The organism is Hwanghaeella grinnelliae (assembly GCF_004005845.1).
Classification (GTDB): Bacteria; Pseudomonadota; Alphaproteobacteria; order UBA8366; family Aestuariispiraceae; genus Hwanghaeella; species Hwanghaeella grinnelliae.
The window spans coordinates 229,488-286,132 of record NZ_SADE01000002.1 but is presented as its reverse complement, the minus strand read 5'-3'; the positions used below and the strand labels follow the sequence as shown (position 1 = coordinate 286,132).

General features: G+C 60.2%; 52 protein-coding genes and 2 tRNA genes (2 of these 54 cut by a window edge). 34 read left to right on the top strand and 20 right to left on the bottom strand.

The genetic code is table 11. From position 1 onward, the window contains the following. The 4 genes from EOI86_RS12020 to EOI86_RS12010 form a co-directional block, all read left to right on the top strand. A protein-coding gene (locus EOI86_RS12020) for an isocitrate/isopropylmalate dehydrogenase family protein (protein ID WP_127765448.1) crosses the window boundary here: on the top strand, positions 1 to 761 show its 3' portion. 331 nt of this gene lie to the left of the window's left edge; 761 of the gene's 1,092 nt are visible here — the last part of the coding sequence; its start codon lies beyond the left edge, outside the window; its stop codon occupies positions 759 to 761. 19 nt (positions 762 to 780) lie between these two features. After that, a complete protein-coding gene (locus EOI86_RS12015) occupies positions 781 to 1,797 on the top strand; it encodes a Gfo/Idh/MocA family protein (protein ID WP_127765447.1) in 1,017 nt (338 codons plus the stop codon). A 114-nt stretch (positions 1,798 to 1,911) separates the two neighbouring features. Then, entirely contained in the window at positions 1,912 to 2,064 is a 153-nt protein-coding gene (locus EOI86_RS24480; protein WP_153811693.1) for a hypothetical protein, read from the top strand. Positions 2,065 to 2,207: 143 nt separating this feature from the next. Continuing rightward, the gene (locus tag EOI86_RS12010; protein WP_127765446.1) at positions 2,208 to 2,627 is read left to right on the top strand and encodes an Hsp20 family protein; all 420 of its coding nucleotides are present in this window, start codon (positions 2,208 to 2,210) and stop codon (positions 2,625 to 2,627) included. Positions 2,628 to 2,687: 60 nt separating this feature from the next. Here EOI86_RS12010 and ptsN read toward each other — a convergent pair whose 3' ends face one another. From ptsN to EOI86_RS11970, 8 genes are all read right to left on the bottom strand, one after another. Beyond that, positions 2,688 to 3,155, bottom strand: a complete 468-nt coding sequence (gene ptsN / locus EOI86_RS12005; RefSeq protein ID WP_127765445.1) for a PTS IIA-like nitrogen regulatory protein PtsN — start codon at positions 3,153 to 3,155, stop codon at positions 2,688 to 2,690. 84 nt (positions 3,156 to 3,239) lie between these two features. Continuing rightward, entirely contained in the window at positions 3,240 to 3,830 is a 591-nt protein-coding gene (gene hpf / locus EOI86_RS12000; protein WP_127765444.1) for a ribosome hibernation-promoting factor, HPF/YfiA family, read from the bottom strand. Between the two features lie 259 nt (positions 3,831 to 4,089). After that, positions 4,090 to 5,613, bottom strand: a complete 1,524-nt coding sequence (gene rpoN / locus EOI86_RS11995; RefSeq protein ID WP_127765443.1) for an RNA polymerase factor sigma-54 — start codon at positions 5,611 to 5,613, stop codon at positions 4,090 to 4,092. 15 nt (positions 5,614 to 5,628) lie between these two features. Beyond that, the gene (gene lptB / locus EOI86_RS11990) at positions 5,629 to 6,474 is read right to left on the bottom strand and encodes an LPS export ABC transporter ATP-binding protein (protein WP_127766368.1); all 846 of its coding nucleotides are present in this window, start codon (positions 6,472 to 6,474) and stop codon (positions 5,629 to 5,631) included. Positions 6,475 to 6,779: 305 nt separating this feature from the next. Continuing rightward, on the bottom strand, positions 6,780 to 7,619 hold the full coding sequence (locus EOI86_RS11985; protein ID WP_161973807.1) for an LptA/OstA family protein: 840 nt from the start codon (positions 7,617 to 7,619) through the stop codon (positions 6,780 to 6,782). A 50-nt stretch (positions 7,620 to 7,669) separates the two neighbouring features. Beyond that, positions 7,670 to 8,338: an LPS export ABC transporter periplasmic protein LptC gene (lptC, locus tag EOI86_RS11980; RefSeq protein WP_127765441.1), complete on the bottom strand. Its 669-nt coding sequence runs from the start codon at positions 8,336 to 8,338 to the stop codon at positions 7,670 to 7,672. A 26-nt stretch (positions 8,339 to 8,364) separates the two neighbouring features. Continuing rightward, entirely contained in the window at positions 8,365 to 9,384 is a 1,020-nt protein-coding gene (locus EOI86_RS11975; protein ID WP_127765440.1) for a KpsF/GutQ family sugar-phosphate isomerase, read from the bottom strand. Between the two features lie 112 nt (positions 9,385 to 9,496). Further along, positions 9,497 to 10,111 carry a ribonuclease D gene (locus EOI86_RS11970; RefSeq protein ID WP_127765439.1) on the bottom strand — a complete coding sequence of 205 codons (615 nt, stop codon included), beginning with the start codon at positions 10,109 to 10,111 and terminating at the stop codon, positions 9,497 to 9,499. Between the two features lie 393 nt (positions 10,112 to 10,504). On the opposite strand from EOI86_RS11970, the gene EOI86_RS11965 reads away from it, so the two are divergent. Then, entirely contained in the window at positions 10,505 to 11,050 is a 546-nt protein-coding gene (locus tag EOI86_RS11965; protein ID WP_161973806.1) for a PAS domain-containing protein, read from the top strand. A gap of 21 nt (positions 11,051 to 11,071) precedes the next feature. On the opposite strand, the gene EOI86_RS11960 is transcribed toward EOI86_RS11965, so the two are convergent. Continuing rightward, on the bottom strand, positions 11,072 to 11,740 hold the full coding sequence (locus EOI86_RS11960) for an NUDIX hydrolase (protein WP_127765437.1): 669 nt from the start codon (positions 11,738 to 11,740) through the stop codon (positions 11,072 to 11,074). A gap of 134 nt (positions 11,741 to 11,874) precedes the next feature. Between EOI86_RS11960 and EOI86_RS11955 the strand changes: the two genes are divergently transcribed. After that, positions 11,875 to 12,918 (top strand): SPFH domain-containing protein, encoded by a 1,044-nt coding sequence (locus tag EOI86_RS11955; protein ID WP_127765436.1) that lies wholly within the window; start codon positions 11,875 to 11,877, stop codon positions 12,916 to 12,918. Beyond that, positions 12,915 to 13,814: an NAD(+)/NADH kinase gene (locus EOI86_RS11950; protein WP_127765435.1), complete on the top strand. Its 900-nt coding sequence runs from the start codon at positions 12,915 to 12,917 to the stop codon at positions 13,812 to 13,814. The genes EOI86_RS11955 and EOI86_RS11950 overlap by 4 nt, the downstream gene beginning before the upstream one ends. 101 nt (positions 13,815 to 13,915) lie before the next feature. Here the strand turns inward: EOI86_RS11950 and EOI86_RS11945 are convergent. Continuing rightward, positions 13,916 to 14,002: transfer RNA gene (locus tag EOI86_RS11945), tRNA-Leu, on the bottom strand. 224 nt (positions 14,003 to 14,226) lie between these two features. Here EOI86_RS11945 and EOI86_RS11940 point away from each other — a divergent pair. After that, positions 14,227 to 15,165, top strand: a complete 939-nt coding sequence (locus EOI86_RS11940; protein ID WP_127765434.1) for a complex I NDUFA9 subunit family protein — start codon at positions 14,227 to 14,229, stop codon at positions 15,163 to 15,165. 75 nt (positions 15,166 to 15,240) lie between these two features. On the opposite strand, the gene EOI86_RS11935 is transcribed toward EOI86_RS11940, so the two are convergent. Next, the gene (locus EOI86_RS11935) at positions 15,241 to 16,074 is read right to left on the bottom strand and encodes an undecaprenyl-diphosphate phosphatase (protein WP_127765433.1); all 834 of its coding nucleotides are present in this window, start codon (positions 16,072 to 16,074) and stop codon (positions 15,241 to 15,243) included. A 371-nt stretch (positions 16,075 to 16,445) separates the two neighbouring features. On the opposite strand from EOI86_RS11935, the gene EOI86_RS11930 reads away from it, so the two are divergent. The 3 genes from EOI86_RS11930 (at position 16,446) to fzlA (ending at position 23,310) form a co-directional block, all read left to right on the top strand. Then, positions 16,446 to 17,891 (top strand): NAD(P)-dependent oxidoreductase, encoded by a 1,446-nt coding sequence (locus EOI86_RS11930; protein WP_127765432.1) that lies wholly within the window; start codon positions 16,446 to 16,448, stop codon positions 17,889 to 17,891. Between the two features lie 34 nt (positions 17,892 to 17,925). After that, complete coding sequence (gltB, locus tag EOI86_RS11925; protein WP_127765431.1) at positions 17,926 to 22,473, top strand: glutamate synthase large subunit; 4,548 nt, start codon at positions 17,926 to 17,928, stop codon at positions 22,471 to 22,473. Positions 22,474 to 22,641: 168 nt separating this feature from the next. Then, the gene (fzlA, locus tag EOI86_RS11920; protein ID WP_127765430.1) at positions 22,642 to 23,310 is read left to right on the top strand and encodes an FtsZ-binding protein FzlA; all 669 of its coding nucleotides are present in this window, start codon (positions 22,642 to 22,644) and stop codon (positions 23,308 to 23,310) included. A gap of 22 nt (positions 23,311 to 23,332) precedes the next feature. Here the strand turns inward: fzlA and EOI86_RS11915 are convergent, their stop codons facing one another. Together EOI86_RS11915 and EOI86_RS11910 are read right to left on the bottom strand one after the other, a co-directional pair. Then, entirely contained in the window at positions 23,333 to 24,136 is an 804-nt protein-coding gene (locus EOI86_RS11915) for a tetratricopeptide repeat protein (protein ID WP_127765429.1), read from the bottom strand. Between the two features lie 62 nt (positions 24,137 to 24,198). Then, a complete protein-coding gene (locus EOI86_RS11910; protein ID WP_127765428.1) occupies positions 24,199 to 25,002 on the bottom strand; it encodes a dimethylarginine dimethylaminohydrolase family protein in 804 nt (267 codons plus the stop codon). Between the two features lie 197 nt (positions 25,003 to 25,199). Here EOI86_RS11910 and EOI86_RS11905 point away from each other — a divergent pair, with 197 nt between their 5' ends. Beyond that, entirely contained in the window at positions 25,200 to 26,057 is an 858-nt protein-coding gene (locus EOI86_RS11905; protein WP_127765427.1) for an SDR family oxidoreductase, read from the top strand. Positions 26,058 to 26,083: 26 nt separating this feature from the next. Here the strand turns inward: EOI86_RS11905 and EOI86_RS11900 are convergent, their stop codons facing one another. After that, positions 26,084 to 26,866, bottom strand: coding sequence for an alpha/beta hydrolase (locus tag EOI86_RS11900; RefSeq protein ID WP_161973805.1), 783 nt, complete (start codon positions 26,864 to 26,866; stop codon positions 26,084 to 26,086). Between the two features lie 114 nt (positions 26,867 to 26,980). Here EOI86_RS11900 and EOI86_RS11895 point away from each other — a divergent pair, with 114 nt between their 5' ends. The 6 genes from EOI86_RS11895 (at position 26,981) to zapE (ending at position 34,378) form a co-directional block, all read left to right on the top strand. Then, positions 26,981 to 28,207, top strand: a complete 1,227-nt coding sequence (locus EOI86_RS11895) for a glycosyltransferase family 4 protein (protein WP_127765425.1) — start codon at positions 26,981 to 26,983, stop codon at positions 28,205 to 28,207. Positions 28,208 to 28,224: 17 nt separating this feature from the next. Beyond that, a complete protein-coding gene (locus EOI86_RS11890; RefSeq protein ID WP_240035646.1) occupies positions 28,225 to 29,187 on the top strand; it encodes a glycosyltransferase family 9 protein in 963 nt (320 codons plus the stop codon). 317 nt (positions 29,188 to 29,504) lie between these two features. After that, on the top strand, positions 29,505 to 31,484 hold the full coding sequence (thrS, locus tag EOI86_RS11885; RefSeq protein WP_127765424.1) for a threonine--tRNA ligase: 1,980 nt from the start codon (positions 29,505 to 29,507) through the stop codon (positions 31,482 to 31,484). 186 nt (positions 31,485 to 31,670) lie between these two features. Next, complete coding sequence (gene infC / locus EOI86_RS11880; RefSeq protein ID WP_127765423.1) at positions 31,671 to 32,207, top strand: translation initiation factor IF-3; 537 nt, start codon at positions 31,671 to 31,673, stop codon at positions 32,205 to 32,207. A 297-nt stretch (positions 32,208 to 32,504) separates the two neighbouring features. After that, positions 32,505 to 33,176 carry an outer membrane protein gene (locus tag EOI86_RS11875; RefSeq protein WP_127765422.1) on the top strand — a complete coding sequence of 224 codons (672 nt, stop codon included), beginning with the start codon at positions 32,505 to 32,507 and terminating at the stop codon, positions 33,174 to 33,176. Between the two features lie 32 nt (positions 33,177 to 33,208). Next, positions 33,209 to 34,378 (top strand): cell division protein ZapE, encoded by a 1,170-nt coding sequence (gene zapE, locus EOI86_RS11870; RefSeq protein ID WP_127765421.1) that lies wholly within the window; start codon positions 33,209 to 33,211, stop codon positions 34,376 to 34,378. Here the strand turns inward: zapE and EOI86_RS11865 are convergent. After that, positions 34,287 to 34,838 carry an Lrp/AsnC family transcriptional regulator gene (locus EOI86_RS11865; RefSeq protein WP_127765420.1) on the bottom strand — a complete coding sequence of 184 codons (552 nt, stop codon included), beginning with the start codon at positions 34,836 to 34,838 and terminating at the stop codon, positions 34,287 to 34,289. The genes zapE and EOI86_RS11865 overlap by 92 nt on opposite strands. A 135-nt stretch (positions 34,839 to 34,973) precedes the next feature. Between EOI86_RS11865 and EOI86_RS11860 the strand changes: the two genes are divergently transcribed. The 6 genes from EOI86_RS11860 to EOI86_RS11835 all read left to right on the top strand — a co-directional run bounded on the left by EOI86_RS11860 (position 34,974) and on the right by EOI86_RS11835 (position 42,079). Continuing rightward, complete coding sequence (locus tag EOI86_RS11860) at positions 34,974 to 36,176, top strand: aminotransferase-like domain-containing protein (RefSeq protein ID WP_127765419.1); 1,203 nt, start codon at positions 34,974 to 34,976, stop codon at positions 36,174 to 36,176. Between the two features lie 236 nt (positions 36,177 to 36,412). Next, on the top strand, positions 36,413 to 37,102 hold the full coding sequence (locus EOI86_RS11855) for a VPLPA-CTERM sorting domain-containing protein (RefSeq protein ID WP_127765418.1): 690 nt from the start codon (positions 36,413 to 36,415) through the stop codon (positions 37,100 to 37,102). 177 nt (positions 37,103 to 37,279) lie between these two features. Continuing rightward, positions 37,280 to 37,366, top strand: a tRNA-Leu gene (locus EOI86_RS11850). Between the two features lie 539 nt (positions 37,367 to 37,905). After that, positions 37,906 to 39,933, top strand: coding sequence for an autotransporter outer membrane beta-barrel domain-containing protein (locus EOI86_RS11845; protein WP_127765417.1), 2,028 nt, complete (start codon positions 37,906 to 37,908; stop codon positions 39,931 to 39,933). Positions 39,934 to 40,272: 339 nt separating this feature from the next. Beyond that, a complete protein-coding gene (locus tag EOI86_RS11840) occupies positions 40,273 to 40,989 on the top strand; it encodes a VPLPA-CTERM sorting domain-containing protein (RefSeq protein WP_127765416.1) in 717 nt (238 codons plus the stop codon). A gap of 247 nt (positions 40,990 to 41,236) precedes the next feature. Continuing rightward, positions 41,237 to 42,079 (top strand): VPLPA-CTERM sorting domain-containing protein, encoded by an 843-nt coding sequence (locus EOI86_RS11835; RefSeq protein ID WP_127765415.1) that lies wholly within the window; start codon positions 41,237 to 41,239, stop codon positions 42,077 to 42,079. A gap of 130 nt (positions 42,080 to 42,209) precedes the next feature. On the opposite strand, the gene EOI86_RS11830 is transcribed toward EOI86_RS11835, so the two are convergent. Then, a complete protein-coding gene (locus tag EOI86_RS11830) occupies positions 42,210 to 43,115 on the bottom strand; it encodes a hypothetical protein (protein WP_127765414.1) in 906 nt (301 codons plus the stop codon). Positions 43,116 to 43,603: 488 nt separating this feature from the next. Here EOI86_RS11830 and EOI86_RS11825 point away from each other — a divergent pair, with 488 nt between their 5' ends. Next, entirely contained in the window at positions 43,604 to 44,323 is a 720-nt protein-coding gene (locus EOI86_RS11825; RefSeq protein WP_127765413.1) for a Crp/Fnr family transcriptional regulator, read from the top strand. 68 nt (positions 44,324 to 44,391) lie between these two features. Further along, positions 44,392 to 45,354 carry an NAD-dependent epimerase/dehydratase family protein gene (locus tag EOI86_RS11820; protein ID WP_127765412.1) on the top strand — a complete coding sequence of 321 codons (963 nt, stop codon included), beginning with the start codon at positions 44,392 to 44,394 and terminating at the stop codon, positions 45,352 to 45,354. A gap of 19 nt (positions 45,355 to 45,373) precedes the next feature. On the opposite strand, the gene EOI86_RS11815 is transcribed toward EOI86_RS11820, so the two are convergent. Together EOI86_RS11815 and EOI86_RS11810 are read right to left on the bottom strand one after the other, a co-directional pair. Continuing rightward, the gene (locus tag EOI86_RS11815) at positions 45,374 to 46,291 is read right to left on the bottom strand and encodes an amidohydrolase family protein (protein ID WP_127765411.1); all 918 of its coding nucleotides are present in this window, start codon (positions 46,289 to 46,291) and stop codon (positions 45,374 to 45,376) included. Positions 46,292 to 46,350: 59 nt separating this feature from the next. Further along, positions 46,351 to 46,668 carry an NIPSNAP family protein gene (locus EOI86_RS11810; RefSeq protein WP_127765410.1) on the bottom strand — a complete coding sequence of 106 codons (318 nt, stop codon included), beginning with the start codon at positions 46,666 to 46,668 and terminating at the stop codon, positions 46,351 to 46,353. A 245-nt stretch (positions 46,669 to 46,913) separates the two neighbouring features. Between EOI86_RS11810 and dctP the strand changes: the two genes are divergently transcribed. The 6 genes from dctP to EOI86_RS11780 all read left to right on the top strand — a co-directional run bounded on the left by dctP (position 46,914) and on the right by EOI86_RS11780 (position 53,254). After that, positions 46,914 to 47,903, top strand: coding sequence for a TRAP transporter substrate-binding protein DctP (dctP, locus tag EOI86_RS11805; protein ID WP_127765409.1), 990 nt, complete (start codon positions 46,914 to 46,916; stop codon positions 47,901 to 47,903). An 85-nt stretch (positions 47,904 to 47,988) separates the two neighbouring features. Continuing rightward, complete coding sequence (locus EOI86_RS11800) at positions 47,989 to 48,540, top strand: TRAP transporter small permease (RefSeq protein ID WP_127765408.1); 552 nt, start codon at positions 47,989 to 47,991, stop codon at positions 48,538 to 48,540. Next, on the top strand, positions 48,540 to 49,859 hold the full coding sequence (locus EOI86_RS11795) for a TRAP transporter large permease (RefSeq protein WP_127765407.1): 1,320 nt from the start codon (positions 48,540 to 48,542) through the stop codon (positions 49,857 to 49,859). The genes EOI86_RS11800 and EOI86_RS11795 overlap by 1 nt, the downstream gene beginning before the upstream one ends. A 60-nt stretch (positions 49,860 to 49,919) precedes the next feature. Then, positions 49,920 to 50,966 (top strand): glycosyltransferase, encoded by a 1,047-nt coding sequence (locus EOI86_RS11790; protein ID WP_161973804.1) that lies wholly within the window; start codon positions 49,920 to 49,922, stop codon positions 50,964 to 50,966. Between the two features lie 126 nt (positions 50,967 to 51,092). After that, complete coding sequence (locus EOI86_RS11785; protein WP_127765405.1) at positions 51,093 to 51,557, top strand: bacteriohemerythrin; 465 nt, start codon at positions 51,093 to 51,095, stop codon at positions 51,555 to 51,557. A gap of 263 nt (positions 51,558 to 51,820) precedes the next feature. After that, complete coding sequence (locus EOI86_RS11780; protein WP_127765404.1) at positions 51,821 to 53,254, top strand: aldehyde dehydrogenase family protein; 1,434 nt, start codon at positions 51,821 to 51,823, stop codon at positions 53,252 to 53,254. A 52-nt stretch (positions 53,255 to 53,306) separates the two neighbouring features. Here the strand turns inward: EOI86_RS11780 and EOI86_RS11775 are convergent, their stop codons facing one another. After that, positions 53,307 to 53,903, bottom strand: a complete 597-nt coding sequence (locus EOI86_RS11775; protein WP_127765403.1) for a LysE family translocator — start codon at positions 53,901 to 53,903, stop codon at positions 53,307 to 53,309. A gap of 86 nt (positions 53,904 to 53,989) precedes the next feature. Here EOI86_RS11775 and EOI86_RS11770 point away from each other — a divergent pair, with 86 nt between their 5' ends. Then, positions 53,990 to 54,886, top strand: coding sequence for a LysR family transcriptional regulator (locus EOI86_RS11770; RefSeq protein WP_127765402.1), 897 nt, complete (start codon positions 53,990 to 53,992; stop codon positions 54,884 to 54,886). Here EOI86_RS11770 and EOI86_RS11765 read toward each other — a convergent pair. Further along, positions 54,867 to 55,763 carry a pirin family protein gene (locus EOI86_RS11765; protein WP_127765401.1) on the bottom strand — a complete coding sequence of 299 codons (897 nt, stop codon included), beginning with the start codon at positions 55,761 to 55,763 and terminating at the stop codon, positions 54,867 to 54,869. The two genes, EOI86_RS11770 and EOI86_RS11765, sit on opposite strands and share 20 nt — an antisense overlap. A 153-nt stretch (positions 55,764 to 55,916) precedes the next feature. On the opposite strand from EOI86_RS11765, the gene EOI86_RS11760 reads away from it, so the two are divergent. Then, positions 55,917 to 56,645: the 5' portion of a phosphotransferase family protein gene (locus tag EOI86_RS11760; protein WP_127765400.1), read on the top strand. Its footprint extends 333 nt past the window's final position; 729 of the gene's 1,062 nt are visible here — the first part of the coding sequence; the start codon lies at positions 55,917 to 55,919; the stop codon falls past the right edge of the window.

The window sequence follows — 56,645 nt, the reverse complement described above, 5'->3', positions numbered from 1 at the left end:
CTAAGGCGCTGAAGGGCGTTCCGCCTGTACTGGCCGATCCGCGCGCTGCGGATATCGATTTCGTACTGATCCGTGAATCGACCGAGGGGCTTTTCGTCGGTCGCAAGAAGGCGGAGCGGATCGGCAACGAGATCGCGCGCGACACGATGGAAATCACGCGCAACACCAGCGAGAAACTGTTCCATTTCAGCTACCAGCTTGCGCAGCAGCGCAAGGCAAAGGGCAAGCCCGGCCGGCTAACCTGTGTCGACAAGGCGAACGTGCTGGGATCGACGGCCTTCTTCCGGCAGATCTTCGATGAAGTCGGTGAGCAGTATCCCGATATCGAACGCGACTATGGCTATATCGACGCGGTCGCGATGAATTTCGTCAAGAAACCCTGGACCTATGACGTGCTGGTGACCGAGAACATGTTCGGCGACATCCTGTCAGATCTTGCCGCCGGGCTGATCGGGGGCCTGGGTTTCGCGCCCTCGGCCGATATCGGCGATCGGCAGGCGGTTTTCCAACCTTGCCACGGCACCGCGCCCGATATCATGGGCCAGGGCAAGGCCAACCCCACGGCGACGATCCTCAGTGCCGCCATGATGTTGGACTGGCTGGGCGAGACACATGACTTGCAGGCCTGTCGTGATGGCGCCGCCCTGATCGACAATGCGGTTGCGGATGCCTTCGCCACCGGCGGCTTGAAGAGTTTCGAACTAGGTGGTGAAGCCGGCACCCGCGCCATCGCCGATGCCATCCTGGAGCGGATTGCCTAGGAAAGGAAAAGCTGACGTCATGCTGCGCGTCGCCGTCATAGGGGCCGGCTTTTTCGCCCGTTTTCATTATGAGGCCTGGGCCCGGCTGGCCGATGTCGAGTTGGTCGGCGCCTGCGACCTGGACCTGTCGAAAGCGCAATCGGCGGCCGCTGAATTCGGCGGGCAGGCCTGGGACGACCCGGCGGCGATGATCGCCGCGTTGAAACCGGACCTGATCGATGTCGCGACCCCGCCCGCGACCCATCTGGCAATGGTAACGCTTGCATCAAGCGCCGGCACAGCCTGTATCTGTCAAAAGCCCCTGGCGCCCACCCTGGAGGAATCGCGGGAAATCGTCCGCGTGGCGAAGGAGGCGGGGATACCGCTTATCGTCCATGAAAATTTCCGGTTTCAACCCTGGTACCGCGAAATCAAACGCTGGATCGATGACGGCCGTCTCGGCGAGCCCTATCAAGCGACGTTCCGCTTGCGGCCGGGCGACGGCCAGGGACCGGAAGCCTATCTGTCCCGCCAGCCCTATTTCCAGGATATGGAGCGGTTTCTGATCCATGAAACCGGAATCCACCTGATCGATGTGTTCCGGTTCCTCTTCGGTGAAATCGAAGCGGTCTATGCGGATCTGCGGCGCCTCAACCCCGTCATCGCGGGCGAGGATGCGGGCCATGTTCTGTTTTCATGCCGGGGCGGCCTGCGCGCATTGTTCGATGGCAACCGGTTGAGCGGCCATGTCGCGGAAAACCCGCGCCTGACCATGGGTGAGTTGGCCGTCGAAGGGTCGGACGGCACGCTTTTCCTGAACGGCGACGGTGGCTTGTCCTTCCTGCCTTTGGGCGGGCAGATGCAGCCGGTCGACTATGCTTGGGAAAACCGCGGATTTGGCGGTGATTGCGTGGCCGCGCTTCAGGCCCATGTGACCGAGCATATGCTGCGCGGCGGGGTGTTGGAGAATACGGGCGCGGATTATCTTCGGAATATCGAAATCGAAGACGCCATTTACCAATCCGCCCGGGAAAGCCGCCGGATCGCCCTGGATTAGAGCGATTCCCGGCAAATGAACCGCCGCCACAACATTGCCATAATACCGCGCTAATTTCGCCCTATTGGCGGGCGATCCTTCCGGGGTTCGCAAACCCGACGATGGGAGGAACCCATGATCAAGTCCACTTCGGCGACCGTGGCCTTGTCGGCGTTAATCGTGGTCCTGTTCGTTCTGGTGTGCCGGTTTTTCGGCCATGCCCCATTCGGCATGCCCACGGAACTGGAGAATTCCGCCCCGCCGGCGATGATTTCCAGCCGGTTGTAGCGGCACGGGTGCCTCTAAATTCCGGGCACACGTTGAAATCCGCCGGCCGAAGCGTCACATTTCCCTATGTTGCAGGTGCCTGGCGCGGCAACGCTATATCCGCCTGTTGCGGATTATCCGCCTATTTAGGGGAGATCTAAGGCATGACCACGCGCATGTCGGTTTTTGGAAACCCGCTTCTGCTGGGTTTCGACGAGTTGGAGGCGACGCTGGACCGGGTCGCCAAGATGGCGAGCGATGGGTACCCACCCTACAATATCGAGCAGATTGGTGAGGACCGTTTGCGGATCGTGCTGGCGGTGGCAGGTTTCGCGCCCGAGCATTTGGCGATCGAGCGGGAGGGCGATCAATTAACCGTCGCCGGTCGTCATCCGCCCGAAGATACGGAACGTCAGTTCCTGCACCGGGGCATCGCGTCCCGACAGTTTCAACGCAGTTTCCTGCTTGCCGATGGTTTGCTGGTGGACGGTGCGTCGCTCGACAACGGCTTGTTGAGCATCGACCTGACCCGACCCCCGCGGGAAGAAGTGGTCCAGACCATCAAGATCGATACCGTCGGCTAAGCGCGGCGCCAAAAATCGGGGCGTATCACACCAGGGTCGGCTGAAGAGTGATCGGGCCGGTCAGGCCGCGACGTTGCTCGTGGAGTTTTCTGTCAGCAGGGAAAACAGGGCGTCGGCGTTGTCCGACCCGCGCAACTTCGCGCAGACGGTCTGGTCACGCAGCAGTCGCGACACCCGGGCCAGCGCCTTCAGGTGATCCGCGCCGGCGGATTCGGGCGCCAACAGCAGGAAAACCAGGTCGACCGGTTGTTCATCAACGGAATCGAAATCGATCGGCTTATCCAGACGGGCGAATACGCCGTACAGACCATCCAGTTCAGCAATCTTGCCATGAGGGATGGCGATGCCATTGCCGACACCTGTGGTGCCCAGGCGCTCGCGCTCCAACAAAGTGTCGAAAATACGCCGCTCTTCCAGGCCGGTGACGGCTTGGGCGCGTTTGGCGAGTTCCTGCAAGGCTTGTTTCTTGGACGTGACCGAAAGCTTCGGGACAACCGATTCGACCGTCAACAGATCACTGATTTCCATAGCGTAAAGACCCCGTAAAGGCTGCGCTTTTTCAAGCTTTGCGGCGTTCAGCCGCTTGGGCGCGTGGCGCCGAAATTGAAGTAATCAGGATTCGCCGGCAGCGGGGATTTGCGGATCCACCCAACCGATATTTCCGTCCTCGCGGACGTAAACCATGTTCAATCCGCCATGCTTCGAACTTCTGAACAGCATGGCCGTCGCCCCAGCCAGGTCGAGGCGCATGACAGCTTCACTAACAGACAAGGTTTCGATTTCCGCCGGCATTTCCGCGACGATGGCCGGCTGATCGCCGGTTTCGGCGGGCTCGACATCAGTATCGTCGGCTTCCGGGGAAATGACATATTGCTGCGCCTGCAGAACTTCCCGCTCCGCCGAAACGTGTTTGTGGTCTTTCAGGCGGCGTTTATAGCGGCGCAGGCGCTTGGAAACATGCTCGAGCGCCTCTTCGAAGGCGGCATAGGCGTCGGCGGCCTGGCCGACACCCTGAACGACAATGCGCTTGGAGATATGCACCTGGATATCGACCCGGAAGGTGTGCCCTTCACGGGATACGGTAACCGTGCCGTCACCCGGCTGGTCAAAATACTTCGCGACCGCTTCGCCCAAACCCTCTTCAATCCGGGCACGAAGCGCATCGCCAACGTCCAGTTTTTTACCGGTTACCGTGAGCTGCATTTGTCTCTCTTGTTGGTTTCAAGTTACGCCCGCTTGGGGGGCGTGTGAAGCCCCATTTTTTGCCGGGGCCAACTCGCGCGTCGGGTGCTTGTAAACCATCCCCTCCTGCTGCGGCGGCGGAACCTAGTGACGACGCAGTACAGTGTCAACCCGGTGTCTTCAACCCTTTGGAAATATGAGCGAATGCTGCGAAATGCGAGGATTTCTAAGGTGTTCGAAGGGGCTGCTTTACCGAAACAGCGACTCGATGGGGGCTTCGCTACAGGCTTCCGCGCTTCTGACGGCGCCGTTGTACCGAAGACGCGATCTTCATCGACTCGCGGTATTTGGCCACCGTGCGGCGGGCAATATCGATTCCTTCCTCGCGCAGGATTTCGACGATTCGATCGTCCGACAGGATCTTTGCCGGGTCTTCCGCGTCGATCAGGGCCTTGATGCGGTGGCGCACGGATTCCGCTGAATGCGCCTCGCCGCCGCCGGTTCCCGAGATGGAAGAGGTAAAAAAGTATTTCAGTTCGAACAGACCCCTGGGGGTCGAGATGTATTTGTTGCTGGTGACGCGGCTGACCGTGCTTTCATGCATCTCGATCGCTTCGGCGATGTCGCGCAGGACCAGCGGGCGCAGGAATCCGACACCATGGTCGAAGAAGCCCTGCTGCTGACGGACAATCTCGCTTGATACCTTGATGATGGTCGTTGCGCGCTGATGCAGGCTCTTCACCAGCCAGTTGGCGGATTGAAAGCGCTCGTTTACGTACTCGTTTTCCTGTTTGGTTTTGACGTCCTTGCTGACCGTCGCGAAATAGCTTTCGTTGACCAGCACGCGCGGCAGCGTCTCCGGGTTCAACTCCACTAGCCATTGATTGTCTTCCGACCGCCGCATCAGCACGTCGGGTGTGACGGGCTGGCTGACGAAATGTTCGAACAAGGTAGCCGGTTTCGGGTTCAACGCCCGGATTTCGGCTGCCATGTCGGCGATATCCTCTGCGTCGACGCCACAGGCCTTCATCAGCCCCTTGCCGTCGCGGGCCGCCAACAGATGCAGATTGTCCAGGAACCGCTGCATGGCGGGGTCCAGACGATCCTTTTCCCGCAGCTGTAGGGCAAGGCATTCCTTCAGGTCACGGGCGAATATTCCGGCCGGATCGAATCGCTGAAGCTGCTCCAGGACCCTTTCGGCATCGGCGATTTCGCAGCCGAGCATTTCCGTGACCTGTTCCAAACCACCGGACAACCAGCCGGAATCGTCGAGCATGTCGATCATCGCGGCGCCTATGATCCGGTCCTGTGTGTCGTGAATGTCGAGGGCCAGTTGATCCATCAGATGGTCGCGCAGCGAAATGTCGCTCGACAGGGTGGCTTCCAAGTCGCCATCGCCGCCGTCGAAGCCGCGCCCGCCGCCGGACGTTCCCTGCCAATATTGGCTTTCGCCCGACGCGCCGGGCCCGGCGATATCGCCGTCATATTGGTTGCTGTAATCTGCATCGAGGGGGGATGTCGCGTCCTCCGTCATGCCGGTCGGCTGCAACTGGTCCAGACTGTCGCCGCCGCCTTCGGACGGGCGCTCGGGTTTGTCCACCGGGTCTTCACGGGGTTCTTCGCCACGCAGCGGGTCGTTCTGCCCCTCGTCGCGTTCCAGCATCGGGTTTTGTTCCAGTTCCGCCTCGACGAAACTGGCGACTTCCATATTGCTCAATTGCAGCAGCTTGATGGCCTGCTGCAATTGCGGCGTCATGACCAGATTTTGGCTTTGACGGAGGTCTAATCGCGGGGTCATCGCCATGGCGAATGTATCCGCTTACAGGCTGAACCGGTCGCCGAGATAAACGCGGCGAACTTCCTGATTGGCCACGATTTCGGACGGCGACCCCTCCATGAGGACATTGCCATCATGCAGGATATAGGCGCGATCGACGATATCGAGCGTCTCGCGCACATTGTGGTCGGTGATCAATACGCCGATGCCACGATCTTTAAGATGGCTGACCAATTCGCGGATATCGCGAACGGCGATGGGATCGATCCCGGCCAGCGGCTCGTCCAGCAGAATGAAATTCGGTTGGCTGGCGAGCGCCCGGGCGATTTCAAGGCGCCGGCGTTCGCCGCCGGAAAGGGCGATGGCCGGGGTGCGCCGCAGATGGCTGATGGAAAACTCCGCCATCAGCGCTTCCAGGGTCGCTTCCCTGTGATTGCGGTTCTTTTCGGCCAGTTCCAGCACGGCGCGGATGTTCTGCTCGACGGTCAGGCCACGGAAGATCGACGCTTCCTGCGGCAGGTAACCGACGCCAAGCTTCGCGCGGCGGTACATGGGCAATTCGGTGATGTCTTGGCCGTCCAGGAAAATCTCGCCGTAATCGGCGGATATCAGGCCGGTCACGATGTAGAAACAGGTTGTCTTGCCGGCGCCGTTCGGCCCCAGAAGTCCGACCGCTTCGCCCCGTTGAACACGAAGAGACACGTCGCGGAGGACCGGGCGTTTCTTGAATTGCTTGCCCAGCGAACGGACCTCGAGACCCGCATTGTTGTGCACAACGCGTGGGGAGGGCTGTGAGGCAGGAAGGGGTTTGATTTCCGCCGTACCGGTTCGTTTGCCTTCGGTAGCCGTGTTGCCGGGTTCCGCACCGACCCGTCGGTCGCCGCGCATCCGGCGTTCCGCGGCTTCATTGCCGTCTTCGGTTCGCGGCAAATCCGGTGCGCGAGCCGAGGGGATGTCCCCCAAACCCTGGTTCGCATTCCCTTTCAGGGAAGACGGCTCTTTTTTGTCGTCGTCCATGTACCCGCTATTTCCAGCCCGACGATTACGGTTCCGCAGGCATTTCTCAAACACGATAAGGGCGCGTGGTGCGCACCGTTAAGAAGTAATACGGTCCGCGTAACCAATCAAGGTATGGTTTTTGCATGGTATTTGGACGTGGGCCGAACGCTGCGCCGCGCCGGCGCGAACAGGGCTTATTGTGTCGGCAGTATCAGGCCTTTGACCTTGCCGCTACCGCCCGTCATCCTTGAACGGCCGGTCGTCAGATCGACAACCGCGCAATCCCCGTTCAGTTGGTTCTCACCGCGCGTGATCTTCACATTGCCGCAGACCGTGGCGATCTGTTTCGGCACCTCATAGACACCTTCGTCGCCGCGGACGATCTCCGATTTGGTGGAAATCAGCACCCCGCCGAGGGCGTCGATCCGTTCCACTTCCTGCTTGCCGTTGGCGGCTTTCTTGATATGCGCGGTCAGGATATCCGCGACCAGGCGGTTCTCATTCTCGACCACCGTGGCATCGCCGCGCGCCACGGCCAGTTGCTTCGCGTCCCAGTATTCAAGCGAGTCCTTTGCCGTGATCACGGCGCGCTCGTTGATCAGTTTCAAGTTGTTCCCGACCAGGACGGCCACCTTGTCGTCCAAGTGGTAGACCGCCTTGTCGCCGACGGCCTTTGTCCCTTCCGAAGTGACGACCACGGCCCCATCGGCATCCAGGCGATAGATTGCTTGTTTCTGGCCGCCTTCGCCGCCCCGGTAATGGGCGGTCAGGGTATCGGCGCGCACCGCGACGCCACCACGGGTCGCTGTCGCATTACCGCGGGCGATATACTGTTGCTGATCGCGCAGCCATTCGATGCCGTCCTCAGCCAGGATTTCGATCGGCGAACCTTCCTGGTTATCGGTGTTCAGCAGGCCTTGCGCCGCGACTTGTATTGGCGCAAGCGCCAGAAAGCCGGACAACAGGGCGGCCGCAACAGATCTGAAAATGACCGGCGCAGAGACCGCGATCGAAAACCTCGCCGTTGGTGCCATTTTTCTCATTTCTTGTCTTGCCCCAATCTGCGTGGACATATCGTCCGACCCTACTGATCCGCGTCCGGATAGATCAACACCCGTGACTTACCAGTCAACAAAACCCTGGCGCCGCGATCGAACACTTCAAACCCATCGGCATCAAACTGCCCGAACGGGCCCTGCCCTTCCACATGCTCATTCCCGGCCGCGTGACCGTCGGCGATGTCCAGTTGAGCGGATTCGGTCCTGATCTCATAGCCGAGGTCGTGGAAGAAGTTCACATTTCCCGTCAAATTCAGAACCTGTTCTTCGCGGTTGAACTCGCCGGTCAGCGCCGTAATGGCGGCCCAGCTTTGATCGGCCATCATGATATCGGCTTTCGGGCCGTCCAGGTTTACAAAGTTTGCATCCAAGTTTTCCTGCCGGACCTTGTCGGCCGTGACGGTATAGGGCTGGTCTTTATCGTCGACGCCCTGATAGCGCGCGTTGGACAGTTGCATCGAATCTCCGGAATTGCCGTCGATATCCAAAAGCTTCATGCCCGGAAGCGTCGTCTGGTCGGACAGGCGCGGCCAGGCGATCAACAGGGCGATCAGCATCAACGCGACGGTCGGCAGCACGACCTTGAGGAATTGGACCATGCGGCCATAGGTCCGGTCGATCCGCGTACTGCGCGTGCCGAGCGGGATATTCTGGCGCTGGCGGCCGGTTTGGGGCGTTTTGTCGGCGGCGGCCATGGTTCGGGTGTGCCTCTTGCCGCGGGTCAAACGATGCCGGCGCGCAGCACGTCGTGCAGGTGCAGGATGCCGACCGGCTTCAATTCTTCCAGCACAAAGACCGCGCCGATTTTCTTGGCGTTCATGTCACCCAGAACTTCCATCGCCAGGGCTTCCGGGCGGGTCGACACCGGGTTTCGGGTCATCAGCGCGGTGACCGGCTCACCCAGCACGGATTCCGACATGTGGCGGCTCAAATCGCCGTCGGTGACGACGCCGACCAGCGCGCCATGCGAATCCAAAACACCGACGCAACCGAACCGCTTACGTGTCATCTCCACGACAACGTCGGTCATGGTCGCGGTTTCCGGCACCAGGGGGACTTCTTCGCCCTGATGCATGATATCGCGTATCCGCAGCAACTGCCGGCCAAGCTTCCCGCCCGGATGAAGGATCTGAAAATCCGACGCGGTGAAACCCTTCCGGTTTAGCAGCGCGACCGCAAGCGCGTCGCCCAGGGCAAGGCTCATCGTGGTCGATGTCGTTGGCGCCAATCCCATCGTATCCGCTTCCGGAACGGGGGGAAGGATCATGCCGACGGTGGCGAAAGTATCCAAGGTGCTGTTTGCGCGCGACGTGATCGCAATCAGGGGGATGGAGAAGCGGCGGCAATGTTGCAGCAGGTCACTCAGCTCCGAGGTCTCGCCGCTGTTCGACAGGGCGACGACCGCGTCCGCCTCCGTGATCATGCCCAAATCGCCGTGGCTCGCTTCGCCCGGATGGACGTATTGGCTGGGCGTTCCTGTGGACGCGAAAGTCGCTGCGATCTTCCGGCCGATATGGCCGCTCTTTCCCATGCCTGTCACGACGACGCGGCCCGAAACGTCGGCCAGGATATCCAAGGCTTGTGAGAAGCGCCCATCCAGGGATTGGGCCAGGGCTTCAAGACCATCGGCTTCCAGGCCCAGGACTTTCCGCGCAACGGCGAGGTCGTCGGGAACCCGATCTGGATCCGTGGCGTCCGGCTGCTGGGCAGCCGGGGCGACTCCGTTGGCTGTGGACTGCATGTTCATGTCACCCAAACTATATAGGCCAAACTTCAGGGCAAGGTTCCGATGCTCATACTATGCCCGGGGCGCCACTGGGGAAACCAGTGTCCGGATATCGGGTCAGGCGGTGTCAGCTATGCGAAAAGATATCGTTTTCCTGCCAGCCGCCCAAGTCGAGATCCGCCCGTGTCGGCAGGAAATCGCAGCACGCCTTGGCCAGTTCAACCCGCCCTTCGCGTTCCAGCATGACATCCAATTTTTCTTTCAGCTGGTGAAGATACAGCACATCGGCCGCCGCGTAGGACAGTTGCTCAGGCGACAGTTCCGCCGCAGCCCAATCCGACGATTGCTGCTGCTTGGAAAGATCGATGCCCAAAAGTTCTTTGCAGAGCCCGGCCAGACCGTGCCTATCCGTATATGTCCGCACCAGCTTCGAAGCGATTTTCGTGCAATAAACCGGCGCCATGGTGATACCCATGTTGCGTTTGACGACACCGATGTCGAACCGCGCGTATTGCAGGATTTTCGTTACCGACGGATCGCTCAGGACACGGCGCAAATTTGGCGCGTCATAGTTCCTGTCGGGAAATTGGACCAGATGGCTTACCCCGTCGCCCGACGAAAGTTGGACCACGCATAGCCGGTCGCGTTGAAGGTTCAGACCCTGGGTTTCCGTGTCGACAGCGACAAGCGGCCCCAGGTCCAGGCCGTCAGGCAGATCGCCCTGATAAAGATGAATGCTCACGTATACTCAACCCTCGTGTGAACGCCTGCGGTAAGACCGTCTCGTGTGAACCGCTTTCGACCCTTTTGACCGGGTGTTTTACGGATGCGCTTGCACAAGTCCCTACAGCAATGTCTTCGAAACGACAATCTTAATGGCCGGGCTTTGCCTTCTCATCCGGTCCGTGTGTGTTTTCAAACCGTTGGCCGCTTGGGTGGGCGCCAGGGTGGACGCCAAGGTGGACGCCAAGGTGGACGCCAGGACGTGTGTCGGGGCGGCGCAGGTATCCCCGCACGCCAGGCCGCTGTATCATGGTATGCCTTAATTGTTGGGTAGGACTTCCCAGCGACCATTAAGTGTTTTTTAATGCGGGCGGAAATAGCGTTCAGGCAAAGAAACGGGAAGCCCTCAACGATGACGATCAATCTCAATGAAATTCCCGAGTCCATACGCTGCGAGGACGAGAGTTTCCTTGCGGAATGCGACGATCGGATCGCCGAACTCGTCGCTTTGTGGCGCTCGCGCCTCAATGGCGACGACTTGCCTGAACGGCGTGCCATAGAACCACACGATATCGTTCAATTGCTGCCCGACATCATGTTGGTCGACGTGGTCTATCCCGGTCCTGAATTCAGTTACCGTCTTGTCGGCACGCGGGAGGTTGAGTTCCGTGGCTACGACCCGACCGGGCGGTCGGTGCGGGATGCCTTTGCCGGGTTCGACGGCAATTTCTGTGATGGCAATTACCGGTCGGTCGTCGAACGGCGCGGTCCGGTCTATATCGTTGAGTACGCGCCGACCAAACTTGGCGCGGTTGCGCGCCGGGAAACAGTGTTCCTGCCCTTTGCAAGCGATGGCGCGACGGTCGATATCGTGATGGTCTATTCCGTCACCGACCTCAGCCTGGGCGACACTTTCGTGCCGCAAGCCGAATTGCTCAAAATGGCATCGGGCGACTGATCGGCACCGCTGCCCCTCGGCTTATTTAATCATCCGAATTTCAGCCGGTGTTTTAAGGGTATAGAGCATGGCCGGGCGATGCGCGCCGTCGGATTTCTTTCGCCCGGTCTCTTCAAGAATATCAAGCGATAGAATCCATTTCCGAAAATTCCGCTTGTCGCGTGCCTGCCCTGAAACCGTTTCGTAGAGCGATTGGACGTCGGACAGGGTAAATTCCGCCGGCATGAATTTCAGGCCCACCGTCGAATAATCCAACTTCGCCGTCAGCCGTTCCCTTGCCAGGCGGATGATCGCGCCGTGATCGAAGGCCAGTTCGGGCTGTGCGTCGATATCGTGCCATTGCGCGTCCATCGCGTCGGACCCGTGTTTCAGGGTCAATCCGGTCATCGGGGTCAGCGCGAAATAGGCGACGCTGATTACCCGCTCCCGCGGGTCGCGGTCAGGCGTGCCGAAGGTATAGAGCTGCTCAAGATAGATGCCGCTCAGTCCCGTCTCTTCTTCCAACTCCCGCAGCGCGCAGTCGTCGATGCTTTCGTCGATGCCGACGAAGCCGCCCGGCAGGGCCCATTGTCCCTGGAACGGGTCTTCCTTTCGCCGGATCAGAAGAATTTTCAGCCTGTCGTCTTCCACGGAAAAGACAACGATATCAGCGGTTACAGCCGGATGGGGATAGGTGTAGGTATAGGTCATGACTCTTAGTGTGTTGACGACACTTACTAGTTAGTGTTATTAAAACACTAACGGAAAGGGAAACGGCTCTCAAGCACAGCCCGCCTCCGTAAAAACGAATATCCAAGAAACCAGCCAATCGAGGAGTGAGATCCATGGCCGAGATCAAGAGATATCCCGTCGTGTCACAGTTGCGGGCAGACGCGTCATCCTACGTTCAACTCTATCGCAAGGGGAAACAAGTCCATGTGGGTCGAGGTTTGGCCTTTTGGTTCATGCCCGACGGGTCGTCCATCACGGAAATTCCGATGGATGACAGGCAGATGACCTTTGTGGTTAAGGGGCAGTCCTCCGATTTTCAGGAAATCACGGTTCAAGGGGCCGTGGTATGGCGGGTCGCGGATCCTACGATCCTTGGAAACCGGGTCGACTTCACCATTGACCTGAAAACCGGCGCGTTGGTTGCGCAGCCGATCAACCAAATCAACGCGGTCCTGACCGGCCTCGTCCGGCAATACACGCACGCCTATTTGCAGCAACAGGGTGTGCGCGACTTGCTGAAAGCGGGGGCGGCGCCGTTGCAGCATGTCGTGTCGGAGGCTTTCGCCGCCGAAGCTTCGGTCCGTGCAATGGGGCTCGAGGTCGTGACGGTCAACGTGGCAAACGTCGCACCCAGCAGCGAATTGGCGCGTGCTCTGCAGGCGCCGACATATGAAAGCTTGCAGCAACAGGCCGACGAAGCCTCCTTTGCTCGCCGTGCCCAGGCCGTAGAAAAGGAACGCGCCATCGCGGAGAACGAGCTGAACAATCAGATTGAATTGGCGGCCAGGAAAAAGGATCTGATCCAGCGTGAGGCGACGAACGCCCGGTCGAAGGTAGAGGCGGAGGCCGCCAACCGCCGGATCGATGCGGAAGCGGAAGCGGCGATGCAGACCATCCGTGCCGACGCGGAAGCCCACGGCATTCGCACCGTCGATTTGGCGAAGGCGGAGGCGGAAAAGGCGCGCATGGATGTGTTCGGCGATGTGGCGCCGGCGGTTCTCTTCGCCCTGGCCGCCCAGGAATTTGCCGGCAAGGTGAAGTCCGTCGACAGCCTGACGATCACGCCGGATATGCTGTCCGGTCTGTTGAGCCAAGTCGGCGGACTGTTCGGTGCGGGGCCGCAAACGGGTGCACAAACGGGGAGGGCGGTACAATGACCAGCCTGACCCCACGCGCGGTACTGGTTACGCGGCCGACGGAACTGGAGGAACTGATCGCCATCCACGCGACCCGTGGTCAGGCTGAATTTTTCCTAAACCGTCGGGGCCAGACCCTCGCGGAGCTGGAACAGCGAAGCGAAAGGCTCGCCTCTGCGGTGGACGGGGTGAAGCGGGCCCTGCCGGAGGACTGGGTCGTCGCCCAAGTGACGCGTGACGACCTCGACCGGTTCCTCTTCGCGGACCGGGATATCGTCATCGCCGTTGGGCAGGATGGACTGGTGGCAAATTTGGCGAAATACCTCGACGGCCAACCGGTCGTCGGGGTCACGCCGGCCGAAGAAGCCTCGGAAGGGGTTCTGACCGCGACGCCGGTTAAGGGCCTCCCCGTCCTCTTGCGCCGGGTTGCTGCGCAAGATGTAACGATCGAGCATCGGGCGATGGTCGAGGCGACGCTGGACGATGGCCAGAGCCTGACCGCGCTGAACGAGCTTTTCATCGGGCACCGTTCGCACCAATCCGCCCGCTACACGATCACGGCGGACGGCAGGGACGAAGATCAGTCTTCCTCCGGTGTGGTCGTCTCGACCGGGACAGGCCTGACCGGCTGGGCGCGCTCTATCCTGACCGCGACGCGGCGGCAGGCGGCCTTTTCGCCGGAAGAGCGGCGGGCGATCTTTTTCGCGCGCGAACCCTGGCCCAGCAAGGCGACCGGCTGTGACCTCGCGTTCGGCGAGGTCGCCGGCGACACAAGAATGGCCGTCACATCCCGAATGAACGACGGCGGGGTGATCTTTGCGGATGGGATTGAGCAGGATTTCCTGAAGTTCGAATGGGGGATCCGCGCGGATATCCGCGTGTCGGACCGAACCCTGAACCTCGTCCATCCCGACTGACCGGACGGCCGGAAACACCGTCGCAAAAGCCGAAAAACCCGAAGCCGGTCGGCTGCGGGATCACACGTTTCATTCGATTATCTTGATGATTTCGTCGGGATTGGTGCCCAGGAGAAGACTCGAACTTCCACGACCTTGCGGCCACTGGCACCTGAAGCCAGCGCGTCTACCAATTCCGCCACCTGGGCCCGACGAACCGGGTGTATCTGCGAGCAGACGGATAAAGTCAACACCGAAGAATCGCTTTCTTCAACTTTCCTGGACGAGAAGGGGGTTGCCGTGTTTTCCAGCGTGGAGAACTTGCGGTACGATCACATATCGGCGATATCGCAAATCGATTGGCAGCGGATTTGGCGGTCGGGTCGGCAGGCGAAGCGAACCGCCATGACAGGGAGAGTATGGGAAGATGCAAATGCCGAAATTGGTCACCGTCATCGGCGGATCGGGCTTCATCGGGCGGCAGGTCGTGCAGGATTTAGCGCAGGCCGGAATCCGGGTGCGGGTCGGCTGCCGCGACCCCGAGGCCGCGCTTGACCTGAAGCCGATGGGCGATGTGGGGCAAGTGACGCCGATCCAGGTGAACATCCGCGACGATGCTTCGGTCCAATCCGTCGTCCAGGGTGCCGACGCGGTCGTCAATCTGGTCGGGATCCTGGCCGAGGGCGGCAAGCAGAAATTCCGCGCTGTCCAGGCCGAAGGGGCCGGCAGGGTCGCCCGTGCCGCGACGGCGGCCGGGGTGAAATCCTTCGTTCAGATTTCCGCCATCGGCGCTTCCGAAACATCCCGCGCGGCTTATGCCCGCAGCAAGGCGATGGGGGAAGCCGCGGTGCGGGAGGCTTTTCCCGATGCGGTTGTCCTACGCCCAAGCATTGTCTTCGGGCCGCGCGACAGTTTCTTCAACATGTTTGCGGGAATGGCGCAGCTCTCGCCCGCACTGCCCTTGATCGGCGGGGGAAAGACCAAATTTCAGCCGGTCTATGTCGGGGATGTGGCCGCCGCCGTCATGGCCGCCCTGACGAAACCGGAAACCCGGGGCAAGACCTATGAACTGGGCGGCCCGGCGGAATACAGCTTTAAGGAGCTGTTGGAGATGATGTTGAAGGAGACAGGGCAGAAAGCTTGCCTCCTCTCCATTCCCTTTCCTGTCGCGGCGTTGATGGGGACGCTGACCGGCTGGCTGCCGGGCGCGCCGCTGACGCGGGATCAGGTCGAAATGCTGAAAACCGACAATGTGGTGTCATCCGGGTCGGAAGGGCTTTCGGCGCTCGGCGTGACACCGACCGCGATTCAGGCGGTCCTGCCGACCTATATGGATGTCTACCGCCGGGGCGGGCGTTTCGCGTCAGTTTAACGCCCGGTTCGGGTTCGGTGCCGATGGAATGCCAGGAAAGGACCAGCGCCTGGAAAGGGCTGGCCCCCAGGCGTTCTAACCGCAGAACGGGCTGGTCCCCTCGCTAAGGCCATAGCCATAGACCCAGTAGAGCAGGAACGCACCGAGCAGAAGCCGGTAGATGACGAAGGGGCCGAATCCGGCATGCCGCAGCCAGCGCATCATCAGCGCGATGGCGATCAGGCCGGCTACAAAGGACATGCCGGCGGCGAGGACCACATCCGCCCCCAAGTTGAGATTGCCCTGCTCGTAGATATCAAGCCCGGTCAACAGGCCCGCCCCCATAATGGTCGGGATGGACAGCAGCATCGAGAAACGGGCCGCTTCCGACCGTTCCAATCCCAACAGGCGCGCCGACGTCATGGTGATTCCGGACCGGCTGGTGCCGGGGACCAATGCCAGAACCTGCGACACCCCGATCATCAGCGCGGACGCGACGCCCAGATGCTCAACCCGCCAGACCGTCATGCCGACGCGGTCGGCGACCCAAAGCAAAATACCGAAGCCGATCGTTGTCCAGGCGATGATTTCCACATCGCGGAAGGCCATGGCGACATAATCCTTGGCCAGGAAACCGACGATGACCACCGGGATGGTGCCGACGACGACACTGATCAGAACCTTGGTCTGCGGCCCGCCGCGACCAGTCACCAACCGGCCGAAACCGATCATCATCATCCAGATGTCCCGCCAGAAATAGAGCGCCACAGCAAACAGCGTCCCGACATGAACAGCGACGTCGATTGCAAGGCCCTGGTCCTGCCAACACATTACCTTGCCCGTCAGGACCAGATGGCCGGATGAGCTGATCGGCAGAAACTCCGTCAGGCCTTGGACGATGGCCAGGATCAACATTTGATAAAGAGCCACGGTTTCCCCCGGATTTTGGTGGCTGAGAGCAGGCATTCCCGCCATTGCGGTGCGGTGATCTTCTGCCTATCGCGAATCGGTTCGACCTGCAAAGGAAGAGCGTTGCGGCAGAAAGGTCCGAAATGGGACTAAAAGATTCTCAAGCAGGATTCCTTTGTTCCGCATTGCGGTAAAACCACCGGAAACGCAAAAACAATAGTTAACATATGTGAACTATATTGATGTTTTCGGTGGCCAGCGGCCTTGTGCCTGTGTATAGAACCCCTCCGCCGGTATTATGGCGAAGAACTTTTACGCATTCAGGGTGCCCCGTTGGGGTGTCTCTGTAGGGTGCTCTTGCAAAAGGTTTGGGGCAGGAAGGGGTCGCTTCGATGACAACCGATCAGATGTTGAAATTTGTGACGCGTCAGCAGCGGACACCGACGAAGCGGTCCGCCGGCGATCGCCGCGCCGATTTCGAAGAGATCTATGAGCAGTACAAGCCTGCCGAAGCTTCGGCCCAGGCCGGGCGCTGCTCGCAGTGTGGCGTGCCCTTCTGCCAGATCCACTGCCCGCTTCAGAACAATATTCCCGATTGGCTTATGCTGACCGCCGAAGGCCGCCTGGAAGAGGCATATGAAGTGTCCGCCGCGACGAATACATTCCCGGAGGTTTGCGGGCGGATTTGTCCACAGGACCGCCTGTGCGAAGGCAATTGTGTGATCGAACAGTCCGGCCATGGCACGGTAACGATCGGATCGGTCGAAAAATACATCACCGATACCGCCTGGGAAGAAGGTTGGGTCAAACCGATTCGCCCAAAACGGGAGCGTCCGGAATCGATTGGAATCATCGGCGCCGGCCCCGGTGGTCTGGCCGCGGCGGACAAGCTGCGCCGGCGCGGATACGAAGTGCATGTCTATGATTGTTATGACCGTGTCGGCGGATTGATGGTCTATGGCATTCCGAATTTCAAACTGGAAAAGGAAGTGGTCCAGCGGCGCGCCGACTGGCTCGCCGATGGCGGCATCCAATTCCACCTGAACTGTCGTGTCGGCGAAGACATCACCTTCGCCGAATTACGGGACAAGCACGATGCCGTGCTGATCGCGACCGGCGTTTACAAGGCGCGTGACCTGGCGGTGCCGGGGCGGGGCCTGGGAAATGTGATTCCGGCAATGGACTACCTGACCGCCAGCAATCGGGTTGGCCTGGGTGACGCGGTGCCGGAATTCGAAAACGGCAGCTTGAATGCCGAAGGCAAGAACGTGGTCGTCATCGGCGGCGGGGATACCGCGATGGACTGTGTCCGCACCGCGATCCGCCAAGGCGCGAAATCGGTCAAATGCCTGTATCGCCGCGACAAGCTGAACATGCCGGGATCACAGCGCGAAGTGCAGAACGCGGAAGAAGAAGGCGTGCAATTCGTCTGGCTGACCGCGCCGGAAGCCTTTGTCGGCGACAGCGACGTTACCGGGGTTCGCTCGGTCCAGATGCGCCTTGGCCGCCCGGACGCGACCGGCCGCCGTTCGCCGAAGCCGGTAGACGGCAGTACCGAAGTCCATGATTGCGATCTCGCCATCCTGGCGCTCGGTTTCGATCCTGAAGACTTGCCCGGCATGTTCGGGGACCCGGACCTGCCGGTTACCCGCTGGGGCACGGTGCGGGTCGATCATCGCACCAAGATGACGGGTTTGGACGGCGTCTTCGCCGCCGGCGACATCGTGCGGGGCGCCAGCCTTGTCGTATGGGCGATCCGCGATGGCCGGGACGCCGCCGCAAGCATTCACGAATTCATCCAGGCGCGCGCCACCGCTGGCGCAGCGGCCGCGGAATAAGGGGCGCTTCGGCGCGGGGAAAGGGGGTGGTTTCATGACTTCTTCTAATCAGGATCAAGCAGCATGGGTCGAAAACTACCGGCGGGAGGCCGAGCGCCTCGAACGCGACGGTCTGTATATGCCCAGCACGGAAACCTCGGCCTGTGGCGTCGGGCTTGTCGCCTCGATCGACGGTACCCCACGCCGGGACGTGGTTGAATCCGGCATCCAAGCATTGAAGGCCCTATGGCACCGAGGCGCGGTCGATGCCGACGGGAAGACCGGCGACGGCGCCGGAATTCATGTTCAAATTCCGCAGGAATTCTTCCGCCGGCACATTCGCCGCACCGGGCATGAACCGGGTGCGGGTCTGCTCGCCGTCGGCATGGTTTTCCTGCCGCGCACCGACCTTGCGGCGCAGGAATCCGTGCGCCAGATCGTCGAGTCCGAAATCATCCGCCGCGGCCACCGCATTTATGGTTGGCGCCAGGTTCCGGTCGATATCACCGTAATTGGGGAAAAGGCGAACGCGACCCGTCCGGAAATCGAACAGATCATGGTCGAAAACGCACGCGAAGTCAGCGATCAGGCATTCGAGACGGATCTCTACATCATCCGCCGCCGGATTGAGAAGGCGGTTTTGGCGCAGAATATCCGGGACGCCTATATCTGTTCGCTCAGCTGCCGGTCGATCATTTATAAGGGCCTGTTCCTGGCGGAGCAGCTGACGACCTTCTATCCGGATCTGCTGGACGAGCTCTTCGTCTCGAACTTTGCGATCTACCATCAGCGCTATTCGACGAACACCTTTCCCGCCTGGCCGCTGGCGCAGCCTTTCCGCGTGCTGGCCCATAACGGTGAGATCAACACACTGCTGGGCAACGTGAACTGGATGAAGAGCCACGAGATCCGGTTCGACGACCCGATCTTTGGCGACGCCGTGGATGACATCAAACCGATCATCCAACCGGGCAGTTCGGATTCTTCGGCGCTGGACGCCGTGTTCGAAACACTGGTTCGCACCAAGCGCGATTTGCCGGAAGCGAAATCCATGCTCATTCCCGAAGCGTGGGAACAGTCCGAAACGGTGCCGCAACCCCACCGCGACTATTACCAATACGCCAACGGGATCATGGAGCCCTGGGATGGCCCCGCCGCGATCTGCGGTTATGGCGGCCGATGGGTTCTGGCCGGTCTGGACCGGAACGGCTTGCGCCCGCTGCGCTATGTCGTCACCGGTGACGGGTTGCTGATCGTCGGTTCGGAAATCGGCATGGTGAAGGTCGACGAAAAGACCATCATGGAAAAAGGCCGCTTGGGCCCGGGCGAGATGATCGCGGTGGATCTGAAAAAAGGCCGCCTGCTGCATGACCGGGAACTGAAGGATTATGTCGCCGAAAAGGCGCCGTTCCATGAATGGGTTCGGAACATAAAGACCTTGGACCGCAGTGAAGAGGTCGCGCCGGAGCCGGAGATGTCGCGCGACGATATCCGCCAGCGGATGGTTGCCTATGGCTGGTCGCTGGAAGACCTTGAACTGATCCTTCAGCCGATGGCCGAAACCGGCAAGGAAGCGACCGGGTCCATGGGTGACGACACGCCGGTCGCCGTTCTGTCCGATCAATACCGGGGCCTGCACCACTATTTCCGTCAGAACTTCAGTCAGGTGACCAATCCGCCGATCGACAGTTTGCGCGAACGGTCGGTGATGAGCCTGACCACGCGGCTCGGCAATCTCGGCAATATTCTGGACCAGGATGCCAGCCAGTTGGAAATCCTGGAACTGGCATCGCCGTCGCTGACCAATGCGGACTATAAACGGGTCCGCAAGTTCCTGGGCGAAGCGGCGGTCGAGATCGACTGTACCTTCGGCGCGGAAAAGGCCGGTGAAGCCGAATTGCGGGAAGCCGTCTATCGCATTCAGCGCGAGGCCGAGGACGCGGTGCGCGGCGGGGCCATGCATCTTGTCCTGACCGATCAGGGCATGGGCGACACGCGTGCGGCCATCCCGATGATTCTGGCCGCGGCCGCTGTTCATACGCATCTGGTCAACACGCAATTGCGGACCTTCACCTCCATCGGGGTGCGAACCGGCGAATGCTTCGACGTGCATTACTATGCCGTCCTGATCGGCGTGGGGGCGACCTGCGTGAACGCCTATCTGGCGGAAGAAGTGATCGGCGATCGTCACCGCCGCGGGCTGTTCGACGACCTTACGCTGGACCAGGCAATCGCCAATTATCAGAAATCCGTCAGCGACGGCTTGCTGAAGATCATTTCCAAGATGGGAATATCGATCATCAGCTCCTATCGCGGTGGGTACAATTTCGAAGCCGTCGGTCTTTCCCGCAGCCTGGTCGCCGAATTCATGCCTGGCCTGCCGTCGCGTATTTCCGGCATCGGGTTGAGCGGCATTCAAGCCCAGGTTCTGCGCCAGCATCAGCGCGCGTTCGACGACGATTTCCTCGCGCTGCCGGTCGGCGGTTTCTACCGCTATCGCCGTGGCGGGGAATCTCATGCCTGGGAAGGCGATTTGATCCACACGCTGCAAACGGCAGTCGCCGGGGACAGTTATTCGATCTATCGACGCTATGCGGAAGGGATTCGCAATCTGCCGCCGGTCAATCTGCGCGACCTGATGGATTTCGACTATTCGGGTGAACCGGCCCCGCTGGATGAGGTGGAGTCGATTACCGAAATCCGGAAAAGACTTGTGGCGCCGGGTATTTCGCTTGGTGCGTTGTCGCCGATCGCGCATGAAACATTGTCAATCGCGATGAACCGGATCGGGGCAAAGTCGGATTCCGGCGAGGGGGGCGAAGATCCCGCCCGCTACACGCCGCGGCCGAACGGCGACAATGCCTCCAGCGCCATCAAGCAGGTCGCATCCGGCCGCTTCGGCGTCACCGCTGAATACCTGAACAATTGCAAGGAAATTGAAATCAAAATGGCCCAGGGTGCGAAGCCCGGGGAAGGCGGCCAGCTGCCTGGTTTCAAGGTTTCCAAGATCATTGCAAAGTTGCGGCATTCCACCGAAGGCGTGACGCTGATCAGTCCGCCTCCGCATCACGATATCTATTCTATCGAGGATCTGGCCCAGCTGATCTATGATCTGAAGCAGATCAATCCCGAGGCTAAGGTTTGCGTGAAATTGGTTGCCCGCGCGGGTATCGGCACGATCGCCGCCGGTGTCGCCAAGGCGCATGCGGACGTAATCCTGATTTCCGGTCATTCCGGCGGTACCGGGGCCAGCCCGCAAACCTCTATCAAATATGCCGGCCTGCCTTGGGAATTGGGCCTGTCGGAAGCCCATCAGGTGCTGACCTTGAACGGGCTTCGCCATCGTGTCCGCCTGCGGGCCGACGGCGGCATGAAGACCGGGCGCGACGTTGTAATCGCCGCGATCCTGGGGGCCGAGGAATATGGGTTGGGCACGGCCAGCCTGGTCGCGATGGGCTGCATCATGGTCCGCCAATGCCACTCCAACACCTGCCCGGTCGGCGTCTGCACGCAGGATCAAAGCTTGATCGACAAGTTCACCGGCACGCCGGAAAAGGTCGTCAATCTGTTCAGTTTCGTCGCCGAGGAAGTGCGCGAGATTCTGGCCGGTTTGGGCGTTCGGTCGCTCGCCGAAGTCATCGGCCGGACGGATCTGCTGGCTCAGGTCAATCGCGGCGCCGAACATCTGGACGATTTGGACCTGAACCCGCTTCTGGTGCGGGCCGATACCGGCGGCACGCCCGCCTATTGCACATTGGAGGGACGGAACGAAGTTCCCGAAACCCTCGACGCGCAGATGATCGACGACGCCAAGGCGCTGTTCGACGACGGCGAAAAAATGCAGCTGCAATACAATGTGCGGAATACCTACCGGGCGATCGGAACCAAAATCAGTTCAAAGATCACGCGGCAATTCGGCATGACCGGCTTGGCGCCGGGCCACCTACATGTCCGCATGCGCGGATCGGCCGGGCAGTCGCTGGGCGCTTTCGCGGTTCAGGGGCTGAAATTGGAAGTGCTGGGCGATGCCAACGACTATGTCGGTAAAGGCTTGTCCGGGGGCACCATCGTGATCCGCCCGATCACGGTCAGCCCGCTGGCCAGCCAGGACAACGCCATCATTGGCAACACCGTGCTCTATGGTGCGACCGCGGGCACGCTCTATGCGGCCGGGCGGGCCGGCGAGCGTTTCGCGGTGCGGAATTCCGGCGCGGTGACGGTGGTCGAGGGCTGCGGTTCAAACGGTTGCGAATATATGACCGGCGGTGTGGTCACCATCCTGGGAACGGTTGGCGATAACTTTGGTGCGGGCATGACCGGCGGTATGGCCTTCATTTATGACCGCGACGGCGATTTCATGCACCGGCTGAATCCGGGCTCGGTCTCCGTCAATCGGCTGGAAACCGACTATTGGTCGGATTTCTGCCGTCGGCATATCGAGGACCATTTCCGCGAAACCCATTCGAAATGGGCGGACGGTCTGCTCGCCGATTGGGACCTGAACCGGCAGCACTTCTGGCATGTCGTGCCGTATGAAGTCATCGACAAGCTGGAACACCCGGTGTCGATCGGCGGCGATCAAGCGGCGGTTCCAGCGGAATAGAACGCCTTCTGGTTGTCTTTAAACGGCGGGCCCGGTTTCCCGATTGATCACTCTTGGATCGATTTGGGCAACGGGCCCGTTGCCGTTCCGGTCATCGGCGGTTATTACGGCTAGAACCTCCCGCCGGGATTCGGATCGGGGGATAATCGTTAATCCGAGTCGGTGGGTATGCTGCTTCTTTATCATGTCTGGCTCTCTCCCTTCTGCCGGAAGGTCCGTCTGGTCCTTGGGGAGAAAAAGCTCGACTTCGAGATGAAGGTTCAAAAGGTCTGGGAACGGGACGATTCGTTCCTGGCGCTCAATCCGACCGGCGAAGTCCCCCTTCTGATCGACGAGGACGGCACCCGGATCGCCGGGTCGCAACCGATTTGCGAATATCTCGACGAAATGTATGGCGACGCATCGCTGATCGGCCAAGGCGCAGTCACGCGGGCCGAAGTCCGACGCCTGGTCGAATGGTTCGACCGCAAATTCCATGACGAAGTCATCGTCAATCTGGTCGATGAGAAGATCGTCAAACGGTTCTTGGGGCATGGGGAACCGAACAGCCGCGCGATTCAGGCCGGCAGCCGGAATCTGCACACCCATTTGTCCTATGTGGAATGGCTGGTCGACCGGCGCACCTGGCTTGCGGGCGAGGATATGAGCCTGGCTGATCTGACAGCCGCCGCGCATCTTTCCTGCGTCGATTATCTGGGCGACGTTCCCTGGGACGATCATCCCGCCGCCAAGGACTGGTATGCGCGTGTCAAATCGCGGCCGTGTTTCCGTCAGATTCTGGCGGATCGTATCCCGGGCGCGCCGCCGCCGCCGCATTACGCGGATCTCGACTTCTAGCGTGTCGCCAGGCCCGGCTTGGTTATTCCGGCCCAGCCACGTCGTCGACCTGAACGTCCAGCATTTCCAGGTTCCGTTTCGCGTCCTCCGCCGCAGGGCGGCCTTCATGCAGGCGGATCAGGGTCAGCCAATCCTGCCGCGCACCCACCGCGTTGCCTTGCAGCCGATGAATGATGCCGCGCTCCAGCAAGGCTTCGGGATTGTCCGGCTCAAGCTTCAGGGCGCGGTTCGCATCCTCCATGGCCAGGTCCAGGGCATCCACATATCGGTAGGCGCTGGCGCGCAGGGCGTGGATCGGCGCGCTGCCCGGGGCCAGGAACAAGGCCTGGTTCAAATCGTCGATGGCTTCCCAGTATTCAGCGCGGGAAAAGTAACTCACTGCCCGATCGGTCAGGATGTCAGGATTGTTGGGGCTCAATTCCAGGGCGCTGTTCTGAACTTCCAACGCTTTGTCCGGGTTGTCGGCCTGCTGCCAGGCAATGGCCGCATGGGCAAGAATTTCCGCGACGACATTCGGCGGGGTTTCTTCGGTCATACCCAGCGCCAGCGTCTCCAAGCGCTTCGCCGCCTCCTCATAATGGCCGAGATTGATGAGCGCGATGGCGGAGCAATGCAGCGCTGCCTCACCACCGCCCGCATCGTGCCAACGCAGGCTGTGTTCGAAACCCTCTTCCGGGTTGCGGACTGCCAGGCTCAGGCAGATTTGATATTCGCGATTGGACAGGAAGTCGTTCTGTTGCGCACGCGCAGGCGCGCTGACCGCGATCAGGATGCCCAAAAGGACAGGGGCCGAAAGGAAAGCCCGCGCTGTGCTTCGAATACCCATTGTTACGCCTCAAATGCCCTGGAATGCCGATCCAAAATCATGCCTATCCCTGTTCCAGGGCCTTAACTGCTGGGGTCAGGCGTAAAGCGAAGGGACATGCAAGACAAGCCGCCGTCCAGCTTGGCCGCTTCGGCGACGGACAGTTCCGTAACCGCATAGCCTTTTTCCCGCAGCAATGCCGCCGTACGTGGGAACCCCTTCGCCAGGAAAACCGTATCGTTGACGCGGATCAGGTTCGCCGCCGGCTCTTCGCCTTCCGGGCATTCGACAACCTCATACCCGTCGAAACAGCCGGACCGGACCAAGGGCGCCGTTGCGAAGATCGTTTCGGCATCCAGTAACCCGCAGCCGGTCTTGAAATGCAGAATTTCGGGCGGGGTCTGGACGATGCGGAGCGGCACGCCCAATTCCGCCAGGATCCGGTCGAGCTGCGCAACACCCGCCTCGTCCGTCCGCGCCGACAGGCCGATCAGGACTTCTCTTCCGGTGACCAGGATGTCGCCACCATCCACGAAACCGCCTTCCGGCAGGTCGATCACGCGGGTGAAGATTTCGTCGAGCGCGCGGCGCATCGGGTCACGTTCGCCGAATCGGGATTCCGCGCCAGGGCGCAGGATGATGGCCGCGCCTGCAACGCAGAGCGCGGGGTCTTCGACGAAGACCGAGTCTGGAAAATCCTCAAGCGGCTCAAGCACGGTCACTTCGGCCCCTGTGGCACGAAGCGCCTGCACATAGGCTTCATGCTCGCGCAGAAAGGCGCCTGAATCCGGGTCCGGGCCGGCACCATCGCGGATGCCATGGGCGACGCTCTTGCCCGGCTGCCGCGTCACCGCGTGGGAAAATCGGAAACTGGCTTCCGGATTCATAGCCTTCCTCCTGACCCGCTGGGGGCGTTTGATCGGCCCGCAGTCTCACCGGGCGCTTCTCGAAATCAAGCCGATTCTATTAAACGGATTGCAGTCGATAGGGATTCGGGTTTGGTCCGTCCTATTGACAGGTGGGCCCGCAGCGCAAAATTCGTAGGGTCGGATCACGCGCATTTTTTTGAGGGCAGGACAATTCCATGACCAATCGATTTTTCTGTTTCGGCCTTGGCTATTCCGCAATCGCCTTGGCGGAGCGCTTGCAGGCTGAAGGTTGGTCCATCGCCGGCACCTGCCGCAGCGCGGAAAAACAATCCGAGCTCTCGGCGCGGGGCTGGTCGATTTTTCGATTTGACCGCGACATGGCGTTGCCGGACGGCGCGCTCGACGGGGTGACGCATCTTCTCGCTTCGGTCCCGCCGGATGAAGCGGGCGATCCGGTCCTCGATGAAGCGGGCGCCGCCATTCGGGCGGCCGCCGACGGCATGGCTTGGATCGGCTATCTATCGACGACCGGCGTCTATGGCGACCGGGACGGCGATTGGGTCGATGAAACCTCCGACCTGATCCCGACGGGCGCGCGCGGCGAACGCCGGAAAAATGCCGAAGCCGGGTGGCTGGAACTCGGCCGGGACACCGGCGTGCCGGTCCATCTTTTCAGACTGGCCGGTATCTATGGCCCCGGCCGCAATGCGTTGGAGACGGTAAAAAAAGGCCAAGCCCGGCGAATCGACAAGCCGGGGCAGGTCTTCAGCCGTATTCACCGGGACGATATCACGGCAATCCTCCGTGCTTCTATCGACCGGCCCAATGCGGGGGCCGCCTATAATTGCTGCGATGACAACCCAGCGCCGCCGGAGGAAGTGATCGCCCATGCCAGCACCTTGCTGGGGGTCGAACCGCCGCCCCTGGTGCCTTTCGAAGACGCGGAGCTGTCGCCGATGGCGCGCAGTTTCTACCGCGATAACAAACGGGTCTCTAACCGGCGGATAAAGGATGAACTGGGCGTGACCCTGGCCTGGCCGGACTACCGGCAGGCGCTGAAAGCGATGCTCTAGACGCGCCCGTCAGCCGGTGGTGGCGATCAGGCCGTTGCGGCGATCAAGTCTTCCACCCGGGCTTCCATGCGAAGCAGGTCGGCTTCCGTGGACAGTCGGTGGTCGCCGCCCTTGACGATTTCGGTCACCACATCCGCTGACCGGATGGCGGCTGGAATGCTGAGGACATGGCGTAACGGCACGACCTCGTCCGCGTCCCCATGGATGATGCGCACCGGCCCGTGGAAGGCCAGCAGGTCACCGTCCAGCAGGTGATGTGCGCGGGATTCTTCAATCAATTTCAGGGTGATGGGATAATCCTCGTCGGCGTATTCCGACGGGCGATCCCAAACGCCGTCTCGATAGAGCGCCGCCCGAACTTCGTCAGGCATAGAAGGCAGCATCAGTTTTTCCGGGAAGTCCGGCGCCGGTGCTATCAACAGCAGGCCAGCCACTTTTTCCGGCCGCGCCCGGGCCAGCAACATCGCCATCCATCCACCCATTGAGGAGCCGATGACGACCTGCGGCCCTGCCGTGACCCGGTCCAGCACGGCAAGGGCGTCGGAAAACCAAGTCCCGATCGTTCCGTCCCGGAAGGCACCGCTCGACGCACCGTGGCCCTGATAATCGAATCGCGTGTATTGCCGCCCGGTCCTAACGGCGAAATCATGCAGCCGGGTGGCCTTGTTGCCCCCCATATCCGAATGAAACCCGCAGCAAAACAGCAGGCCGGGCCCGCCCTTCGGTCCCGGGGCCGGCAGGTGCCGATAGGCGATGGTCGCGCCGTCCGGTGTTGCAATCGTGTCGGGTTGGTCAATTTCTAATGTCATGAGGGGCTGTCTAAGGCTTGCGCGTGGTCCGAATTTTCGGTCTATAGCCACCATGACCGGGATTTTCCAGATTCAATCAAAGCGGCGCGGCTGCTGACCGGCCGCCATTGAAGCATGAGCGACACCACGACACCATCTGCGGGCGAGGCCGCGACACACGGGGAACCCGCGCCGGGCACGGCTGACGGGGCGTCCGCCGATGCGCCCGGCATTCTGCAGGTTCTTCCGGCCCTGGTAACGGGCGGGGCTGAGCGCGGCGCGATTGATGTCGCCCTTGCGGCCAAGGAAGCCGGCTTCAGGTCCTATGTCGCATCCAGCGGCGGACCGATGGTGCGCGAACTGGTCCGCGCCGGGATCGAGCATTTCGACCTGCCGATGGACAGTAAGAATCTGGTCACCATGTACCGCAATGTCGGGCGCCTGGCGGACCTCGCCGAACGCCTGAATGTGGACATCATCCATGCCCGCAGCCGCGCGCCCGCTTGGAGCGCGATGTACGCGGCACGCCGTTCCGGCCGTGCTTTCATGACCACCTTTCACGCAACGTATAACTACGAAAGCCCGCTGAAGAAGCTGTACAATTCCGTCATGGTCAAAGGCGACCGGGTGATCGCGATTAGTGACTTCATCCGCGACCACATGATCGAACACTACAACATCGATTGGGCACGGGTGCGGGTGATCCATCGCGGCATCGATCTGAAGATATTCGACCCCCAGGCGGTTTCCGCCGAACGCGTGGTGAAATTGGCGACGCAATGGCGCCTGCCGGACGGTGTGCCGGTGATTCTGATGTCCGGCCGCCTGACGCGCTGGAAGGGACAGATGCTGTTGTTGCAGGCTTTGCCGGAAATCTCCGACCTGGAATTCCGTTGCCTGTTCGTTGGCGCGGACCAGGGCCGCAGCGCCTATCGCGAAGAATTGGAATCCGCAGCGAAGCGACTAGGTCTCGATGGCCGTGTCCATATTGTCGGCGACTGCAACGACATGGCCGCGGCCTACAAACTGGCGGACGTCGTCGTGTCCGCATCGACCGACCCGGAAGGGTTCGGCCGCGTGGCTGTGGAAGGGCAGGCCTTGGGCCGCCCGGTCATCGCCCCCGCGCATGGCGCCGCGCCCGAGCAGATCGAGCAAGGTGTCAACGGTTGGCTTTTCGAGCCCGGCAATTCGCATTCGGTGGCCACGGTGCTGCGCGAGGCGCTTTCCCTCGATACGGAAGCGCGCGACAAGCTGCACGAAGCTGCGATCGACAATGTGCGCCGCCGCTTCACCAAGGAAGAGATGTGCCGCAAGACGGTGGAGGTCTATCGCGAATTGGCCGACCGCCGCCGCATGGGCTAGGCCGGTTGGAACGATCCGTGACCGGCGACAGTGCACAGGCTGAGAACCATCCGCCGCCGGCGGACAGGGTCCTGATCATAAAACTAGGGGCTTTGGGCGACTTCCTGCAGGCCATTGGCCCGATGCAGGCGATCCGTAAAGCCTATCCGATGGCGGAAATCTCCCTGCTGACAACCGTGCCTTTCCGCAAACTGGCGGAAGCGAGCGGTCTTTTCGACGCAATCCTGATCGACCCGCGCCCGGCCTTATGGAACCTGCCGGGTGTGCTGCGCTTGCGGACCATGCTGTGCGCCGCCCGCCCGCAGATCGTCTTCGACCTGCAAACCTCCGATCGCAGCAGCACCTATCTGAAACTGTTTTGGCCGAACAGGCCCTTATGGTCCGGGATTGCCGCCGGTGCGTCGCATCCCCACGCCAATACGGACCGAGACGCGATGCATACGGTCGACCGGCAGAGGGAACAACTGGCGGGCGCGGGCATCCTGGATGTCGCGCTTCCCGATCTTTCCTTTCTGGGTGACGAGGGGATAGACGGGATGACGTTGCCCGATCGTTTCGTGCTTTTGGCGCCGGGCGGCGCGCCGCACCGGCCGGAGAAACGCTGGCCGGCCGAAAATTTCGCCGACCTGGCCGCCCGGCTGCAGGCCGCCGGGTTAACGCCGGTCGTGCTGGGAACCAAGGCCGAGGCCGAGGCCGAAGGCGCCATTCTGCGGCGCTGCCCGGATGCTATGTCGCTGATCGGGAAGACCAGTCTGTTGCAGATTGCGCCGTTGGCGCGCCGGGCCGCGGGCGCGGTCGGCAATGATACCGGGCCGATGCATCTGATCACGATTTCCGGCTGCCCCAGCGTGGTGCTCTATTCTCATGCGTCCGACCCGGCCTTGTGCGCGCAGAAAGGCCCCTCGGTCACCATCCTGCGGCAGCCGGACCTGAACGCTTTGCCGCCGGATCAGGTTTTCGCGGCTTTAAAGCCCCGCTGACAACCCGCTGACACCCCGCGCGATGTTCCGTTAAGGGCGGCTTCCCTTGACTTGGTACCGGCTTTCGCTAAAGTCGCGCGCGTTTGAGGAACCGCCTTCGAATGACGGTCTTGCCGGGATGAAAGTTGTGTTCGAATTTGCCCTGAATGACGGTATGCGCACGCCTAGCGCCCGAACCCCCTGAGGGGGTCGTCTGAACCGTTGTCATTGCGACACCGCCCGCCCGACGCTTGTTCCATCGACATCGATGCTGCCGCGACGGTCCCCGGGCACCTGTTTCGAACTAAATTTCATTTTCTTAACTAGGGAATAGAACAATGGTAGCGATCACGCTTCCCGACGGGAACGTCCGCGAATTCGACGGCGCCGTGACGGGTGCGGAACTGGCCGCCTCGATCGGGCCTGGGCTGGCCAAGGCCGCGATGGTGGTGAAGGTAGAGGGTGACCTGTGGGACCTTAGTCGTCCCATTGAAAAAGACAGCAAGGTCGAAATCGTCACCAAGGATCACGAAGACGCGCTGGAAATCATCCGGCATGACGCCGCCCACGTTCTGGCGCAGGCGGTGCAGGAACTGTTTCCGGGTACGCAGATCACCTTCGGTCCGTCGACGGAGGACGGTTTTTACTACGATTTCCATCGCGAGGAGCCTTTCTCCACCGAGGATTTTGAAAAAATCGAAAAGAAGATGGCCGAAATCGTCGACCGCAACGATCCGATCGTGCGCGAGGTTTGGGACCGTGCGGATGCCGTCGACTATTTCAATCAGATCGGTGAGGAATTCAAAGCCGAGTGGGTGGGCGAACTGCCGTCCGAGGAACCGCTGACGATTTATCGTCAGGGGGAAAAGTGGCTCGACCTGTGCCGTGGCCCGCATCTGGAATCCACCGGCAAGCTGCCCAAGGCCTTCAAGCTGATGAAGCTGGCCGGCGCCTATTGGCGCGGCGACAGCAGCCGGCCGCAGTTGCAGCGCCTGTACGGCACGGCCTGGCGGACGGAGAAGGAGCTGAAGGCCCATCTGACGCGGATCGAGGAAGCGGAAAAACGCGACCATCGCAAACTGGGCCGCGAACTCGACCTATTCCACATGCAGGAAGAGGCCATGGGCTCCGTTTTCTGGCATCCCAAGGGCTGGACGGTCTATCGCCAGGCGGAACGCTATATGCGCAACCGTCTCGAAGATGCCGGTTACGTGGAAGTGAAGACGCCGCAGCTCGTCGACCGGAAGCTTTGGGAAGAATCCGGGCATTGGGAGAAATTCCGCGAGCACATGTTCGTTGCCGAAGTGGACGAAACGGATACCGACCATCCGCCCGCGCAGGACGGCAGCGAGGCGCATCGCGCCTATAACCGGCGTATGCTGGCGTTGAAGCCGATGAACTGCCCGGGTCACGTCCAGGTCTTCCGTCAGGGTATCAAGTCCTACCGTGACCTGCCGTTGCGGATGGCTGAATTCGGGTCCTGCCACCGCTATGAACCGTCGGGCGCCCTGCACGGTTTGATGCGCGTGCGCGCCTTCACCCAGGACGACGCCCATATCTTCTGCACGGAAGATCAGATCGAAAGCGAGACGAAGCTGTTCATCGACCTGTTGGCGTCGATCTATCGCGATTTCGGCTTCGATGAGTTCATCGTGAAGTTTTCCGACCGCCCGGACACGCGCGCCGGGGAAGACGCGGTTTGGGACAAAGCGGAAAAAGCCTTGATGGATGCGACGACGGCCGCCGGTGTCGAAGTGAAGCTCAATCCCGGCGAAGGCGCGTTCTATGGTCCAAAGCTGGAATTCGTGCTGCGCGACGCCATCGGCCGGGATTGGCAATGCGGCACGCTGCAGGTCGATTTCGTGCTTCCGGAACGGCTGGACGCGACATATGTCGCCGAAGACGGCGCCCGGCACCGTCCCGTCATGCTGCACCGGGCGATCCTGGGATCGTTCGAGCGGTTCATGGGCATCCTGATCGAGCAGTATTCCGGGCGTTTTCCGATGTGGCTGGCCCCGGTCCAGACCGTTGTGGCGACGATCACGTCGGATGCCAACGACTATGCGGAACAGGTCGCCGCGGCATGCCGGAAGGCCGGTTTGCGGGTGGAAACCGACCTTCGGAACGAGAAAATCAACTACAAGGTCCGCGAACACAGCCACATGAAGGTGCCGGTGATGCTGGTCGTGGGGAATCGCGAGGCCGAGGAAGGCACGGTCGCCGTGCGTCGGCTGGGCGGCAAAGCGCAAGAGGTCCTTGCGCTTGACGCCGCACTCGCTATCCTTAAAACGGACGCGACAATACCGGGTACGGTATGATATGCGGAAGCGCCGGGGTACCGCCCGGCGTGTGGAATGGCGGTGGTTCTTGCCGCCGCCGCTTCACGAAGGTGCGTTTCGGATCCTTTCGGGGGTTCCCTTGAGGAATTGATTGGGACCGGGCGCATAATACGGTACGATTTCTGAAAAGACGGCAAGGCGAGAAGACGCCTTCAGGAGGACACTATACGACGGCCATTTTTTGCGCCGCCCCCGTCAAAAGACGGGCCGCGGGTAAACGACGACATCACTGCGCAGGAAGTGCGCTTGATTGACGCTGAGGGAGAGAATGTCGGGGTCACCGCGACCGCGGAGGCGATCAAGTTAGCCTTCGAGGCCGGGTTGGACCTGGTTGAAATTTCGCCGAACGCGGACCCGCCCGTGGCGAAGATCCTCGACTACGGCAAATACAAATACGAAGCCCAGAAGCGGAAGAACGAAGCGCGCAAGAAGCAGAAGGTCATCGAGGTCAAAGAGATCAAGTTCCGTCCGAACATTGATCAGCATGACTACGACGTCAAAATGCGTTCCATGCACAAGTTCATAGAAGAGGGCGACAAGGTGAAGGTGACCTTGCGGTTCCGGGGGCGTGAAATGGCGCACCAGGAGCTGGGCATGGAAGTCCTGAACCGTGTTCGCGACGAAATGGACGAAAAGGCCAAGGTCGAACAGCGTCCTTCCATGGAAGGACGTCAGATGATCATGGTGTTGGCTCCCCGCTGATAGACGTGCAGCTGACTGAATAGCGGCTAATCCAATGGCGGCAGGTCCTGTGCGGTCCGCCGTTTAAGGCGGCCGGTACACGCTGTGTGAGCGGCGCGGTTAAGTTTAAGGGTCCGGCCGATTGCTGGGCCCTTTCGCTTTTCGTGGTGACAGTCGCGCGTTGTGCGGCCCTTGGCCTACGGTCGGGGACAGGTCTGTTCGGTGTTTCGCTGTCACGGGGTGGGCCGGAATCCTCGACAGGCGCAGCCATATTCGGCATAACCGTTGGGCTGAAATGTTTCGGTCGAGGTGGGGAATATGATTGGTCGTTTGGCAGCCCTTGCTGCCGCAGTGTTTCTGGCTGGATCCGTCGGATCCGCACAGGCGGACCAGGGGCGGGCCTATATCGGCCTGAAAGGCGTTGGTTCTTTCCTGTCGGAGGTAGAGGACGTTACCTCCACCGGCATGACCGCGTTCCAGGTCAACAATGGTGAGGACCTGGTTGCCGGTGCAGGGGGAGTTCTGGGGTATACTTTCGGCGATGTACCCCTGCGCGCGGAATTCGAGGTCGGCTATCGATTCCGCTTCGATTTCGATGCGCGCGACAACGGGCCGCCGACCATCGGCTATGAGAACAATCTGAACACCACGACCGCCCTGGTGAATCTGGCCTGGGAAATTCGTCAGTTCGGGGACGATTGGGTGCCCTATCTGGGGGCTTCGGTCGGCTGGGCGCGAAATACGTCCGAGGTCGAGCGTAACAATTTCACCGGCGCCATCACGACGACGGAAAACAGCACCGACAATCTGGCGCTGGGGATCATGGCCGGGTTCACCTGGTATGTAAGCGACAGTTTCGGCATCGACCTCGGCTATCGTTTCATCAATCTGGGTGAAGTGGAAACCGGCACCTTGGCCGGCGGTGAAAGTTTCCAATCCGATGACTATACGTCGAATGAAGTGACCCTTTCCCTGAATTACCGGTTCTAGGTCTCACTCATAAGGAAGGTTGGTGTTCCGCGATGGGGGACGGCCCTTTATTTCGTTACCGTGCGCTGAAAGCCGACGGCACCCTGCGTGAAGATCCGTTGCAGGAACTGGCCGCGGAAAAACTTCAGAGTCTGCATCATGCCTTGAAAGGCTATGCGTCCAAATCCGGCCAGACGGGCTGGAAGGAACGCCTGGGCCTTGCCCGCCGCCGCGCCGAGGCGCCACAGGGGCTGTACATGTTCGGCGGCGTCGGCCGTGGCAAGAGCATGCTGATGGATCTGTTCTTCGATGAGGTGGAGATGGAGGCCAAGCGCCGCGTTCATTTCCACGAATTCATGATCGAGGTTCACGGCAAGGTTCATGCCTGGCGTCAGGAACAGAAGAACCGCAAGAACAAGGAAAGCGATCCGCTGCCGAAGATCGCCGCCGAATTGGCGGAAAAGGTGACGTTGCTGTGTTTCGATGAATTCCATGTCACCGATATCGCCGATGCGATGATCCTGGGGCGCTTGTTCGAATACCTGTTCCAAGACGGGGTCGTTGTGGTGGCGACCAGCAATTGGCCGCCGGACGATCTTTACAAAGACGGTCTGCAGCGCGCGAATTTCCTGCCCTTCATCGATCTTTTGAAGAGCAAGTTGGACGTGTTGCACCTGGATTCGCCCACCGACTATCGGCTGATCCGCCTGAAAAGCATCAAGATTTACCACGCCCCGCTCGGCCCGGCCTCGACCAAGGAATTGGAAAAGGCTTTCCATGATTTGACGGAAGGGGCGCAGGTGATGGAGGACGAGGTCGAATTGCGCGGGCGGACCATCAAGGTTTCCCGCGCCGCCCGCGGCACCGCCTGGATGACGTTCCAGGAATTGTGTGAACAGCCGCGCGGGGCCGAGGATTTCATTGCCGTCGCGGGCCGCTATCACACCCTGGTGCTGAACGGGGTGCCGAAACTGGACGAATCCAAACGCAACGAGGCTAAGCGCTTCATGACGCTGATCGACGCGTTGTATGAGCACAAGGTCAATATCGTGATGGCCGCGGCTGCGCCGCCGCAGGATATCTATCCCGCAGGGCGGCACGCATTCGAATTCGAACGAACCGTTTCGCGCCTTATGGAGATGCAATCCGCGGAGTATATGGATGCGCCTCATCGCCGGAAGGCTGAGGCCGACGCGGCGCTGCTGGCGGCGGATCAGGCGTAAGGGGCAGTTCCGTCGTCGCCTTCACGGTCGACATCACCATGGTCGTGGTCATGTTCCACAGGGTCGGAATACGCATCAGGCGGGCGTGGACGTTCTCCTCATAGTCCTCGATCGACCTTGCGGCGATTTTCAGCACATAGTCCCGTTCGCCCATCACCTTGTAGCATTCAAGGATCCGGGGGATTTGCCGGATGGTTTCCTCGAAAGCCTCCTGCACCGACGGGGTCGGCGGGCGAACCTTCACCTCCACGAAAAGCAGTACGGGAAAGCCCAGCGATTTGGGGTCCAGCAAAGCCGTGCGCTTGGCGATGACGCCCGCATCCTCAAGCCGCCGTATACGCCGCCAGCAGGGGGATTGGCTAAGCCCCACGCGGTCGGCGATTTCCCCCGTGGATAGGGTGGCGTCCTTTTGCAGCAATAGAAGGATCTTACGATCCGTCAAATCCAGTTCTATAGTCACATCAAGTCTCAAAAAAGGAATATGATGACTAATTTATTCAAATGATATCCAATTCGCCAGGATATTCGCATACACTTGCCGGGGCATCGGGATTAATCTTTGCGCTTCAACCGATGTTTTTAGGGATTTACGGCGATGACGAAGCTGGCTGACTGGTTTGAAACTTCCAACGATGCAACCAAGGTGCTCCTGCGCCTGGGGGCGCGGCCGGACGTCATTTCGCTGGCCGGTGGCCTGCCGGCGCCGGAACTCTTCCCGGGTGATGCGGTTGCCGATGCTTTCGCCCATGTCGCGCGCAGCGCGCCGGCGGTATCGCTGCAATACGGCCCGGCGGAGGGGATCGAACCGCTGCGCGCGCTGATCGCTGCCCAAATGCGGAAAGAAGGCGCGGGTTCCGTCACCGCGGAAAACGTCCTGATCACCACCGGCAGCCAACAGGGCCTCACCTTGATCGGGCAAACCTTGCTGAACAAGGGCGACCGGATCGCGCTGGACGAACCGACCTTCCTGGGTGCATTGGACGCCTGGCGCCCGCGTGAACCGGGATATACGGCGATCGATTGGTCCGGCAATACGCCCGTATTCAAGCCCTCCAGCGATGCGGAGACGATGCCGAAATTCGCTTATTGCCTGCCCAACTTCCGCAACCCGACCGGGGAAACCATGACCTTGGACGCACGCAAGGCATTGGTCGCCGCGGCGCAGCGGGACGACGTAATCCTGATTGAGGACAACCCGTATGGCGCCTTGCGGTATGAAGGCGTTCAACCGGCCTCTCTGATCTCCATCGCCGATCAAGGAGGCGACGGACCCTATGATGGCCACGTGATCTATACCGGCACCGTCTCCAAGACATTGGCGCCGGCCCTTCGGGTGGGCTGGATGGTCGTGCCGCAGCGCTTGTTGCATGGGCTGATTATCTCCAAACAGGGGCTCGATCTGTGCACCAGCCCGTTGACGCAATACGCGGCCCTGCATCTGATCGAAACGGGGGTTGAGGCGGAGACGTCTGAGCGCGCGCGGGACCTGTATCGCATCCGGCGGGACGCCATGTTGGCGGCGCTTGAAGCGGAAATGCCGGCCGGCGTGACCTGGACCCGGCCGGAAGGTGGCATGTTCGTCTGGGTAACACTCCCGGAAGGCACCGACGCACACGACATTTTCCAACGCGCGGCTGATGCCCGCGTCGCTATTGTGCCGGGCGATGTGTTCTATGCCATGAACCCGGCCCACAATACGATGCGCCTCAACTTCACCAATGTGCCGGAAGCGACCATAGCCGAGGCGGTTCAACGCCTCGCCGGGGTCATTGAGGGCAGGGCCCGGAACGCCGCCTGACCCAAAAACGACTTAATTGAAGAAAACAACGCCTGTGCGACGCACGGGCGTTGTCGCTTTTGCAGGTGCCAAAGGAACTTACGTCAACGCTACTATTAACGCGTGTTAATTATCCATCTATTGCTATCCAAATAGATTGAGTGCAGTAGAAACCCTCCTGCGCGGCCTGGGCCGCGCTTTTTTGTTTTACGGGGGGCGAGTCGTATTGCGTAAACGGCGTCGTCTAGGGGGTTTCCATGAAGATGAGGTCTATTTTCGCCATCGCGGTGGTAACGGCAATCGGCTGTTTCGCCACAAAACAGGCATCGGCCATTACACTCCGCTACAGCGGGGATTTCACGGTCGATCAGGCGGTCGGAACGGCCGCTCCATTGCTGGGTACAGCGGGGTCGTTCTTCTACGACATCGATTTCGATAATCCGGATCCCGATCCCTCGGGTGTGGCCGGAATCATTCCCAATGCCGTTGTGGCGCGCAGTATTACACTCGGCGGGCAAACCTACACGGATACGTCGGTCAATGATCTTGAGATCAACTTCGGTTCGGGGAATGGGTTCAACATCTTGGCGAAGACGTCGCCGGGCTTTCCCGATATCTTTTTTGCAATCTTCACCGACTACGATCCGGAAGCTTTGATTGCCAACCCCCTGACCGACGGAAATTTCGGTTTTGCTGAGGGCCTTTTCCTGTTTGGCGAGGGCTCGCTCGTGTCGATTGTCGCTACGTTTGGCACGTTCGACACGTTGGAAGGTCTTATGGCGCTTGAAGGAGCCCTGACGAGCATCGATGTGGTGACCGAGCAGACCGACCCCGATACGGGTAACGGGGGAAATCCGGTCACCTCGGTGCCGGTCCCGGCCGCCCTGCCGCTTCTGCTGTCCGGGCTCTGCGGATTCCTGATCCTTCGGCGGCGGCGTAACGCCTGACCCGGCCGTTGGCGCGGTTTTGATGAAAAAGGCCCGCCTGCGCGGGCCTTTTTTCGCTGAACGCCTGTTTTCCACCGTTGCCCCGAACAGACGGATTGACCGCCCGCGCCCGGAAAGCTATTAGACCCCTCCCGGCGCCGTATTCGGTAATCCGAACCGCGCCCCGGCCTTTTGAGTGCCCCTGTGGCGGAACTGGTAGACGCGACAGACTCAAAATCTGTTTTCCTTACGGAAGTGGGAGTTCGAGTCTCCCCGGGGGCACCATCTTTTCATAACCCTCAATCGCCGGGCGGCCGCATCCGCGGCCTTGGCTTTCCTCGCATAAGCTCGGGCGGCCATTCGGCCTTGTGAACTCTGGCGCGTTCAAACTTTGCCCCTCTGGGGGCACCATCTTTTCTTTCCATTGAGACGGGTGGCGGCGGCATCTGCGGCCTTGGCTTTCTTCGCATAGGTCGGGTGGCCGGGGCCTGCGAGCCCATTCGTCTTTGACGCCTTTACCGTCACGTGTGGCCATGGACTGAGGTATGATCGCGCGTTTAATGTCTTTGGCTCAAACGCGCTTACCACGCGATCCGACCGGTACGCTATTGCCAAATTTCAGAAATACATGATAAACTAATAAAGTTGGCTAACTGATTGTTAATAAACCAACAATCAAGTGTCAACGAAGTGTGAACAGAATTTATATGTTTGTGTAGAATCTAGGTCGGTTGGGACAAATCCGTAAGCGGATTGACCGGGTCATTTTCTCCTTGGGCATGTTTGTTTTGCATTGCAACAGCCTATAAATGGGGAAAATCAAGATGCTGCCTGACCGCAATCTGCGCACGACCCTGCGCGCCGAAATCGTAGGAACCATTCGAACCATCTCGCTGGGCGTTGCGCTCGCCGGCGCATCGATGGCCGTTGCGTCGACAGGCGCGATGGCGGTTCCGCTTAATCTGAATGTGGGCACCGGTGAAGCTGTAAACATCAACCAGTTTTGTTTGCTTCCTACGGAAGCGGGTTGTGAACTTTTTGAGACTCTACCGGTCGAACTAACCGGTGAAGAGTCCACAATTGCGGAAGGCGCCACGGCGACGGCGACAGCACCTGTTGAAAGTTCTGTGCCCTTCAACAATGAAGGCACTTTGATCAATGAAGATCATTTCACGCAAAATGGTTCCATTTTCACCAACGTCCAGAACAAGGGCACAGTCATCAATCGTGGGACGTTTGTTCAAGCCGGCCAATTCGAGAATAGAGGGTTGGTCACCAACGAAAAGACAGGGGTGACCCACAACACGTTCACCGTCGAAAGCGGCGGGGTGTTCCTCAATTCAGGCATAATTGAGAATGTTTCCATCTTCGAAAACCTCGGACTATTCGTCAATAAGGGTAATGAAGGTCAGGGCCCTGGTATTTTCACCAACAACTTTATCCTCCGCAACAAAGGTGACATGGTTCTGGAAGCTGGCTCGGTGCTCACCGGTAGCGGTGGTTACACTCAATTTTCAGGCACGACGACCTTTGACGGCACCATGTCATTGCAAGAAGGATTCGCCAGATCTTTCGAATTTTTTGGAGGCACGTTCGGTGGTAGTGGAACAGTTGCGAGAGATATCATAGTACGTGACACTGACGACCTAGAATCGGTCATTTTAACGGACGGTCCTCTGACCATAAAAGGGTCAATAGAAACGAGCCGTAGTCACTTTATAAACCAGTCCAATTCGGTCGTCATTGAAGGTGATTTTAGCTCGACGGATGATGGCAATTTCATCAACGAGGGGACCGTTCGGCTAGATGGTAGATTTAGCAGTATTCTTGGAACGGTCCATCTGTTAGCCGGATCGGTCTTTGAAGCCGGAACGAAGTTTCTTGCTCTTAAGGAATCAAACCTGACGGTCGACGGAACGCTGTCTGCTGACGAAGGCATTGTCGTTCGGGATTCTACCATCGGCGGTAGTGGGGTCGTCCGGAACAAGGTTACTTTTTCCGGTCCTGATACGACTGTGGCCGCCGGCAACGACGGCGAGACTCTAACGTTCGAAGACGGTCTGGAAATAGTCAATAGCGTGAGGAGAGGTCAGCCAGTAGCCCAGACGATGACCAACAACGGTAACCTGACCGTCAAAGGCGCGTCGGAAAACAAGGAAGCGAGTTTTATCAACAACGGTACGATCACCAATGATGGAGCGTTTGCAAATTCTGGGGCTGTCCAAATTGCAAATGGGTCGGTGTTCAACGGTACCGGCACCTATACACAAACAGCCGGCAGACTGACAGTTGACGGCACCTTGTCGCAGCAGCAAATCGCCATCGAAGGCGGAACGCTCGGCGGTAGCGGTTTGTTGGAAGGCAATGTTTCGGTTAGCGGGGCGACGATCGCGGCGGGCAATTCGCCGGGCCTGCTCAGCGTTGCCGGTGACTTGGACATCCTCGGCGGCACGTCGCTGGAATTCGAACTGGGCGGCACGGCCGCCGGTATCGATTATGACCAAATCGCCGTGACCGGGGCGGCGACGCTCGCCGCTGGTACGATCTTCGATGTCGATTATTTCGGTGGGTTCGAGGCCGGTGCCGGGGTCTTTTTCGATCTGATCGTCGCCAACAGTTTCGGGTCGATCAACATTCTGGATTTCATATTCGACTTCACGGACGCCGAACTCGCCGACGGGTTGAAGTGGGAGACCTCGATCTTCGCACTGTCCGGCGGCGAACAAGCCCTGCGCCTGTCGGCCACGGAAACCGTCTCACAGGTGCCGATCCCCGCCGGGCTTCCCCTGGCAGCGGCCGGCTTGTTCATTCTCGTCGCGGTACGTCGCTTCGGCCGAAAGGCCGCGGCCTGACAAACGCACCGCAGGGCTTTTGCGGTTTGGAGGCGGTAGGCGGTTCGTTACCCAACCGGGCGATGCAGCGCGTTCAACTCCGTCTTCCTTAAAGGTGTGGGCGTGCGCGCCGCCCCGGCGGCCAATACGGCCGGAAAAGCCCGCCTCGGCGGGTCTTCCAATTTCCCGCGCCCGCCTTATTTCCATAAGTCTGGCATTATAAAATAATTATCTCACAAACCGGACGGTGTCGCATTCGGTCAAGATGTAAACAGCTGTTCAAAAAAGCTGAGTGAACACTGTACAACTCATTTTCTGCAATGTAATTGACGGCCGACTGCAACAAGTCACTACAAGTTTTTGGTTTTACTTTCGGGGGTACTGATGTTGGGGAGAAATTTACTCGCCGTATTCACGGCGTGCGTTGCATTGTTTTCGGTTTCTGAGGCCGGCGCAGTCACTTTGCGCTACTCGGGAGAGTTCACGGCAGACATCGCGTCCGGAGATTTCGCTGCATTCGGCGGTCAGCAGGGAACGTACTTTTTCACGATAGACTATGACGCTGTGGATCCCGATCCAACTCGTCTTGATGGCGATATCCCGCTCGCAGTCGTTTCCCAGGGTTTTTCCATCGGTGGTGAAACATTCGTCGACTCGCTTGCAACCGACTACATCATTTCTTTGGATGCGCCGGATTTCGCCGTTGCGACCGAATCGAACCCAATATCATCGGACAACATTTCCGATGTGACGCTCAATATTTTGGAAACCCTGAATCTGGCCGAGTATGTCGAAAACCCCCTTGCACTGTTTGTCGGCGGTAAGTTCGGTTTGCAGTTCGGGTTGCTGACCTTGGGGATTGGCGTCCAGTCCGCGATCATTGCCGGCAACGAGAATGGGAGCGCTTTGCTGGGCTTGGGCACGATCACGGAGGTTACTCAGATCTTGATCGATGATGGAGATCCGGGTCAGGGAGAGCCCCCCCTTACCGTTGTGCCGGTGCCGGCGGCCCTGCCTTTGTTGATCTCGGGGATTGGGGCGCTTTTCATGCTCGGACGCCGTCGTTTCGCAGCTTGATAGCCAGCCTGCCAAATAGCCAGACTGCCAAACATGCAGGAGAGGTCCGCTTCGGCGGGCCTTTTCTTTTTCAGGGATCGGCATTCGACCGTGATGTAGATCGACGCAAAAAGGACATAGATGAGGCCATTGTAATTCATAACCGCTGTCAACAATGTCGCTGCATTTACGGAGGCGCGTTGACACGGTGTGTTCAGAGTTGAGCTATTTATAAGCAAATAGCAATTTGCAGCCGGGGAGAATTGAAATGCGGTCTTTATTAAGAGGCGCTGTTGTTGCGGCAGGCGTGGCGCTGTTTGCGAATGCGGCGGGTGCCGCAACGATCGGTGGCCTGAATTCCGGGTTTGTAAATGATCCCGGCGTGGCTGGAAGCTGGTTTTACAACTTTAATGGCGACAAGAACTTCTCCGGCGGAAGTTACCAGAACCGCCATTTCCCCAATGGGTCCAGTCCGACGAGCGGCGATATCCGCGGAACGAGCTTCACTTTTGGTGAAGCGATCCGGGCCGATAATTCAGCGGCGGTGGGTACGGGTCTGACCGTGACCGGCGGGGTTCTGTTGACCGACCAACAAACCAATTCAACCTCCCTTTTGACCGGGGTCGATATTGTTGAAGATATCTGGGGTGGACGACACCATCACGGAATTGGTGTCGAACACGACGACAGCTCCACTGAAGAGCAGGTGAATTCAGGCGTCGGCTTCAATCAGTTCTTGTCCCTGTCATTCAACCAGACCGTAAGCTTGGCCGGTTTCGACTTTGCCGGCGGCGATCATCATGGATGCGATAGTTCAGGCAACACCTGCGGGGGCTGGGAACTCTATGCCTTCGATGGCGTCGCCTTTGGCGCGCTCTTGGGCAGTGGCGACCTTGCGTCTGATGATTTCGTTGTCTTCGACACCGCCTTTGTGGGCGAACAATTCGCGCTGGTGGCGACCGTCTCCGAAGGGGAGGGTGAGTCGGGCTGGTACCTGTCCGGCATCGCGGGTGATATTTCTGCTGTTCCCGTCCCGGCCGCTTTGCCGCTGTTGTTCGGTGCGTTTGGCGGGCTGTTCTTGATCCGCCGTCGGCGCAGCCAATCCGCCTGACCGCGCTTATTGAACGATCTTTTCGAAAAGGCCCGCTTCGGCGGGCCTTTTCTTGTCCACTCTATCGCGCGGCCACCTCTCTGTTCCGCCCGTATCGCCCCGCCCAACGGGCTTGCTTCTACAAGCGATGCTATCTCGTCGACGGCTGCGGAGGGTCTTGCTCCGCCAGGGCGGCAAGCCGGTCGAATGGCGTTTCGACAAGATTGTCGGCGATCTCCTCGCCCTCAAACGCGCAGGGCTGTTCGGGAAACATTGCATTCAGCGCGCATTCGGTGCGCTCCATCTCCGCTCGGCAAAGACGGTTAACCCGGAGCCACAGCTCAGGCATATCCAAGTCTAGAGCATCCTTGCGCTGAAGCTGCGATGTCGCTTTTTCATCCGAAAAATGCTCCAGATAATTGAGGATTTTTGCCTTTGTGTTGGTGGCGTACAATGCCTGTGGATCGGCTTCGCAAGCTTCCACAAGCGCCATGGCAAGATGGAACCGCGCCATGGAACAGTTTAGATAACGATCCGCAACAACCGCATAGTCGTTAAGCCCATGCAGATCGAACGGCGGCTCTTCCGGCGCGACCGATGGCGCGCAAAAAACATCGGCAACCTCCAGGAACTTGGTGCGGCTGATAGGGCAGCGTTCGTCGTGATCCCAAAAAAGGTCATTGGTTCGCGCCGCCGCCAACAGCACGTCCGGATTGGCGGTCAAGGCACTGTTCTGCATCATGATATTTTGGGCCGTGCACCAATACAGCAGCTTGTTCATGCCCGCGAACGATTTGACGGCGGCCGCTATGAACTCGGGAAGCCGGTCATTCCATCCCAGCCGGTGCCGGTAGAGCAGATATTCCGGCACGCAGGTGATACCGCAAGAGAGTACCCGCGCCTGATCAAGGCTCAGCGCATGGGAGTCCGGATAAAACAACGCGCGGACGTGATGGACAAACCCTAGGACACGGTCTTCGTTGGCGAGAAACTGGCGATAGGCATTGATATTCGTCCACCCCGACGGCTTGCCGTCCTCGGCCGGTAATTCAGCCATCTCGAAAGATTTCCGGTCCCGACCGCGCGTTTCGCCAAGCCGTCGGCCACCCTCATCGTTCAGGTCTAAGACACGCTGCCAAAGCAAGAAACGGAAACCTTTGTTCTGTTTTGATCGACGGTCGACTGAATTGCGGCGCCGAATGCGGGGCTAAAGCATATCTAACATCACATTTGCATTAGGCGATACGAAATTGCCGATTGATAGGCTGCCCGGCTTTCAAACAGGCGCCACCAGCCGAGATGCAGGGACATAACTACCAAACCTTTGGCAATGCCGGTCATTGCGATCGGCGGATTTGTCAGGGTCGGAAGGCGGGGCTTTTCGATTCAAGGGTTGACGGAACATAATACCGCGCAGAAGAAGGCGGGGAGGGGGGATGACGATTGAAGGCGGCCGGCCGGGGCGCGGCGCAGGACCGTTCCGGTAGGCCCTGCTACGGCCAGCCATATAAAGGCCATTTAAAGGCCATATAAAGGACGTACGCCGTGGATGTTGATCTTTTTTCGGCCAATCTATTCTCGGCCGTCGGGCTTGTCGGGGTCGGTCTGTATGTCACGGCCTATGCGGCATTGCAGCTTGGCTTTATTGCAGGCCATTCCTATCGATATTCATTGCTCAATTTAGCGGCCTCGTCCTGTGTGTTGTTCAGCCTTGCGGCACAATTCAATCTTTCCTCGGCACTGATCCAGGTGTTTTGGATTGTCTTGAGCATTATCGGCATATGCCGCCTCTACTGGATCGCGTCCCGGGTCAAACTGACGCCGGAAGAAACCGCGTTCATTGAAAGCAAATTTCCCTCTATGCCCAAGCAGACTGCACGCCGGCTGCTGGATAGTGGTGTTTGGGTTGATGCCCCGGTCGGCACGAACCTTGTGATTGAAGACCAACCGGTTACCGAGTTGATCTATTTGGCGAGCGGGGAGGCCGAGGCGATCCTGGATGGCCGACGTGTCGGGATGTGCGGTGAAGGCAGCCTGATCGGTGAGGTCACGTGCCTGTCCGGCGATCCTGCGACGGCTTCGGTGACGACGACCAAACCCAGCAGATATTTTTGCATAGGTACCGGCCGGCTTCGGCAGCTTTACGGACAGTATTCCGAAGTCCGGTCCGCCCTCAATGCTGCCTTCGCGTCGGATATCGGACGAAAACTGAGGGCGGCGAACCGTTCGCGGGACGTTCGCCCGATTGAGGAAGCGGCCGACTAGTCCGGGCCTTTTCTTTTCCTTCCCGCCGCGCATACCATTGCCGAAATAACGACTAGCAGGGGGCGAAAATGGCGGTTTTGGTAACGGGGGCGTTGGGTCATATCGGGATGTGGGTGGCGACAAAGCTGCTGGAGGAAGGCGAGGAGGTCATCGCCTTCGACCGCGATATGCCCGATTTCGACCGTTTGGCGACCGACGAGCTGAAGGCCCATGCCGCCAAGATCAGCCGGGAGGCGGGCGACGTGACCGATGCGGGCACGGTGGATGCCTTGTTTGAAAAATACGCCGGCCGGATCGACGGCGTGATCCATATTGCGTCCATTGCCGGTGTGCCGGCATTCACGCAACGGCCCCGTCATTTCCTCGAACTCAACATCATGGGAACGGTCAATGTGCTGGAAGCGGCGCGCACCCACGATGTGAAGAAATTCACCTTCATCTCTTCCGGCGCGGTCTATGGCACGCGCGAGGGGCCGATGAAGGAGAGCGACTGCCCGACCCCCAGCGATCTCTACGGCGCGTCGAAATTGGCGGGCGAGGAATTGGTCCTGAAATACGGTGACACCTATGGGATGCAGACGGTCTGCACCCGCGTCTATTTCGTCTATGGCCCGGGTCGGCGGCCCGAGGGCATGTTCCCGATCTATCGCTGGGCATTCTGCCCCTTGGACGGGGTGACGGGGCTGAGCAATGACAGCGGGGCCGACCAATTGCTGGATTTCACCCATGTCTTCGACACGGCCCAGGGCATCGTGAAGGCCTATCGTGCGCTGCCCACCGAAAGCCGGATTTACAACATCACCAGCGGCGTTGCCGTGCGATTGGGCGATGTGGTCGATTTCGTGGCGGATCATCTGGGAACCAAACCCGGCGTCACGCTCGGCCCGGGCAAGGCGGTGCCCCGGGGCGCGCCGCTGGACACGACCCGCGCCAAGGCGGAACTGGGTTTCGACCCCGCCTTCGCCGATATCCGCGACGGCATCCGCCAATATCACGCCTGGCTGCAAGGCAGCGATTACGGGAAGACGTGATGCGCCTTCCCAAGCCGGCCTAGTCGATATCCAACTGATAGAAGCCGGCGGCGTTTCCGCTGAACAGCATTTCCTGTTCCTCGCGGGGGAAGTCCTTGACGATGTCCATGATGCCGTCGGCGATGGTCTTGAAATTCGCGCGCAGCCGGCAGACGGGCAGGTTGCTGGCGAACATGCAACGCTCGATACCGAAAATCTCGATCGCCTCCAGCACCACACGCCGGTTGTCCTCAAGCCGCCAGGGCGCGTCCTTCAGGCCGAGTTCGGAGATCTTCACCATCACCTGCGGCGCCTCGGCGATGATCCGCATGTTTTCCCGCCAGGCCTTCAATCCGTCCTCGCTGCGGTCCCAGGGAAAGCCCGTATGGTTCAGCACAACCGGTATTTCGGGGAACTTGGCGGCGACGTCGGCGGCTTCCGGCAGGTGCCAATGGGGAACACGCAGATCGTAGGTCAGGCCGAATTCGTGCAGCAGCGCATAGCCCGCCAGCCAGTTTGGGTCCTGCATGCTGCCCGGCTCGCCCAAGACCGTATGGGCCTTGTCCGGTGACAGGGAAGTGACGGGTTTGGAACGGATGCCGCGCATCATCGGGTATTGGCAATGGTCCGCCAACACGTCCTCGCAATTTGGCTTGGCCAGCCAGACATGGCCGACCACCGCGTTCGGCATGCCGTGTTCCTCGGCGACCTCATGCAGCCAAGCGGTTTCCGCCGCCTGCGCGTCGCGGTCCCATTCCGCGTCCACATGCACGGTCGCGACGACGTTGTAGCCGGCCGTTTCGGCCCGGTAGTCGTCGGGCATGAAGTTCTCTTTCAGGGCGTCGTAATTGCCCAGGAAGAAATGCTCCTCCGGCATATCCGAAAGCCAGGGATAATAGTTTTGGTCGAGGTCCCACAGGTGATGATGGGCGTCGACGATCTTGATTGGGTCGCTCATTCTGTCATCTCCGTTTCTGCGTTTGGTGTCGGCTTTGAAGGCCGTCAACGGGCGCTGCCTTAGGGCGTCGGGCCCCATGGGGCGGAGAGCATGAGCTGGTTTTCCTGGGTTTGGATCAAGGGGCGGAACTTGCCCGCAAATACCATGAAGTCGGGGTCGTCATAGACGCCTTTCCAGAAAGCGCGGCGGTCGGCATCGTCCTCGAATTTCCAAAGATGGACGATCTTGTTGAGGGCCCCGACATCGCCGGTGAAATAGCCGATCAACCGGTCCGGATGTTTCGACAGCGCAGGCCAGCCATAGGTTTGGTAGTATTCGGTCGCTTCGGCCATTTTGCCGGTCTGCAGCGTGTAGGTCCGCAATTCATAGATCGCCATTTTGCGCTTCCCCTGATTCAGTCGTGTTTTGTTTGCCTGAAAGTGTCGGGGTGATTTCGGTTGAAGGCAAGCCAGCCCCGTGCGGGTTGCGGAAACACAATATTTCCTGGCGGCATTTCCGAACGGCCTGCGCACCCTCTCAATTGATCGGCGCGGTACAAAAGTATTGCCTTGTGTGCAGGTCGGATGCTTCCATGTGCGGATAACACGCAATAAAAACCAAACCGCTTCCCTGGGAGGAAATAATGAAATTCAAGGCTTTAGCCGCCTTTGCGGCTGTCGGTTTCGCCGTCGGCGTTTCCGCGTCCGCTTCGGCGACGGAACTTCGTCTGTCCCATCAATGGTCCACCTCGGACGTTCGGCACAAAGTTGCCCAGATCGTCGCCGACGAAGTCGCGGCGGCGGATGTCGATCTGACCATCAAGATTTTCCCGTCCAAATCGCTCTTCAAGCCGCGGGAACAGTACAAGCCCCTGTCACGCGGCCAACTGGATATGACCGTCTTTCCGCTGTCCTATGCCGGCGGGCAACGCCCGGAATTCAACCTGACCCTAATGCCGGGCCTGGTGAAGAACCACGATCATGCGGCGCGCCTGAACGACTCGCCCTTCATGGGTGAGCTTGAAAAACTGATGGCCGAAGACGATGTCCGCGTTGTCGTTCACGGCTATCTGGCGGGCGGTTTCGTCGGCAAGGACAAATGCATCACCAAGCCGGAAGACGTCGCCGGCCTGCAGACCCGCGCGGCGGGCAAGGCCTTCGAACAGATGCTGGCCGCGGCGGGGGCGTCGATTGCTTCCATGGCCTCGTCCGAAATCTATAACGCGATGCAGACCGGTGTGCTGCAGGCGGCAAATACCTCGTCCTCCTCCTTCGTGTCCTATCGGATTTATGAGCAAGTGAAGTGCTATACGCCGGCCGCTGATGTCGCCCTGTGGTTCATGTATCAGCCGCTGTTGATGAACAAGACCGCGTATGAGGAATTGAACGACGCGCAGCGCGCGGCAATCGATGCCGGCGCCGCAAAGGCACAAGCCTACTACTTGGAAGAAGCCAAGAAGCAGGATGCAGCCTCTGTCGAGGTCTTCAAGAAGGCGGGCGTCGAGATCGCGAACATGACGCAGGACGAGTTCAACGCATGGCGTGAGATTGCCAAGAAGTCTTCCTATAAGAACTTCGTCGAGAATGTCCCCGACGGCCAGAAGCTGTTGGATATGGCGCTTTCCGTCGAGTAATCGGTGTGCAGCGTGGCCGGCAGGGTTTTGTCCCTGTCGGCCCGTCGCGCGACCCGACATTATTTCCACCGAAATAGGTTAGGGTATGACTGACACCCCCTCCGACATGCGTGGCGCCGGGCGCCGGCATCCCGTGATACGCGCGGCCGATGCTTTGTCGACCCTGTGCGGTTGGATCGCGGCGGCGATGATCGTGGCGTCCGTCATGATCACCTGCCAGATGATTTTTGTGCGCAGTATCCTGAACCATTCGACGATTTGGCAGACCGAAGCGGTCGTCTATCTGATGGTCACCGCCACCCTGTTGGGCCTGCCCTATGTGCAACGGCTGCGCGGGCATGTGTCCGTTGATCTATTGCCCCTGGCCCTGCCCAAGCGGTTCCGACGCGGCCTGATCGCCTTTACCCTGGCGGCCGGCATCGTCGTTGTCGCCCTGATGTTGTATTACGGATACGACCTTTGGCATGTCGCGTTCAGCCGGAATTGGAAATCCGACACGGTCTGGGGCGTGCGGCTCTGGATTCCCTATGCAGCCATGCCCATCGGATTCCTGATCTATCTCATCCAGCTTTGTGTTGACCTGTTCGCGGTCCTCGCCGGCTTGGACCGAAAATTGAGCCTTGAGGATCACCACTGATGGACCCACTGCTTCTTGGCGCGACGGTTGCGGTCGTCACCATCCTCGTCTTGTTCTCCGGTGTCTCGGTTGCGAACGGTCTGCTGATCGTCGCCGCCGGGTTCCTGCTGATCTTCGACGGGTTCCGGTCGCTGGAACTGATGCCGGAAATCTTTTTCGGAAAGCTCGACAATTTCGCGCTTCTGTCGATACCCATGTTCATCATCATGGGGGCGTCGATTGCCTCGACCAGGGCCGGCGCGGACCTGTACGAAGCGCTGGACCGTTGGCTGACGCGCGTACCCGGCGGGTTGGTGATTTCCAATCTGGGGGCCTGCGCCCTGTTCGCCGCGATGTCCGGTTCTTCGCCGGCGACCTGCGCTGCGATCGGCAAGATGGGTATCCCCGAAATGCGCAAGCGGGGCTATCCGGACGGGGTCGCGGCGGGCTCGATTGCGGCGGGCGGCACGCTCGGCATTCTCATTCCCCCGTCCGTCACCATGATCGTCTATGGGATCGCGACGGAAACATCCATCGGTCGCCTGTTCCTGGCGGGCGTCGTGCCGGGGATGGTGCTTGTCGGCCTGTTCATGGCCTGGTCGATCTACAGCACCTGGCGCTATGGGTCGGTTGAGACGTTAATGCGGTCAGGGACCTATACGCTGGCGCAGAAGCTGGCGATTCTGCCGCGGGTCCTACCCTTCCTGGCGATCATCCTGGGCGTACTGGTCGCGATGTATGGCGGCTATGCGACACCGTCGGAAACGGCGGCCGTCGGTGCGCTGCTGTGCCTTGGCGTGGCGATCGTGATCTACAGGCTTTGGAACCTGAAGGCCTTGTGGGTCGTCTTGCGGGATTCGACCCGTGAAAGCGTGATGATCCTGTTCATCATCGCGGCGGCGGGCGTGTTCTCCTATATGCTGTCCAGTCTGTTTATCACGCAATCCATCGCGGAGTGGATCGGCACGCTGGATGTGAACCGCTGGGTATTGATGATTTGCATCAACCTCTTCCTGCTGGTCGCAGGCTTCTTCCTGCCGCCGGTCGCGGTCATTCTGATGTCGGCGCCGATCCTGCTGCCCATCGTGATCTCCGCGGGGTTCGATCCCTATTGGTTCGCCGTGGTCCTGACCATCAATATGGAAATCGGGCTGATTTCCCCACCGGTCGGGTTGAACCTATATGTCATCAACGGCATCGCCCCGGATATTCCCCTGAAGACCATCCTGGTCGGGTCCATGCCCTATGTGTTGTGCATGGTGCTGGCCATCGTCATCCTCTGCCTGTTTCCGGGCCTCGCCACCGGTCTGCCGGATTTGGTGCTGGGGCCAGCCGTCTAACTGTGGAATAATGGCAACTCGATGCTCACTGGGGGGTGGCACGGGGACGGCGTAGGGCGCATGCGAATACTGTTTGCCGGCGAAAGGCCGGGTTTTCCACAACGGATGACCGGGGCCGCGGTCAGCACCCATCATCTTGCGGACCTGTTGGCGACGAACGGCGCCGCAGTTCACATTCTGTGCGGCCGGGCTGGCGACGCTGGGATTGTGCCCACCGAAACCGACCCGTACCGCTATACGATCGACCGGTCGGCGGACCCGGTTGCGGCGGTGCCCGCACTGGTTTCGGAATTCGCGCCGGATGTCGCCATCCTCTCGGCCGGCGCGTCGGCGGACCTCGCCCGGCAGTTTGGGGCGCTTGGCATCCCCATCGTCATCTATCAGCGTGACATAGGTTTCTCGCTACTCCATGCGCTTTTGGACGGGACGGATCATGCCCCGGTCGGGGTGCTTACCTGTTCCCGTTTCGTCGCGGAAAAGGTCCGCAAACGCATAGGCGTCGAGGCGCATTTTCTTCCGAATATCTTCCTGCGGCAGGATTACGCGGTCGCGCCGAATGGCGGGATGGTCACCCTCATCAATCCTGTCCCGGTTAAAGGCGTCGGGCTGGCATTCGATCTGGCCGCGCGCCATCGCGACCTGACTTTCCTGTTTGTTGAGGGGTGGACTCTACCGCCCCGGCAATTGGCCATCCTTAAGGCGCGCGCCTCCGCCGAGGGCAATATTCTGTGGCATCCGCGTGTCGAGGACATGCGGAACGTTTATGCGCGGACACGGATTCTTCTGGTGCCAAGCCGATGGAAAGAACCATGGGGCAGGGTCGTGTCGGAAGCGCAGATCAGCGGCATCCCGGTTTTGGCGAGCGATCATGGCGGGTTGCCGGAAGCAGTCGGCGACGGCGGTGTTTTGCTGCCGCCGGACGACATTGATGCCTGGTCCGCCTGCCTGAACAAAATGATGGCGGATAAGGCCGCATGGGCCGAACTGTCGGCCAAGGCCGCGGCGCATGCCAGGCGGGAAGAATTGTCGCCCAACAGAATTGTCGCAGAATTTATCTGTCATCTGCGCGACTGGCTGCCGCCGGCGAAGGATATCCGCGCCGCCTGAACCCCACAGGGGCAGCCGCATCTGCACCGCTTGATGTGAGTCAAGGCAGGACGCGCTACGGTTTCATATTTTCCGTGGTGGAATCGAAGGGGCGGAACCAGCTCGAAAAAAAACGGGGAGGGCGTGATGGTCGATGGCATATGGAAGCCCATCATCTGGAAGGACGAAATGTCCGTCGGTGTCGCCCAGTTGGACGACGACCACAAGGGGTTGATTTCCATCCTCAATCGCCTTGGTGAGGCACTGCACGACGACGGCGACACCCGTGCCGCCCTGACGCTGGGCTTTCGCGCCCTCAGTCAGTTCATGCGCGTCCATTTCGCGCGCGAGGAACATGCGATGAGGGCCGCGGACTATCCCGGTCTTGCGGGGCATCACCCGCAGCATGTGGATTTTATCGAGGAAATGACGGACATGGCCGCCCGTTTCGAAGCCGGCAGCGACGGCGACCTGCTGGAGGATCTCGTCCTGTATCTGCGCGACTGGCTGATCAACCATATCATGGTCGAAGACATGGCCTATAAACCGTTCTTGAGCGGCAACAGCGACGCCCACCGCGCAGCGCGGGATTTTTCCGCCGCCAACCGTTAAAGACATTGCCGGTGTCCGATCGGCCGCCAAGTTGGGCACGTGATACAGACTTGGGCCTGTGCGGTATCGGTATCCGGTTCCTCTTGCGGATCGCCGGGTTTGACATCACTTGGAAGGTCAGCGATCAACTCACCCCAAGGGGATAAAGGCAGAAGCCGCTAGTCGGTCCGCGCAGGCGGAGCCAACGGGCGGACAAGGCCGAATCCCAAGACTTTCAATCAGCGGAACGCCTGCTTCGACGGGCCTTTCGGAAAGGGATAACTATGGAACGCAAGACCGATTTTTACATCAACGGCGCCTGGGTCGCCCCTGCGACACCGAATGAAATGGAAGTCATCAATCCGGCCAACGAACAGGCCTTCGCGACGATCTCGTTGGGCTCCCAGGCCGATGTCGACAAGGCGGTCGCTGCTGCGAAGGACGCGTTCCAGACCTGGGGCTGGTCTTCCAAGGAAGAACGCCTAGCGCTGCTGAACAAGCTGAAGGACATCTATAAGAAACGCTGGAATGAGATGGCCGAAGCGATCTCCAACGAAATGGGCGCGCCGATGTCGCTTTCCAGCGCTGCCCAGGTCGGCGCCGGTTACGGCCATATCAAGGCCTTCATCGAAACGCTGGAAGGTTTCACCTTCGAGCGCGACCTGAAGCCGGAGGTGCCGGAAGAACATATCGTCTATGAACCGATCGGCGTCTGCGGCCTGATCACGCCGTGGAACTGGCCGATGAACCAGGTCACGCTGAAGGTCATTCCCGCCCTGGCGGCGGGCTGCACCGTTGTGCTGAAGCCGTCGGAAATTGCGCCGATGTCCTCCCTGCTCTTCGCGGAAATGATCGACGAAGCCGGCTTCCCGAAAGGCGTCTTCAACCTGGTGAACGGCGATGGTCCGACGGTCGGCGCGGCGCTTTCCGTGCATCCGGATGTGGACATGATGTCCTTCACCGGCTCCACCCGCGCCGGCACTGCCGTCGCCAAGGCGGCCGCCGATACGGTCAAGCGCGTGACGCTGGAACTGGGCGGGAAGTCGCCGAACATCGTGCTGGCGGATGCGGACTTGGAAAAGGCCGTGAAGCGCGGCGTCATCCATTGCTTCAACAACACCGGACAGTCCTGCAACGCGCCGACGCGGATGATCGTGGAGAAGTCAGTCTATGATCAGGCGGTCGAGATCGCCGTCGCCACCGCCGGCAAGGCCAGCGTCGGCAACCCGGCCGAGGAAGGTCGCCATATCGGCCCGCTGGTTTCCCAGATGCAGTTCGACAAGGTCCAGGACCTGATCCAGAAGGGCATCGACGAAGGCGCGACACTCGCCGCCGGCGGTACCGGCCGTCCCGAAGGCTTCAACCGCGGCTACTATGTCCGCCCGACGATCTTCACCGACGTGAACAACGACATGACCATCGCGCGGGAAGAAATCTTCGGCCCGGTTCTGGCCATGATCCCGGTCGCGGATGAGGAAGAAGCCATCGCGGTCGCCAACGACACGCCTTATGGCTTGGCCGCCTATCTGCAGACCGGCGATCAGGACCGCGCCCATCGCATTGCCCGCAAGCTGCGTGCCGGCATGGTCCACATCAACGGCGCGGGCCAAGCGGCCGGCAGCGCTTTCGGCGGCTACAAGATGTCCGGCAACGGCCGCGAAGGCGGCGTCTGGGGCCTGGAAGATTATCTGGAAGTCAAAGCGGTCAGCGGCTGGTAAGCAGCCCGTGACAATCTGAGTGCCTAAGGGCGGGTCTCCGGACCCGCCCTTTTCATGTCAGCAGCGACCGCCACAACAATGTGATGGCCAAGACGATCAGTGACAGGCCGAGGGCAATGTTGAAAACGCGTAGCCGGTTCGACGTGATCAGGAAGCGTTTCACCTGCTGGCCGAAGAAGGCCCAACTGCCGATGCCGAAAAAGCAGATCACACCGTAAAGGCAGACGAAAATTGCCAGATGTGCGGGGGCTTCCTGCAGTTCAAAGATGGCGATGGCGGCGATGCAGGCGCCCCAGGCCTTGGGGTTCAGGACCTGAAGCATGACGCCGCGCCAGAACCCGGGGATCGGCGCTTCCTCCGTCGACAGGCTGCCGGTCGCGGTGGCCAGCTTAAAGCCGAACCAGGCGATCAACCCGGCGCCGGCGATAGCCAGCAGGTCGAAAGCGCGGCCCAGGCTTTCAGCCACCGCGCCGAGCCCCAGCCCAATCGCCAGAAGCAGTAAGGTGAAGCTGATCGTCGCGCCACTGACGAAAGGCAGAGCCCGTCGGGCGCCGTGGTTCAGCCCGGTCGAGAGGGTCAGGACATTCACCGGGCCGGGCGAGATAGAGAGAGTCAGCGCGAAGGCGCACATGGCGAAGATCGGCGGCATGGGGATATTTCCTGATCATGGTTTGCGCCAATCTAGTCATCCGCCACCCACAGCAGTAGACTGATACAATCACACAGATTGTTCGAATGAATTACACAATGAATCCGGACCGTTTGAAATCTCTTTCAATTTTCGCCTATGTCGTCCGCGCGGGCGGCTTCAGGGAGGCCGCGCGCCGCCTCGACATGACGCCCTCGGCGGCGAGCTATCATGTGAAGGCGCTGGAAAAGGAACTCGGCACTGCGCTGCTGTATCGGTCGACGCGGAAGATGACGTTGACGGAGGCGGGGGAGGAACTCTTCAACGCGGCACTCGCCATGAAGGACGCGGCGGAGAGCGGTTTCCAAGCCGCGAAACAGATTGAATCGGGGTTGAGCGGAACGCTGAGAATTGCGGTCACCTCCTCCCTGGCGCATTCGGCGCTGACGGCAGATATCGTGCGGTTTCATCGCGAAAATCCCCGGGTGGCGCTGGACCTTGTCTATGCCGACCGGATGGAGGACTTGATCGCCGAGCGTTTCGACCTCGCCCTGCGGGCGGGGCGCATGGTGGACTCGGCGCTGAAATGCCGGCTGGTCTGGGACATGCCGCGCATCCTGGTCTGTTCGCCGGAGTTTCTGCGCGCTCACAAACCGATCCGGTTTCCGTCCGACCTTCGCGCTCTGCCCTGGGTGAAATTCGCCAAGCTGGCGCCGCGGCGGACCTTCACGCGGCCGGGCGGCAAGCCGGTTACCGTAGAGCAGGCCGGCAACCTGACCGTAAACAGCATCGAGGCGATGTTGGATTTGACCCGGCTTGGGGCGGCGATTTCGTCCCCGCCGGCGCACTATGTTGCAAGCGCCGTCGCGGCGGGGGACTTGGTCCAACTTCTGCCCGACTGGCGGATGGAGACGATGCCGGTTCATGCGGTGTGGCCCAGCGCGGGCGTCGACAACCCCGTCACCAAACGGCTGCTGAGCTACCTCACTCCGGCAGTGGAATGAAGTCGTCGTCGCCCGGGACCTTCGGGAAAAGCCCCGATTTCCACTCCTCCTTGGCTTGTTCGATCCGCTCCTTGCTGGAGGAGACGAGGTTCCACCAGACGTGACGCGGCCCGTCCATCGGCTCCCCGCCCAGCAGGACAAGCCGCGCGTCTTGAAGGGCGCGGACCGTGATCTCCTGCCCCGGAACCAGAACCAGCAACTCCCCGGGCTCGACCGCCGTGCCGCGGATCTCGACCGAGCCGAAGACGGGATAGAGCGCACGCTCCTCATAGTCCGCCGGGATCGTTATGCGCGTTTCGCTGGGCAGGGTGATATCGGCATAGACCGCTTCCGTTGCGGTTTCGACGGGGGAGGTCTCACCCCGGAAGGACCCGGCCACCAGTCTGACGGTCGCGCCATTTTCGGTAACCGCCGGAAGATCTGCCGCGCCATAGTTAATGAAGGCGGGATCGGTCTCCTCAAGCGCATGCGGCAGGGCCATCCAGATTTGCATGCCGAACAGGTTGATGCCTTCTTCCAGCGCCTTGGGATCGCTGCGCTCCGAATGCACGATGCCGCGCCCGGCGATCATCAGGTTGACCGCGCCGGGTCTTATCGTTTGTTCGAAACCAAGGCTATCCCGGTGCACGATTTCCCCGTCGAAAAGATAAGTGACGGTCGACAAGCCGATATGCGGGTGTGGCCTGACCTCCAGCGGGTTGGAGGGGCCGAGCATGGATGGGCCCATTCGGTCCGCGAAAATGAAGGGGCCGACCATGCGCCGCCGGCGATGGGGAAGCAGGCGCTGCACCTCGAAGGACCCGATATCGCTGGTCCTGGGCGCGATGACCATCTCTATCCCAGCAGGCAGGTCGGTTTTCGGTTCGTTGTTGTTCATCGGTCGGGTCCCTTCCTTCGCGCGCGTCCATTATGACGTTCCCTGAAAAAGATATGTAACGACTCCGCCTTTGACAGGGGCACACTCGCATGCACCCTTTTAGGACAAGAAAAAGAACACGCAATTGCGTCTGTGCAGGGATGGAAAGGGCGAATGGAGACAGGGCCCTCATTAAAATCGGCGTCGGAACAGCAGGATCAGGACTGGGCGCGCTTGGCCGATTATCTGTCCGGCCAGGGTATGGTGCTGGACCTGAAGGACCACCCGCCGCGGCAGTTCGCCGCCGGCTTCGGCAATCTCAATTTTTTGATCCATGTGGACGGGAAGGCGATGGTGCTGCGCCGTCCGCCGCTCGGCCCTATTCCGCCGGGGGCGAACGACATGGGGCGGGAAAGCGGAATCCTGTCCAATCTGTGGAAGGAATTCCCGCTGGCGCCGCGGTGTCGTCACGCCTGTAGCGATCCCGAGGTCATCGGTGCGCCGTTCTTCATCATGGACTATCGCGAGGGCCGCGTGATCGGCGGCGACGTGCCGGAGGATATCGCGGAACCCGACCGTCGGCGCATTGGTCTGCGGTTGATGGATGTGCTCGCGGATTTGCACGGCGTCGATCCTGCCGCTGTCGGCCTGGACGGGCTTGGCAAACCGGAAGGGTTCCTCGGACGGACAATCGAGGGGTGGTCGAAACGCGCCCATCTCGCCTGGGGCGAGGATGCCCCAGGTTTGGTGGACGAGGTCTGCGGGTGGCTGCGGGACCGTGTGCCGCCGGATCACGCCGTGTCGCTGATCCACAATGATTTCAAATTGGACAATGTGATCCTTGACAGGGACGGCCTGGACCCGGTCGCGGTCCTGGACTGGGACATGGGAACCCGTGGCGAC

Bases quoted from the DNA above. Each gene is read 5' to 3' on its own strand.
- EOI86_RS12015 (WP_127765447.1), top strand. From the start codon at position 781: ATGCTGCGCGTCGCCGTCATAGGGGCCGGCTTTTTCGCCCGTTTTCAT.
- EOI86_RS24480 (WP_153811693.1), top strand. From the start codon at position 1,912: ATGATCAAGTCCACTTCGGCGACCGTGGCCTTGTCGGCGTTAATCGTG.
- EOI86_RS12010 (WP_127765446.1), top strand. From the start codon at position 2,208: ATGACCACGCGCATGTCGGTTTTTGGAAACCCGCTTCTGCTGGGTTTC.
- ptsN (WP_127765445.1), bottom strand. From the start codon at position 3,155: ATGGAAATCAGTGATCTGTTGACGGTCGAATCGGTTGTCCCGAAGCTT.
- hpf (WP_127765444.1), bottom strand. From the start codon at position 3,830: ATGCAGCTCACGGTAACCGGTAAAAAACTGGACGTTGGCGATGCGCTT.
- rpoN (WP_127765443.1), bottom strand. From the start codon at position 5,613: ATGGCGATGACCCCGCGATTAGACCTCCGTCAAAGCCAAAATCTGGTC.
- lptB (WP_127766368.1), bottom strand. From the start codon at position 6,474: ATGCGCGGCGACCGACGGGTCGGTGCGGAACCCGGCAACACGGCTACC.
- EOI86_RS11985 (WP_161973807.1), bottom strand. From the start codon at position 7,619: ATGGCACCAACGGCGAGGTTTTCGATCGCGGTCTCTGCGCCGGTCATT.
- lptC (WP_127765441.1), bottom strand. From the start codon at position 8,338: ATGGCCGCCGCCGACAAAACGCCCCAAACCGGCCGCCAGCGCCAGAAT.
- EOI86_RS11975 (WP_127765440.1), bottom strand. From the start codon at position 9,384: ATGCAGTCCACAGCCAACGGAGTCGCCCCGGCTGCCCAGCAGCCGGAC.
- EOI86_RS11965 (WP_161973806.1), top strand. From the start codon at position 10,505: ATGACGATCAATCTCAATGAAATTCCCGAGTCCATACGCTGCGAGGAC.
- EOI86_RS11960 (WP_127765437.1), bottom strand. From the start codon at position 11,740: ATGACCTATACCTACACCTATCCCCATCCGGCTGTAACCGCTGATATC.
- EOI86_RS11955 (WP_127765436.1), top strand. From the start codon at position 11,875: ATGGCCGAGATCAAGAGATATCCCGTCGTGTCACAGTTGCGGGCAGAC.
- EOI86_RS11950 (WP_127765435.1), top strand. From the start codon at position 12,915: ATGACCAGCCTGACCCCACGCGCGGTACTGGTTACGCGGCCGACGGAA.
- EOI86_RS11940 (WP_127765434.1), top strand. From the start codon at position 14,227: ATGCCGAAATTGGTCACCGTCATCGGCGGATCGGGCTTCATCGGGCGG.
- EOI86_RS11930 (WP_127765432.1), top strand. From the start codon at position 16,446: ATGACAACCGATCAGATGTTGAAATTTGTGACGCGTCAGCAGCGGACA.
- gltB (WP_127765431.1), top strand. From the start codon at position 17,926: ATGACTTCTTCTAATCAGGATCAAGCAGCATGGGTCGAAAACTACCGG.
- fzlA (WP_127765430.1), top strand. From the start codon at position 22,642: ATGCTGCTTCTTTATCATGTCTGGCTCTCTCCCTTCTGCCGGAAGGTC.
- EOI86_RS11915 (WP_127765429.1), bottom strand. From the start codon at position 24,136: ATGGGTATTCGAAGCACAGCGCGGGCTTTCCTTTCGGCCCCTGTCCTT.
- EOI86_RS11910 (WP_127765428.1), bottom strand. From the start codon at position 25,002: ATGAATCCGGAAGCCAGTTTCCGATTTTCCCACGCGGTGACGCGGCAG.
- EOI86_RS11905 (WP_127765427.1), top strand. From the start codon at position 25,200: ATGACCAATCGATTTTTCTGTTTCGGCCTTGGCTATTCCGCAATCGCC.
- EOI86_RS11900 (WP_161973805.1), bottom strand. From the start codon at position 26,866: ATGACATTAGAAATTGACCAACCCGACACGATTGCAACACCGGACGGC.
- EOI86_RS11895 (WP_127765425.1), top strand. From the start codon at position 26,981: ATGAGCGACACCACGACACCATCTGCGGGCGAGGCCGCGACACACGGG.
- thrS (WP_127765424.1), top strand. From the start codon at position 29,505: ATGGTAGCGATCACGCTTCCCGACGGGAACGTCCGCGAATTCGACGGC.
- EOI86_RS11875 (WP_127765422.1), top strand. From the start codon at position 32,505: ATGATTGGTCGTTTGGCAGCCCTTGCTGCCGCAGTGTTTCTGGCTGGA.
- zapE (WP_127765421.1), top strand. From the start codon at position 33,209: ATGGGGGACGGCCCTTTATTTCGTTACCGTGCGCTGAAAGCCGACGGC.
- EOI86_RS11860 (WP_127765419.1), top strand. From the start codon at position 34,974: ATGACGAAGCTGGCTGACTGGTTTGAAACTTCCAACGATGCAACCAAG.
- EOI86_RS11855 (WP_127765418.1), top strand. From the start codon at position 36,413: ATGAAGATGAGGTCTATTTTCGCCATCGCGGTGGTAACGGCAATCGGC.
- EOI86_RS11845 (WP_127765417.1), top strand. From the start codon at position 37,906: ATGCTGCCTGACCGCAATCTGCGCACGACCCTGCGCGCCGAAATCGTA.
- EOI86_RS11835 (WP_127765415.1), top strand. From the start codon at position 41,237: ATGCGGTCTTTATTAAGAGGCGCTGTTGTTGCGGCAGGCGTGGCGCTG.
- EOI86_RS11830 (WP_127765414.1), bottom strand. From the start codon at position 43,115: ATGGCTGAATTACCGGCCGAGGACGGCAAGCCGTCGGGGTGGACGAAT.
- EOI86_RS11820 (WP_127765412.1), top strand. From the start codon at position 44,392: ATGGCGGTTTTGGTAACGGGGGCGTTGGGTCATATCGGGATGTGGGTG.
- EOI86_RS11815 (WP_127765411.1), bottom strand. From the start codon at position 46,291: ATGAGCGACCCAATCAAGATCGTCGACGCCCATCATCACCTGTGGGAC.
- EOI86_RS11810 (WP_127765410.1), bottom strand. From the start codon at position 46,668: ATGGCGATCTATGAATTGCGGACCTACACGCTGCAGACCGGCAAAATG.
- dctP (WP_127765409.1), top strand. From the start codon at position 46,914: ATGAAATTCAAGGCTTTAGCCGCCTTTGCGGCTGTCGGTTTCGCCGTC.
- EOI86_RS11800 (WP_127765408.1), top strand. From the start codon at position 47,989: ATGACTGACACCCCCTCCGACATGCGTGGCGCCGGGCGCCGGCATCCC.
- EOI86_RS11795 (WP_127765407.1), top strand. From the start codon at position 48,540: ATGGACCCACTGCTTCTTGGCGCGACGGTTGCGGTCGTCACCATCCTC.
- EOI86_RS11790 (WP_161973804.1), top strand. From the start codon at position 49,920: ATGCGAATACTGTTTGCCGGCGAAAGGCCGGGTTTTCCACAACGGATG.
- EOI86_RS11785 (WP_127765405.1), top strand. From the start codon at position 51,093: ATGGTCGATGGCATATGGAAGCCCATCATCTGGAAGGACGAAATGTCC.
- EOI86_RS11780 (WP_127765404.1), top strand. From the start codon at position 51,821: ATGGAACGCAAGACCGATTTTTACATCAACGGCGCCTGGGTCGCCCCT.
- EOI86_RS11775 (WP_127765403.1), bottom strand. From the start codon at position 53,903: ATGCCGCCGATCTTCGCCATGTGCGCCTTCGCGCTGACTCTCTCTATC.
- EOI86_RS11770 (WP_127765402.1), top strand. From the start codon at position 53,990: ATGAATTACACAATGAATCCGGACCGTTTGAAATCTCTTTCAATTTTC.
- EOI86_RS11765 (WP_127765401.1), bottom strand. From the start codon at position 55,763: ATGAACAACAACGAACCGAAAACCGACCTGCCTGCTGGGATAGAGATG.